Genomic DNA, 57,364 nt, shown 5'->3' with positions numbered 1-57,364 from the left:
CACTAAGGCATTGTGACCTGTAAACAAACGAGAAAACAGGAATATCACGATTTTTCAAGCTGTAAAACCCAATCCGGATTCGTGGCCACGACGTCTCTGGCCAGCCGGGCCAGTCATATTGACCCCGCGTGCAGTGTCGGGCCGATTAGAACGGCCCGACCTGAGGTGTTTATGCCGTCAAGCCTTCAAGCTCTGGCAGGCCGTTCGAGCGGCAGCAGGCGGTCAATGTGTTGGCCAGCAGGCATGCGATGGTCATCGGACCTACGCCACCTGGAACCGGAGTGATCGCACCCGCGCGCTCAGCCGCGCTGGCGTAATCCACGTCGCCTACCAGCTTGTTCTTGCCGTCGCGCTCGATGCGGTTGATACCCACGTCGATCACCGTGGCACCTTCCTTGATCCAGTCACCCGGCACCATCTCAGGACGGCCTACAGCGGCTACAACGATGTCAGCACGGCGCACGACGTCGGGCAAGTCCTTGGTGCGCGAGTGCGCGATGGTCACCGTGCAGCTGTCACCCAGCAAAAGCTGCGCCATCGGCTTGCCCACGATGTTCGAGCGGCCGATTACAACTGCGTCCATGCCCGACAGCGAGCCATGGTGGTCGCGCAGCATCATCAGACAGCCCAGCGGTGTGCAGGGCACCATCGATTTCTGGCCGGTGCCCAGCAGGCCCACGTTCGAGATGTGGAAGCCATCGACATCCTTGGCCGGGTCGATTGAGTTGATCACCAGATCTTCGTTCAGGTGTTTGGGCAGCGGCAGCTGAACCAGAATGCCATGAACCGCAGGGTCGTTGTTCAGTTTGTCGATCAACGCCAGCAGATCCTCTTCCGAGGTCTCCACATCCAGCTTGTGCTCGTATGAGTTCATACCGACTTCGACAGTCATCTTGCCCTTTGAGCGGACATAGACTTGGCTGGCCGGGTCTTCGCCGACCAAAACCACGGCCAGGCCGGGGGTGATGCCGTTTTCTTCTTTCAGCTTTGCGACCTGATCGGCCACTTGCCCGCGTACTTTCGCGGCAAAGGCTTTACCGTCGATAACCTGAGCTACCATTCTTCGATCCCTTCTTTCAAAAAACAGATCGGGCGCACAAAGCGCCCGATCAGTCAGTCGATGCCGATCACGCGCTCTTCGCGCGCAATCGACCAGTCAATCAAAATACGCCACAGCTTTTCAGCCAGATCCGGGTCCATCCCCAGCGCGTCCGAGCTTGCGCGCACACGTTGCACCACCTCTTCGACGCGGGCCGGTATTCGGGCCGGAAGGCCCTCACCCGGCTTAAGCTGAGACGCTCGGTCGATATAGCTGGCGCGTGTCACCAGCATCTCGATCAGTTGGCGATCCAGCTTGTCGATCTCAACCCGCAGGTCCTGCATCGTGCTACAGTGCTGGGGCGGTGTCAGAGTGGGCATTATCATCTCCTCATGGCCCGGGAATGAATCCCCGGACCACGAGATGGTTCAAAAAGCGGCTTAGAACAAGCCCTCGATCTCACCTGCGTCGTTAAGGCAGATGGTTTCAGCAGCCGGTTTGCGAGGCAGACCAGGCATGGTCATGATCTCACCGCAGACAACCACGATGAAACCGGCACCTGCGGACAGGCGAACCTCACGCACCGGAACCGAGTGGCCGGTCGGTGCGCCGCGCAGGGTCGGGTCGGTCGAGAACGAATACTGAGTTTTCGCCATGCAGACCGGCAGATTGCCATAGCCTGCTTCTTCCCACTCGCGCAGCTGGTTGCGGATCTTGTTGTCGGCCAGAACCTCGTCCGCGCGATAGATGCGCTTGGCGACAGTTTCGATCTTCTCGAACAGCGGCATGTCGTCGGGGTAGATCGGCGAGAAGTTGGCGCTGCCACCTTCGACGATTTCAACAACTTTCTCGGCCAGCGGGGCGGACCCTTCCGAGCCCAGTTCCCAGTGACGTGACAGAACCGCCTCGACGCCATGCTCGGCACAATACTCGCTGACTGCCTGCACCTCGGAATCGGTGTCGGTGACGAAGTGGTTGATGGCGACGACAACCGGTACACCGAAGGACTTCACGTTCTCGATGTGACGGCCCAGGTTGGCACAGCCCGACTTGACCGCGTCGACGTTTTCCGCACCCAGATCAGCCTTGGCAACGCCGCCGTTCATCTTCATCGCGCGTACGGTGGCGACCAGAACAACAGCCGACGGTGCGATGCCCGCCTTGCGGCATTTGATGTTCATGAACTTCTCGGCACCAAGGTCGGCACCAAAGCCAGCTTCGGTCACAACATAGTCAGCGACTTTCAGCGCGGTCTTGGTTGCGATAACCGAGTTACAGCCATGCGCGATGTTCGCGAAGGGCCCACCGTGGACAAACGCCGGGTTGTTTTCCAGCGTCTGCACCAGATTCGGCTGCATGGCATCTTTCAGCAGAACAGTCATCGCGCCTTCGGCCTTGATGTCGCGGCAATAGACCGGGGTTTTGTCCCGGCGATAAGCAACGATGATGTCGCCCAGACGCTTTTCCAGGTCTTTCAGGTCATTGGCCAGGCACAGGATCGCCATGACTTCGGACGCCACGGTGATGTCAAAGCCAGTCTCACGCGGGAAGCCGTTCGAAACACCACCCAGAGACGCCGTGATCTGACGCAGGGCGCGATCGTTCATGTCGACCACACGACGCCATGCAACGCGGCGTACGTCGATCTCGGCTTCGTTGCCCCAATAGATGTGGTTGTCAATCATCGCCGACAGAAGCGAGTGAGCCGAGGTGATGGCGTGGAAGTCGCCGGTGAAGTGCAGGTTCATTTCTTCCATCGGAACAACCTGTGCGTAACCGCCACCTGCAGCGCCACCCTTCATGCCGAAGTTCGGGCCAAGCGAGGCTTCGCGGATACAGATCATCGCGTTCTTGCCGATGCGGTTCAGGCCGTCACCCAGACCAACGGTCGTGGTGGTTTTACCTTCACCTGCCGGGGTTGGGTTGATCGCGGTCACGAGGATCAGTTTGCCGTCTTCACGGTCCTGAACCGAGTTGATGAAGTCCTGGCTGACTTTGGCTTTGTCGTGGCCGTAAGGCAGCAGATCCGCAGAGTCGATGCCGATCTTGGCACCGATTTCCTGAATCGGCTTTTTGTTCGCTTCACGAGCGATTTCGATGTCGGATTTGTAGCTCATTGGCCGGGGTCCTTAATTGAATACCGTGCATAGCCGACGCAGAACGCCGGCGCTGCGCATCCATACCCTTGTGTACAATCTCAATAGCCATGGATTCCGACATTCTGGTGTCGTGAAGCGTCGTAAGGCCGTTTCAGGGGTTTCTAATCGGAAACCAAAGCGGACTAAGGAGTCCAGTCGGGCTGATCGGGAACAAATAAATTCAACTGATCTCCCACCTGAACACGTCCGGGACGTTCGACCCAGCCGGTGATGCCCCGACGCCCAACCGCCGCAGGTTTGAACGCAACGCCGTGCCCAGGCTGGTCCGCCTCGATTTCGCGCCCTGGCAATACGCAAGGCGCGTTTTCCATGTCCACGGTTATCGTCAGACCACCGCTGACCTGCAAACGCGACGACGGGGGGATATGTGAAAAATCAGGAATACCCTTTAGTACGATTGACGCGCCGAGATATGAAGGGTCCAACACGTCCAGACCTATCTCTTGCGCGATCTGGTCAAGCTCTTCCACTGACAGAACCGACAACTGACGTACGTTGCGGATTTCCGTTCCTGTGGGATAGAGGTTTTTGACCCGCACGCAGGATGCTCGATTGAACCCCGCGTGTCGTTCTCCTGACGCTCCGTCAAAATCTAAATCCAATGCCTGGACCGATTCAGCCCGAAGCGACTGCCCGGCAGGGACATAACCCAGCCAGACCGCTTCGCCTACGTATTCCGTTTCACGCAAAAATGGCATTCCGGCATCCCTTTTCCGCTGGAGTTCAATGGGCATAATGCCCGGCAAACGCCTGATGAAAAGAGAAAAGACCCGAGCCTTGGCTCGGGTCTTTGGTACCTATGTGGTCGGTTCAGGCTCCATCCCGCCGTCGGGCGGTGATTTCTTGGCCTTTGTCTTGGGAATGGCCGTGACACTGGGCGCGCTGCCCTCATCCGGTTTGTCGCCTTCGTCGTCGCCTTCGGTCGGCGATTCGCCATTCATGACGCGCTTGATCTCCTCACCGGTCAGAGTTTCATACTCCAGCAGGCCCTGTGCCAAACGCTCCCATTCCTCATTCTTTTCGGTGAGAATCTGATGCGCGCGCTCATATCCTTGCTGGATCAGGCGCTTAACCTCTTCCTCGATCATTTCCTTCGTATTGGCGGAAACCGAGAATCCGGCGGTATTGCCTGAATAGCCCTCATGCGCCTCGGCATAGTCGATATTACCGACTTTGTCGGACATACCCCAGCGCATCACCATGGCGCGCGACAGCTGGCTGGCTTGCATGATGTCACCAGCCGGACCGTTCGAAACGTGATCTTCACCGTATCTGATAACTTCGGCGGCCTTACCGGCCATCGTCATTGCCAGCTTTTGCTCGCACTCATCGCGGTGGTAGTTCAACTGATCCATCTCGGGCAGGCTGACAACCATGCCCAACGCACCGCCGCGCGGAATGATCGTCGCCTTGTAGACCGGATCGCACAGCGGCAGGGACATACCAACAACGGCATGACCAGCTTCGTGATAGGCAGTCTTTTCTTTTTGGTCCTGTGTCAGCACCATCGAGCGCCGCTCGGCCCCCATCATCACCTTGTCCTTGGCGTTCTCGAAATCTTCCATGGTGACAAAGCGACGACCAACGCGGGCGGCCATCAGCGCGGCCTCGTTCACGAGGTTGGCCAGATCAGCACCCGAGAAGCCCGGCGTCCCGCGCGCGATGATGCGCAGGTCGACATCGGGACCAAGCGGTGTCTTGCGCGCATGCACGCCCAGGATCTTCTCACGACCTTTGATGTCCGGGTTACCAACAGTCACGTTGCGGTCGAATCGGCCCGGACGCAGCAGCGCGGGGTCCAGAACGTCCTTACGGTTGGTCGCGGCCAGAATGATCACACCTTCGTTGGCTTCGAACCCGTCCATTTCTACCAGCAACTGGTTGAGGGTCTGTTCGCGTTCATCGTTACCCCCGCCATAACCGGCACCACGATGGCGGCCCACGGCGTCGATCTCGTCGATAAAGACGATACAGGGCGCATTCTTCTTTGCCTGTTCGAACATGTCGCGCACTCGGCTTGCACCGACACCCACGAACATTTCAACAAAATCGGAACCCGAAATGGTGAAGAACGGCACACCCGCCTCACCCGCAATCGCGCGAGCCAGCAGCGTCTTACCGGTACCCGGAGGGCCAACCAGCAACGCGCCTTTTGGGATCTTGCCGCCAAGACGGCTGAATTTCTGCGGGTTGCGCAGGAATTCAACGATCTCTTCCAGTTCTTCCTTGGCCTCATCAATGCCGGCCACGTCATCAAAGGTCACACGGCCATGCTTTTCGGTCAGCATCTTGGCCTTGGATTTGCCAAAGCCCATCGCGCCGCCTTTGCCGCCGCCCTGCATCCGGTTCATGAAATAAACCCAGACGCCAATCAGCAGCAGGAAAGGCAGAAGCGTGATCAGGAAGGATTGGAAGCCTGACTGCTGTTGCTTGACCGCTTGAACAGGGATGTTCTCGTCGATCAGCAGCTTTGTTACCTCGGCGTCGGTCGGTTTGATCGTGACATAAGTTGCACCGCTTTCAGTGGTGTAGCGAATCTGCTCGCCATCCAATGTCACTTTCTTGACTTCACCGCTTTGCACGGCGCTGACAAAGTCGGAGTAAGTTCTTTCGTTGCTCTGAAGCGTTCCGCCTGATCCACTGAACAGATTGAACAGTGCCAGAATAAGCAGAAACAGAACGACCCAAAACGCGATATTGCGAGCGTTGCCCAAGGAAAATCTCCCAAAAGTTCCGGCAGGTGAGAAGCTGCCAAGTTACCTCTTAAAATAGAGAGGATTGTGGTATGTTCAATGCGATAAAAAAGATGCGTAGAACTCAGGCCATTCCGGTGCAATGTCGGCCTGCCATCCGTTCGTCAGGCCCGCAAGCGGAGCAGCCAGCACCGATTCGCCCTTCCAGACAGCAGGTGTTGCGCTCAGAGCAAGTCGGGGGCGTCCTGTTTCGCGCCATTCCGGCACCTGTCGCAACCCGTCATCGCCCAAGGCGCGGATTTCAGCACCGACAGTTGCGGGCCCGCTGACGCGCCATTTTCCATCCCATACCTCGCCGGGTGCGATCATCTGGTCCTGCACGGCCCTAAATTCCCTGCAAATCCAAACACTCTCACCTTTTGGAACCAAAAGACACCCAGCAACCGAACCGGCCCGTCCTTTCGCCAAAGCATCCATCGCTTGCCCGACCGCGGCCTGACGTGGGGGATATCCCTGTCCCACGATCCAGGCGAGAATCCCAACCAGAACACGGCGGCGGATTTCTTTGGGCAGCGCGGAGAAACCGACCCTGTCCACCTTCACGTCACTTTGAACAACCTGCGCCACGTTCCGCGCGGATTCCTGCGCAAACACCCCCAACGCCACATGTGCCTGCGCCAGATTGTCTGCCACCCGAGACAATGAAAGCGCATCAATTCCCAAGGGTTCGAGGCCGCACAGGGCGTCACGCGCCTTGATCCGGTCGAAACGTGTGTCCTGATTCGAAGGATCTTCGACCCATGACGCGCTGTTCTCAATTAAGTAGGCACGCAGGGCGTCTCGGGTCATCCCGAGCATCGGACGCAGCAGTGTCAGGCCATCCAGTTGACGACATGCCGACATGCCGGACAGGCCAGTGACACCAGAGGATCGCCCCAAGCGCATCAGCAGAGTTTCCGCCTGATCATCTGCTGTATGTCCCAAGGCGATGGCATCAATTCCACGGTCTCTTGCCCAGTTGCTCATTAAGCTATACCGCGCCTGTCGCGCTTGATCCTGCATGTTGCCGACCCCGTCCCAGCCCGCCCAACGCAACGTCTCGTGCGACAGACCCAAGGCAGAGGCCTGCCGAGATACACTCTCAGCCTCCTGTGCAGCCTCGGGCCGCAACCCATGATCAACGGTAACGATAAAAAGAGTAGTCGTTTGGGTCTGTGCGACCTCATGCAACAGATGCATCAGGGCCACGGAATCCCCGCCGCCCGAGACCGCTACACCCAATTTGCGCGGCAAGTTTTCGGGCAACCGGGCGCGAAGTTCTTCAAGCAACTTGTCGGAGTGACGGCTCAAGAACACCCCAACGCGGACATCTCTTGTGTAGCATTGGCAAACGCCGGTGCAGAAGGAAAGCGCACACCAACTTCGTTGAGCGTGATGCAGGCCTGATCGGTCTGCCCCAGACGCCCCAGCGCTGCGCCCAGTTCATACAAGGCCTCTGGTGCAAATGCGCCCTCAGAATCGCCAGTGAAGCTGGCCAAAAACGCACGTGCCGCTTCGCGAGTATCGCCAAGACCTTCCAGCGCATGACCACGTTTCAGATTGGCCTCAGGGGCAAGGGGACTGCCGGGATAGGATGTTTCGAATTGCGCAAGCAGGTCAGCCGCAGTCTGAAATTCGCCATCAGCCAAAGCTTTTGAGGCCGCGTCAAAATCCTCACGCTCACCAACGGCCAGCTCACCCTGATCCGATGACGGGGGTGTTACAACGTTTACCGGACCTGTTTCCGTGGTCGCTGCGTCACCACCCAGCGTTGAGGTCTCTTCCAGCGTCGACAAATCTCCGCCTTCCAATTCGACCAGCCGGAATTCCAGATCACCAATGCGATTGGTGCCGTCGGTAACAATATTCTGCACCCGCTGGTTCAACTGTTCTGTTTGACGGGTCAGGCGCTGCAATTCGGCCTCAATGGCATCGACCCGTTCCAGGATCGAACTGCCGGACAGGTTCGGTGCGGGCGATCCCGTGGTGGAAAACTCGCGCTTCAGACGCTGAACCTCCACATGCAACACAGTCAGCTCCTGACGAATATCCGCCAGGGTCTGCTGATCCTGTGCCTGTGCAACACCAGCAGTCGTCATGACCGCCGCCAAAACCCATCCTGTAATACGCATCGTCTTACCCCAGAGTTGAACCGGTCAGCACAGTCACCGCGCGGCGGTTCTTGGAATAGCATTCCTCAACGCTGCAAATCTCGATCGGACGTTCCTTGCCATAGCTGACAGTGTTGAGGCGGTTACCCGCAACTCCACGCGAAATCAGGTATTCGCGCGCGGCGTTCGCCCGGCGCGCACCCAGCGCCAGGTTATATTCGCGCGTGCCCTGCTCATCTGCGTGCCCTTCGATGGTGGCCACAAAGTCCGGATTGGCCAACAGCCATTCTGCCTGCCCTTGCAGCACGGTTTGCCCTTGCGTCGAGAGGGTCGACTGATCAACAGCGAACAGAACACGGTCGCCAACAGTCTGCTGGAAATACGCAGGCGAACGCGGGTCGCTCGGCGAACCCGGTACGATTGCGCCGGTTCCACCTGCACCACCGCCCCCCAATGCGGAGGGGTCATTGTTTGCACAGGCAGCGATCACACTCAGCGCGCCCAGCGCCAGGACTTTGCTCAATACGTTCATTTCAAGTGCCTCGTGTTTTGATTATTGCCGCCTGTCTATCACAGGCGCGATTCGTTGTGAACTTTGCTGCGATCAATTCTGCAAGGGCCCCCATGACGGGTCGCTGCCACCATCCGGCGTGCGCACCGGGCGCAGGTTTCGACCCGATATATCCACAGAATACAGCGAGGCACGGCCGCTCGCCCCCTGCGTTTCGCGGGTGAACATGATGACGCGGCCATTGGGCGACCAGGTAGGGCCTTCGTCGAGGAACGATGCCGTCAATAACCGCTCTTCCGATCCGTCTGTTCGCATGACGCCGATATGGAACCGGCCTTTATTCTGCTTGGTAAAGGCGATCAAGTCGCCGCGCGGTGACCAGACGGGTGTGCCATAGCGCCCCGCGCCAAAGCTGATCCGCGTCGCCTCACCCCCGTTTGCGGGCATTACATAAAGCTGCGGCGTGCCGGAACGGTCGCTCTCAAAAACAATCAGACTGCCATCCGGGGAATAGCTGGGCGCTGTCTCGATCGCGGGAGTGTTGGTCAGGCGCGTGCTTTGCCCTGAGGCCAGATCCATCTTCCACAGATCCGTGTTACCGCCCTGAATAAGCGAGTACACGATCGATCGCCCATCCGGCGAGAAGCGGGGCGAAAAGCTCATAGTGCCTTCCCGGGTCTTGAGTTCCTGCCGTTTGACGCGTCCTACATCCAGAACATAGATGCGTGGGCTGCCGCTTTCGTAGCTGGTATAAAGCAGCCGGTCCCCTGTCGGCGAAAAGCGCGGTGCAAGCACGATGGCAGAACTGTCAGTCAGGTACTGCACATTCGCACCATCATAGTCCATGATTGCCAACCGCTTGAGGCGCTGATTTTTGGGACCGCTTTCCGATACAAAGGCCACGCGGCTGTCGAAATAGCCACCTTCGCCCGTGATCCGGCTATAGACCTGATCAGCCACCTTATGCGCCATACGGCGCCAGCCTTCGGTCGTGCCTGCCAGTTGCAGGCCAGTGCCCAGTTCTTGACCCGAGAACACATCCCAAACACGGAACCGGACCGTCAATCGCTTGCCCGAGACATTGACCGCTCCGGTGACCAGCGCATCGGCATTTATCGCTTTCCAATCGGCGAATTGAACCGGCGCTTCAAAACTGCTGACCCGACTGATGAATGCATCCGATGAGATTTCACGGAACAACCCCGTCCCGGTCAGGTCCTCCGCCACCACGCGCGAAATATCCTGCGCATATTGCGCGGCAGAGGGGCCATCGGGCACAAAACTGGGAACCGCAAAGGGCAAAGGTTCGATAATACCCTGATCCAGCTCCAGTCGCAGAGGGCTGTTCTGGGCATAAACCGGCGCGGACATCAGCGTCAGGCCGACAAAGAGGTTGGTCAGAAGTTTCATCATTTGATCCGCATCCTCTCGGGATTGAATGTAATCTCAACATCCTGCCACTGAGCGTATTTGTCAGCAGGCAGGTCATATCCTTTGGCCCCGCAGCGTAAAATTGCACGCCGGGCGGCCTGATAAGCCTGATTAGCAGCACCAGAGGACCCGCCGGAACTGTCCAGCATCCGAATACTGCCATCTACAACTGTACCATCTCGGTTCAGCGAAAACGCGACAACAACCACTGTACTCAGCGCATCCGTGGACAGTGAACCCACGTTCCAGCACCTGGACACGGCCAGTCGCATTGCATCCTTCTCACCGCTGGTGAGCGGTGGGCCCGAGGGTTCGGTGCCTGCACCCAAAGCCTCAGCCAAGGCGTCGTTGATCGCGGTCTCATCAGCCTGCGCCGCAGGTTCCGGAGCCGCCTCGGGCGTTTCTGCAATTTCCGGTTCGGGTGGCGGACTGGGCCGGTTGGGGCGCGTGCGCGGGCGAGGCGAACTGAGCAGAGGCTCCTTAGTCTCTTCCGCTTCGGTTACAATCTCAGGCGCGGCCTCTTCCGGTGCAGTCTGGTCTTGCTGCTCCTGCTGCACCTCAGCACCCTCATCCAAGGACACAGGAGGTGTTTCAAACTCATCCGGCTTTGCCTCGGGCGGTGCCGGAGCAATCGCTTCGGGCGCGACACGGTCAGCGGGACGTGGCTGCGCCTCGGGTTCTGGCTGCACGGGCTGTGCAACAGGTTCCACCTCCGGCTCGGTCAACAAGGGCGGTTCTTCCGGAAGCTCGGGCTCTGGCGGGGCTTCGACGATAACGGGCGCGGGTTCAGGGTCGGGTTCTGCAGGCACCACGGGTTCGGGGCGCGGCTGTTCCTCAACCACCGGTTCCGGCGGTCTGGTTTCGGTCTGCTCGGGCTCGGGCGGTTGTTGCAAAGCGGCCGGCACCTCGGAAACATCAGGCGCATCGCGCTGCGCAGTCATGGCTGCAAACTGTTCAGCGGTAATCACGGAGACATCCTGTACGGCCATCGGCAACGGCTCGGACCGAAAGGTACCACCCAAAAGTGCCACGCCAATCAGACTGACATGCGCAATCGCCGAAATCTTGGTGCCGGTATCCACCGCGCGACCTCACTCTCCACCTTCGTCCAGCGTTGGCCCGCCGGTATCGGTCACAAGGCCAACGTTGGAAAACCCGCCCGCGTTCAGCGCGCCCATGACCTGCATAACCTGCGCGTAGGGAATCGCGCCATCAGCGCGCAGGAACACCCGGTCACTGCTTCGCTCTGCCGCAATCGCCCGCAGCTTGCCAATCAACTCTTCGCGCAGCACATCAGTCGTCTGGATTTGTACCCGGCCCTCTGCGGTCAGGGTCACAGTCAAAGGTTCTTCGTTGTCACCAGGCAATGCGCTGGCTGCGGTCTTGGGCAAATCGACTGGGACACCAACCGTCAGCAACGGTGCCGCGACCATGAAGATGATCAGCAACACCAGCATGACGTCCACAAACGGCGTCACGTTGATCTCGGCCATCGGCTGCGCGCGACCACGCCGCCGCCCGCGTCTGCGCCCGTTTCCACCTGACGACTGCTGAACCGCGGCCCCCATCGTCAGCTGTCCAACTGGCGTGACAGGATAGTGGCGAACTCATCGGCAAACGCCTCGTACCCGCCTACAATCCGGTCGCTATCGGCGCTGAGCTTGTTATAGAAAATGACGGCCGGAATAGCAGCCAACAAACCCAACCCCGTAGCCAGAAGCGCTTCGGCAATACCGGGAGCGACAACGGCCAGATTGGTATTCTGCTGCTCGGCAATCTCGATAAAGGCGTTCATGATGCCCCAGACGGTGCCGAACAGACCAATGAATGGTGCGGTCGAGCCCACCGTGGCCAAAATGGGCAACCCTTTCTGCAAGGTTTCGGCCTCTTTCGCGATGGCTACATCCATCGAGCGATCGATCCGCGCGGTTGCTCCGGCGATCAGTCCACCATCATTTCGGTGTGACCTGCGCCACTCGATCATGCCTGCGGCAAAAATCTTTTCCGAGCTGCCGTCCGGTTGTGTTCCGGTCTGATCGAACAGTTCATCCAAAGGGTTGCCCGACCAAAAACTTTCATCAAACACCAGCGCCTCACGCCGTGCGGCCCGATAGTTGATCAGCTTTTGGATGATGATCCCCCAGGACCAGATGGAGGCACCGATCAGCATCAGCATCACCAATTTGACCACAAAGGTCGCGCGGGCATACAGCCCCCACATGGAGAAATCGATCTCCTGCGCCAGCGCCAGCGTTTCAGCTTCCATGAACCTGCTCTTTGTTTTTGCCTGACGGCCGTTCGTTTGGCCTTGTTTTGCCAAACGCTAACGCAGTTGGGGTTGAAATGCCAACAGAACCACCTCTGGCCTGCAAATTGTTACATCAATGCGCGAATCTCTGCCGGAAGACGGATCGGCTTGCCGTCCTTGTTGATGCACACAGCCGTGACCGAAGCGCGGAAAATTTCGGTCTCACCACGTCGCACCAGTTGCGCCATCGTCAGGCGCACACCAGAGATTTCAGTCACTTCGGTTTCAACGATCAACTCGTCATCGAACTTGGCAGGCGAAAGGTATTCGGCCTCTACCCTCCTGACGACCCACACAACTCCCTCTTCCCGCATTGCGTTCTGATCATTGCCCAGATTGCGCACCCAGTCCGAACGCGCGCGTTCGATATACCGCAGGTAATTCGCGTGATAGACAACACCGCCCATGTCGGTGTCTTCGTAATAAACACGAACCGGGTATGTGTGTTTCATTGCGGAGGCTCCAGCCGGGCGAACAACCTGAGCGCATGAGACGCATCCTGCGCCGCCCCCGGCAAGACCGGATCATATGCAGCCCGGATCAGAGCGGCAATGTCGGGGCGCAGGATCGTCGTCTCACCCGCGACAGCCAGCGGCGATTGCGTCCGAAAGGCTGTATCGGACCAAAGCAGAACAGTCTGAACCACCTGGCTTAACGCAAGAGTTTCCGCCGGAACTTTGGACAATTCCCGATCCATTCGCAGAAACACAAAGGATGCACGGATTGCGCCATCTTCTTCGAACCGGAATATGCGGTACTGATTGGCATCTGCTGCCACCAGACGTTCGACCAAAGGCTCAAGATCCGGGACCAACCGATCCAGATCAGGCACTTCCAGCAGTTCTTGCCAGTCCCGGAAAAAGAAGACCATGCAATTGGCGCCAAGCTCGGGATCGGTCTCGGCCATCTTATGTCCAGCCAGAGTGACAACGGCCTCAAATGCGCCTTTCACCGTGGCCATCGTCTTGTCTTCGACGCCAAACACGATCGGCACGATGGGCCGCGCCCAACGGGCAATCAGAAACTCGCCGCTCTCGCGCGTGAACAGCGCCTTGATCTCTTCCGGTGTCACGCCCAGCCCTTCATCTTTTCAAAAATACTCTCGCCGAAGGCTTAGAATCTCTGGGCGCAGGCTTCAACCAAACAGATCACTTTGACGCTTAGGCGCTGCCATCCCCAAATGCGTCCAAGCCTTTTGTGCCAACATCCGTCCACGCGGGGTTCGCTGAATCAATCCCTGCTGCAAAAGATAGGGTTCGATCACTTCTTCCAGCGAGTCGCGGCTTTCAGACAAGGCGGCCGACATCGTTTCGATCCCGACGGGACCACCACCGTAATTCTCGGCGATCAATTTCAGATACCGGCGGTCCGCCCCATCCAGCCCCAGATGGTCCACACCCAGCCGCGTTAAGGCTCCGTCAGCCAGTTCCCGGGTAATCCGACCGTCGCCTTCAACGATAGCGAAATCCACCACGCGCCGCAGCAACCGCCCCGCAATCCGGGGTGTGCCGCGTGACCGGCGCGCAATCTCGCGCGCGCCGTCAGTATCCGCAGGCGCGCCCAGCTTCCGCGCGTTGCGGGTGACGATCTCGTGCAATTCATCCACGGTGTAGAACAGCAATCGAGTGGGAATACCGAACCGGTCGCGCAGAGGCGTTGTCAGCAATCCCATCCGCGTGGTGGCCCCCACCAGCGTGAACGGCTGCAATTCAATCCGCACGGTTCTGGCCGCAGGTCCTTCGCCGATCACCAGATCCAGCTCGAAATCCTCCATCGCGGGATAAAGCACCTCTTCCACCGCCGGGTTCAAACGGTGGATTTCATCGATGAAAAGCACATCGCGCTCTTCCAGATTGGTCAGGATTGCCGCCAGATCGCCCGCCTTGGCCAGAACCGGACCAGAGGTCATGCGGAAATTCACCCCCAACTCGCGCGCCATGATCTGCGCCAGGGTCGTCTTGCCCAATCCCGGAGGACCATGGAACAAGGCGTGGTCCATCGCTTCACCACGTTGCCTGGCAGATTGGATGAATATGCGCAGGTTGGCCCGCGCCTCGGCCTGACCGATGAACTCGTCCAGCCCCTGCGGACGCAAGGCGCGGTCGTTGTCCTCGGGCAAAGGGTCCGGGCGCAGGGTGGGATCAGCATCTACCATTCACTTACCCTTTCGGAGCCAGAAGTCTGAGCGCGGCTCGGATCAGATCAGTCTCGCCTGCCTCTGGTTGGCTGGCAGCCGCCTCGGCCACAGCTGCTGCTGCGTCAGACGGCCCATATCCAAGATTGGCCAAAGCCGACAAAGCCCCGGCAGATGCGGCAGCCGCGCCGGATGGCGGTTTCGCAGACCGTTTTGGCGCAGGCGAGGGTTCGGCCAGTTCCACAACCTCAAGCTCGGGGCCATCCATGGCCTCAGTCACAGTTCCGCCCATGGCCATGACCCCCGGCGCCTTGTCCTTGAGGTCCAACACGATCCGCTGCGCCGTTTTAGGCCCCACACCTTTGGCCGCCTTGACCGCTCCCCAATCCCCCAAAGCGATAGCGCGGCTAACGCCATCCGGCCCCAAGGCGCTGAGGATTGCCAAAGATACCTTTGCACCGACGCCCTGGACCGAGCACAAAAGGCGATGCCATTCTTTCTCGACCAGGGAGAGAAAGCCATAAAGCTGCATCAGGTCTTCCCGCACAACCATGTCGGTGTAGATCGAGACCGCCTCGCCCACGCCCGGCAACGCCGCCATCGTCCTGTTGGAACAATAGACGATATAACCCACGCCCCGGACATCGATCAGAACATGATCCGCCGCGCGGTAATCGAGCCGTCCAGTCAATTTGCCGATCATACCCGCACCTCTTTCACACGCGCCTGTTGCGCCTTTCCGTAATAGGCATGGCAGATCGCAATCGCCAGCGCATCTGCGGCATCGGCCCCTTTTGGCGAACAGCCTGGCAATTGCAGTTTGACCATATGGATGACCTGCTCTTTCTCGGCGTGGCCGACGCCGACTACGGTCTTCTTCACTCGGTTGGGCGCGTACTCCCCCACCGGCAATCCAGCCTGCGCCAGTGTCAACAACGCGACCCCCCGCGCCTGGCCCAGCTTGAGCGTACCCGCCCCGTCCTTGTTCACAAATGTCTGTTCAATGGCGGCCTGATCCGGCTGATGATCGGCTATCACTTCGACAATCTGGTTGTGCAGAGACAGCAGGCGCTCACCCAGATCGTCCCCATCCGACTTGCACAATCCATTGGCCACATGGCTCAGGCGGCTGCCATTTGATTCGATGACGCCCCATCCCAGGGTCCTAAGCCCCGGATCAATGCCCAGAATTCGCATGTTTTGCCTCGGCCTGCTCGGGTTCTGTGATCTTTTTTCAACGCCTAGCACGAAGCGTGAACATTTTCCAAGCGAATTGACCCGAAGTCTGAAAACGACACACCTGTCCTTAGCGCGACTTCGGAGCACATTTGCGACCTCGGGAATGTCTGAAAGCGGCACCTACATTAAGGCATTTTTACCAATTATTTAAGGGGATTTCAGCCTCGTGAAGCATTGCAAAAAATGCATAGGACAATTGCAAAAAAATGAACTTGTACAAGCGAAATGGCGGCACTAGATGGCGGTCAGATCGCAAGATTGCAAAGTGAACACAAACCAGAAGGAAACAGGATATGGCTGCACTGGACACTACCCGCATCGCTACCACCGGCTCGTTTGGCCTCGTTGGCCGTATCGGCGCTTTTTTCGTATCGGCGGTAAACGCCGCAATCGAATGGAATGACGCCCGCGTAACCCGCAACGCGCTGACTGATCTGTCCGATCGCGAGCTTGAGGATATCGGACTGTGCCGTGGCGACATTGATGTCATTGCTCAGGGTCGGTTCTAAAACCAACCACTACTCACATATGCCCCTTCCTCCTCCCTTGAGGGGCAAAACAGAAACACCGCGCGCCCCAAGGCACGCGGTGTTTTTTTACTTCAAAAGCTTGATCAGTAGAGAAGCTTGTTCATCTGAACGGACAGCGCCTGCGATACCGGGTCGATCTGCATGACCCAAGCACCGGCTTTCTCAACTGATGTGCCCTCGTTCAGACTGTCGATTCGATATTGGTATCCTGTTGGCCCCAGGTGAGACAAAAGAAACGCTTTGAATGCAAAAAAGGCCAGAAGCGTCAGCAGCAACACTTTTACAGGCACAGCCGAACTGACACGCTGCGGCCGCATTACCACCAGACCATCCTTGCGCAATGTGGCGCGATAGCCCCGGCTCATCTTCTGATGCTTCTTGTTCAGGCGATTTACGCGCTGATCGAACTCCAGTTGTTTTCCCGTCATGGCAGCCTCCAAAAACCGCCCCCCTCGACTTTGATCAGAAAACGGTAAATAGAGATTGCGACAAAATCGTGGCAAAATTCCACAAAACTCCTGTAAATGGCCTAATTTACGCCCTGTTTGGTTAAGATTAGGGTCGTCCATTCACCAATCTCACCCTTATGAGTAAGATTGAACTCGTTCTGAGAGTAAACTGAAACCACGTCATCAGCTTGTTCGTTAAGGATTCCCGACAGGATCGCACACCCTCCCGGACGCAGATTCGCAGCGATTTCGGGTGACAACGCCACCAAGGGGCCTTTCAGGATATTAGCAAAGATCAGATCGTATGGGGCGTGCGCCTTTAGGTCGGGATGGTCGAAACCTGCGGCTTCAACACACTGAACCACACCGGACATACCGTTGGCTTTCAGGTTGGCCTCGGCCACATCGACGGCCACTTCGTCGATATCACTAGCAATGACATCGCCGTCCCAGACGCGCGCCGCCGCCATGGCCAGAACAGCGGTACCGCAGCCAATATCGGCCACTTTCGACGCGGTGAAGCCGTCGTCCAGCAATCGGTCCAGTGCTTTGAGACAGCCGAGCGTCGTGCCGTGATGTCCGGTGCCAAAGGCCATTGCGGCCTCGATCAGCAATGGAATGCGGCCGTCTGGCAGCTTGTCGGCATCATGACTGCCGTAAACAAAGAACCGGCCCGCTTCGACGGGCGCAAGCTCGCGCCGAACATGCGCAACCCAGTCGGTTTCAGGCAGTTCAGAGACGACAAATGGCTTCGCCTCGAACGCTGCGGCAAGAACAGCCAGTGCGGTCTCGTCTGGGCCTTCGGTAAAATAGCCGCCCACTTCCCAAAGGCCCGAGCCGTCTTCGACCTCGAATACGCCAACGCCTGTGGGCTCCGGCTCCAAACGCTCCATCGCTTCGCCCAGACCTTCGGCGGCCTTTTTACCTGTCAACGTGGTCAGCGCGGTGAATGTGGGCATCGGGGCCTCCTGTCTCAGTTGGCACAGCGCCTAGGACGCCGCGCCGCGAAGGTCAAGCCGCCCGGCCTATTCCGCAGGGGCCGGAGCGTACTTGGTCAGGACGGTCTCATTGCCCGGCTCGGGATGGCGTGGAATCAACAACGACAACAGCAGCGAAACAATTGCCATCGCCGCAGCCAAACCAAACACTGCGCCCGGCGAAACAACCCAAAGCAGGCCCAGCAGTGCAGGCAGGAACACAGCTGCAATGTGGTTGATTGTGAATGCAACCGCAGCTGTCGGTGCGATGTCTGCAGGGTCGGCGATTTTCTGAAAGTAAGTCTTCAAGGCCAACGCCAGAGCAAACAGCACATGGTCAATCACGTAGAGAATCGCTGCCAGCAGAACGCCCCAGCCGAACCAGTAGATCCCTCCATACGCCGCGAACACGATTGCCAGACCCGTGTATTCAAAAATCAGCGTCCGTCGTTCACCAAACTTTGCCACAGCTTTTCCCAGCAAAGGGGCGGCCATAATGTTGATCATCAGGTTGATCAGATAGAGGCTGGTCAACTCATGCACTTCAAAACCGAACTTTTCGACCATCATGAACCCGGCAAAGACGACAAAGATCTGCCGCCGCGCGCCAGCCATGAATTGCAACGCGTAATACAGCCAATACCGGCGACGCAGGATCAGTTTCTTGGTCTGCGGTGTGGGCGCATCGAATTGCGGATAGGCAAACAAGCAGAACAATGCCAGCAACGCGGTTACACCACCCGCAGCCATGAAGACAAAGTTATAGGACAGATCGAACCGATCCCAGGTCAGAACGATCAGCCCGTAGACCACCATTGTCGCCGCCGATCCCATTGCGACCAGCCACCCCAAAACCTGCGGCGCACGGTCCTTGGGCAGCCACTGCAATTGAAGCGACTGGTTTACGGTCTCGTAGTAGTGAAACCCGATCGAGCTGAACAGGGTTACGAACAGCAACCCGCCAAGGCTGGGAAACCACGCGGTCACAGCCGTGGCGACCCCAAGCATCATCAGCGAGATCATCGCCAGCACCTGTTCGCGCATGAACATAATGACGGCAATCACGCCAACCGCCAGAAAACCCGGAATCTCGCGTACCGTGTGCAGAAGCCCGATATCTGCTCCGTCAAAATTCGCCACTTCGATGACGAAATTGTTCAGCAAAGCGCTCCACGCGTTGAACGCGATCGGCATGATCATGGCCATCATGAACAAGAGCGTGATGGGACGGCGCCAGAACGGAAGGCTCTGCGCCTCGTTAAGGGGCATGGGTTTCAGCATATTGGTCCTCTACGCCCATTTCAGCGCTTTGGCGAGAGGGAAGCCGTTAGCGCACAGCCACCCTGCGCTGATGCAGAGATCAATAAAAGCTCTGCGGGTCGATATCGACAGTCAGTCGGATGTCACCTTTCAGACGCAAAGGCGCGATCCAGCGGGCAATGGCGTCCTGAATCGGCGCGCCTTTCGGGGCTTTGACCAGAAGGCGCACCCGGTGCCGCCCGCGAATACGTGCAATCGGCGCTGGTGCAGGTCCGAAGACTTGTCCCCCTACATCTCGCACGGGTGCATCATTACGCGCCATCGCGTTGCCTATGTCAAAGACCGGGCCAACCTCTGGACCCGACAGAACGATCCCGGCCATGCGACCATAGGGGGGGACCCCGGCCGCTTGCCGCCCGGCGGCTTCGGCTTTCCAGAACCCTTCCTCATCGCCGGACAGGATGGCCCGGATCACCGGGTGTTCCGGTTGGAACGTCTGTAACAACGCCTGCCCCGGCTTATCTGCCCTGCCAGCGCGCCCTGCCACTTGGCGCATCAGTTGAAACGTCCGCTCTGCTGCGCGCAGATCAGCGCCATGCAATGACAAGTCAGCATCAATCACGCCGACTAATGTGAGTTTGGGAAAGTTATGCCCTTTAGCGACCAACTGAGTGCCGATAACAATGTCGGCATCCCCGGAAGCGATTTCTTCAATCTTTGCTTTTAAAGCCCGCGCTGAACCAAAAAGATCAGAGCTGAGCATAGCGATGTTAGCGTCCGGGAAAATTGTCTCGGCCTCTTCGGCCAACCGCTCAATTCCTGGCCCAACTGGAGCCAATTTACCCTCAACCCCGCAGGATGGGCAGGTGTCGGGCATCGGCTTTGTCTCGCCGCATTGGTGGCACATCAGGCGTTTCAGAAACCGATGTTCAACCATCCGCGCGTCGCAATGATCGCAAGCGATCTGTTCGCCACAAGCCCGGCATAAGGTGACGGGCGCATAGCCGCGGCGATTTATGAACAGCAGCGACTGTTCGCCCTTCTCGACCCTCTGCAGCACCGCCTGTCGCAGGGACGGGGAAATCCATGTCCCGGGCTGCATCTGCTCGGCCCGCATATCGATGGGTTTCATCTCGGGCAGCACCGCCGCGCCGAAGCGCGAGTTCAGGTCTACCCGTTCATACTTGCCCGCTTCGGCATTGGCCCAGCTCTCCAGCGAGGGTGTTGCACTGGCCAGAATCACCCGCGCGCCACAAATGGCCGAGCGCAGAACTGCCATATCGCGCGCACTGTAATGCACGCCGTCTTCCTGCTTGTAAGAGGTGTCATGCTCTTCATCGACCACCACCAGCCCCAAGTCGCGGAACGGCAGAAACAGTGCCGACCGCGCCCCCACGACCAGTTGCGCATCCCCCTGCCCGACCATCCGCCAAACCCGGCGGCGTTCCGTCATGGTCGCGCCCGAGTGCCACTCGGCTGGCCGCGCACCGAACCGCGCCTCGACCCGGGTCAGGAATTCAGCAGTCAGCGCAATTTCAGGCAGCAAGACCAAAGCTTGACGTCCCATCCGCAGCGCCTCGGCGACGGCTTCCAGATACACTTCGGTCTTGCCCGAACCCGTCACACCTTTCAGAAGTGTTGTGCCGTAGCCACCTGTCTGCTGTCCAACCTGCAACCGTTCCACAGCCTCCGCCTGATCTTCGGTCAGATCTTTGCCCGGCAGGTTCGGATCAAGATGCGGGTACGGCAGATCACGCGGACTGTCCTCTTCCCGCACTGCGCCTTGTTTGACCAACCCTTTGACAACAGACGAAGTCACGCCTGCCTGCTCGGCGAGCTCTTTCAAGGTAAAGGCGAGCCCACCATAATCGCGCAAAACCCCTAGCACACGGGATCGCGCATCGGTCATCCGGTCCGGCTCACCGCTGCCAAGGCGATAAACCTTACGCATCGACGGCGGGTCGCCCAACCCCGGCGCACGGGTTGCCAAACGCAACATCGCTGGCATCGGCGTCAGCGTGTAGTCGGCCACCTTTCCAAGAAACACGCGCATTTCTTCACGCATCGGCGCGGCCTTAAGCACCCGGATCACAGACCGCGCCTTATTCAGATCAAAGCCACCCTGCCCCGGCCCCCAGACGACGCCCAGCACCTTGCGCGGCCCCAAAGGCACTTCGACAAACGCACCCAGAAAGCAACCGCCTTCGGGCGCCTTATAGTCCAGCGTCCGGTCCAATGGCTGGGTGGTGAGCACTGCCACCAGCTCACCTTGGTCGAAATACTCCTGAGTGCTCACCACATGTCCTTTGCAGGGGGTTTCAGCATGTCTCTCTTTGGGGTAAAGCCATCCGCGACCAAGGCCAACCCATCAAAGGACTGCCCTCATGAAATTCTTCGTAGACACCGCCGAGATCGACGCCATCGCCGAACTGAACGATCTGGGCATGGTGGACGGCGTAACCACCAACCCTTCGCTGATCCTGAAATCGGGCCGCGACATTCTGGAAGTGACCAAAGAGATCTGTGATCTGGTCGATGGTCCGGTATCGGCAGAGGTTGTTGCAACCGAAGCTGACGACATGATCGCCGAAGGCCGCAAGCTGGCCAAGATCGCGCCGAATATCGCCGTAAAAGTCCCACTGACCTGGGCCGGCCTGAAAACCTGCAAAACGCTCAGCGACGAAGGTCAGATGGTAAACGTGACCCTGTGCTTTTCGACCAATCAGGCATTGCTGGCCGCAAAGGCAGGCGCAACATTCATCTCGCCCTTCATCGGCCGCCTGGACGACATCAACCTCGACGGTATGGATCTGATCGCCGACATCCGTCAGGTTTACGACAACTATGGTTTTGAGACCGAAATCTTGGCCGCGTCGATCCGCACGGTGAACCACGTGACCGACAGCGCTCGCGTCGGTGCCGATGTCATCACCGCCCCGCCTGCCGTCATCAAAAAGCTGGCCGACCACCCCCTGACCGACAAAGGTCTGGAAACCTTCCTGGCCGATTGGGCCAAGACCGGTCAGAAAATCCTCTGATCCCGCGCAAGACCGCGCGGCGCCGTCAGGCACCGCGCCCGGCCCCGGCCCCGTGCCTGATTTGTGATCAGGCATCGCGGGCGGGAGCCTCTTCGCCACAGCACTCAAGGAAATCCACCTTTGCGTGCATTTTTTCCAAGGCAAAACCGGTCCGGCATGTTATAAACCGCTCAACAAAAAAAGACCGGACGGGACATGAGCAGCAACCCCAAACTCGAGGATAACCTCCGCGCGGCGATTCTGGCTGAGCCTGACGTCGTGCTGGACGACAAGGATCTGATGCAGGCGCTGGTAAGTGCCAATGAACGCGCACGCGGCGACAATGTGATCGATCTGCGTGGCATCGCCATGCAACGGCTTGAGGCGCGGTTGGACCGGTTGGAAGATACCCACCGGTCTGTGATTGCGGCGGCTTACGAAAACCTGGCAGGCACAAACCAGGTGCATCGCGCCATTCTGCGCCTGCTGGAGCCGGTTGAGTTCGAAGATTTCCTGCGCGCGCTTGGCTCGGACGTAGCTGATATTTTGCGCGTTGATCACATCACTTTGGTTCTTGAAACTACCGTGGTTCAGGACGACCCTGCGGTCGACAAGCTGGGCGGCGTTCTTACAATTGCGGAACCCGGCTTCATCGACCAATACCTGACCATTGATCGCGGCGGCCCGGCCCGCGACGTCACGCTTCGCGAGGTTCATCATCCGAACCGGCGTATTTTTGGCGCGCTTGCAGATCAGTTGCGGTCCGAAGCGTGTCTGAAGCTTGACCTTGGCCCCGGTCGTTTACCGGGAATGATCGTCATGGGCGCTCGGAATCCGCGGCATTTCACGCCGCAGTTGGGCACCGATCTTCTGAGCTTTTTCGCTGGCGTGTTCGAACGCTCGATGCGCCACTGGCTGTCGTGAGTTTGATCTCACCCGCCTGCCGCGACGCGCTGCAGCATTGGCTGGACAGCCTGGGTGCGCTGGCGGGACGGTCCGAGAACACGCAAACAGCCTATCGCGGCGATGTGACCGAGTTCCTGTCGTTCATGACACTGCACCATGCCGAACAGCAGGGTTTGAAAGCACTGGAACGGATCACCGTATCAGACATGCGCGCCTGGATGGCAGATCAACGCAGCGCGGATGTCAGTGCGCGATCACTGGCACGCAAGCTTTCAGCCGTCAAAAGCTTCTACCGCTGGCTGGCTGAACGCGAAGGCTTTGAACCCACCGCTGTCCTGTCCACGCGCGCGCCGAAATTCACCAAGAAACTGCCGCGCCCTTTGGCCGAAGACGCCGCCCGCGCCATGATCGAAACGGTCGAGCTGCAATCCCTCTCGGATTGGGTTGCCGCGCGGGATGTGGCGGTGGTCACGTTGCTTTACGGGTGCGGATTGCGCATATCCGAAGCGCTGTCGCTGACTGGCGCGGACGCACCTTTACCCGCCAGCTTGCGTATCATCGGCAAAGGCGACAAAGAGCGGATCGTACCGGTGCTTCCTGCCGCCCGTGAAGCCGTCGACCGATACGTGCAACTTTGCCCTCACCCGCAGGAACTGAGCGCGCCTTTGTTCCGCGGTGTCCGCGGCGGGGCGTTGAACCCACGTGCGATACAGGGCGTCATGGCCAAAGCCCGAATGCAATTGGGCCTGCCCGCAACCGCAACGCCCCACGCCATGCGACACAGCTTTGCTACGCATCTGCTTTCGGCCGGAGGAGACCTGCGCGCCATTCAGGAACTGCTGGGCCACGCATCGCTTTCAACCACCCAAGCCTATACCGCCGTGGATACTGCACGGTTGATGGAGGTCTACAATCGTGCGCATCCCAAAGCTTGATGCAAACATCGGTCAGAAACGCGGGGCTTTTGGTTTGCATCTCTGGTGTGCATCCGTCATGACGCTTGTATGACACTCAGATTCAAAGCTCTTTCCGTCCATCTCTTCACTGCAACAGGCGCCGTGTTTGCCATGCTCGCAATGCTGGCCGCCGTCGAAGAAAAATGGAGCCTTATGTATCTTTGGCTGGTTGTCTCATTCGTTGTGGACGGCATCGACGGCCCTCTGGCGCGTCATTATCACGTAAAGCACAACGCGCCCGAATTTGACGGTGTGCTGCTGGATCTGATTATCGACTACCTGACTTATGTGTTCATACCGGCCTTTGCCCTCTTCAAGTCGGGGCTGATGGACGGTTGGACTGGATGGTTTGCGATCATCGTCATAACTTTTGCCAGCGCGATGTATTTCGCGGACACCCGGATGAAGACTAAGGACAACTCCTTTTCCGGTTTTCCGGGATGCTGGAACATGTTTGTTATCGTAATCTTCGCGCTCGAACCGAATTTCTGGATAATTTTGCTGCTGGTCACACTGCTTTCACTCGCAATGTTCTTGCCGCTGAAGTTTGTCCATCCCGTGCGCACCGAACGCTGGCGCAGTCTGACCCTGCCCATGGCACTGGCGTGGACGTTCTTTGCCGGTTGGGCGGCCTGGGTGGATTTTCATCCGGAAAGCTGGGCGCACTGGGGTCTGGTGATCACCAGTCTGTATCTGACCTTTGCAGGCATCGCGCAGCAGATCATACCACAGCGCCGCGTCTGACGCAGCGCCGCCAGCAATCCAGTTACATGACATCCTGCACCTCGAACTCGGTGCCGTTATGGGTAAAGACATCGCCCTCTTGCAAGCCCACCATGGCCAGATAAATCGGGCTTTGGGTTGAAATGCCCATATAGGTCTTTCCATCCACCTCGAACCGGGTGGTCGAAACGCACACGACAAATCTGCGATTGTTGAACTTGATCACTGCGCCGGGCTGAACCGTGTCAGTCAGGCTGAAATCGGTGTTTTCAATCACGTCGATCTTGGCGTGATGCGCGTGCACGGGTGCGTCAAACGCAGCCGCAAGGTCAGCGTTCTCGCGCGAAGCGGCGAGGTCATCCTTGTCGTGACCTTCCCGGTCGTCCAGTTGAGCATCCTTCAAAAACGCATCGTAATGCGCCTGCGCTGTTGCAAGCTCTTGCGCTTCAAGTGACATCAGCCTGTCAATGACAGCCTTCTTTCGGGCGGTGCGATCTTGATCAGTGGTCATTCAATGCGGTCCTTCAAATTCAACAACACATATATGGTGTGCCCACCGCTGACGGATTGCAACCGAATTTCACGGATCAGATCAAAAGGCCGGCAGCCCCTTCATGACGCAACAGGGCCACTTTGGTCTCGACCCCACCTGCTCCGGAAAAGCCACCCAAACTCGTCGCGGACAGCACTCTGTGACACGGGATGATCACCGGAATCGGGTTTGCGCCGCAAGCCTGCCCGACTGGTTGCGCAGGTTGTCCCAACTCTTTTGCGATATCGCCGTATGTCCGGGTTTCGCCAAGCGGAATGGCGTACATCAGGTCGCAAACCTGTTTCTGAAACATCGACCCGTGTACATGATACGGCAAGTCGAACCTGTCGAGTCGTCCGTCGTCATACGCCTTCAACTGCGCGGCAGCTTCGCGCAACAGATCCGTCGGCTCTCCCACGTCCTGGCCATCCCAGACCAGACGTGTGAGGGCTCCGTCCGTTTCTTCGACACCCAGACGTCCAAATTGGGTTTCTACGGCAATCATTGACATAGGCGCAGCGTTTCAGATCGCTAAAGCTGTTGCAAGTCAGGAAAGAAAAACCCCCAGCCGATGGGCTGAGGGTAAAAGTTAGCAGAGTGCTTCGTTGCAGCGGCTACACACACCCGGATGGGTGTGGCGGCCAACGTCGGGCAGGATTTTCCAGCAGCGCTGACATTTCTCGCCTTCGGCTTTTTCAAAGACCACCGCAACGCCTTCGATTTCCGGTACGCGGAACGCCTCGGCCGGGGCCGGATCGCCGGTCACGGTCAGACCTGAGGTGATGCACATGTCGTCCACGTCGAACGTGGCCAGCAGATCACGGGTTTCACCATCTTCGACATGCACAATCGGTGCCGCTTCGAGGCTGGAGCCGATGACCTTATCCTGACGCTGGATCTCAAGCGCGGCAGTTACCGCACGGCGCACGCGGCGCACCTTGGCCATGTTGGTTTCCAGTTCAGCATCGCGCCAGTTGGCGGGTGTTTCCGGGAAATCCACCAGATGGACCGAGCTGTCATCTCCCGGGAAGCGTTCCAGCCAGACCTCTTCCATCGTGAACACCAATACTGGGGCCAGCCAGGTGGTCAGGCGGTGGAACAGAATGTCCAGAACGGTGCGCGACGCACGTCGGCGCAGACTGTCGCCATCGCAATACAGCGCATCTTTGCGAACGTCGAAATAGAAAGACGACAGATCGACCGTGGCAAACGTAAACACGGCACTGAACACGCCCTGGAAGTCGAAGGACGCATAGCCTTTGCGCACTTGCTCATCCAGTTCGGCCAGACGGCTAAGCACCCAGCGTTCCAAACGCGGCATATCCTCGGGTGCAACCCGGTCCGCCTCGGTGAAATCGGCCAATGATCCCAGCATGAACCGCATGGTGTTGCGCAGACGGCGATAGCTGTCGGCGGTGCCCTTCAGGATCTCAGGTCCGATCCGTTGGTCAGCGGTATAGTCGGTCTGCGCCACCCACAGGCGCAGAATGTCAGCGCCATATTGCTTGATGACCTCTTCCGGCACGATGGTATTGCCCAACGATTTGGACATCTTGTTACCTTTGGCATCCAGCGTGAAGCCGTGGGTAACAACGTTACGGTAAGGGGCACGACCTTTAGTGCCGCAAGCCTGCAGCATGGACGAATGGAACCAACCGCGGTGCTGGTCGGTGCCTTCCATGTAGACATCGGCAATACCGTCCTCGGTGCCGTCCACTCGGTCGCGCAGAACGAACGCGTGGGTCGACCCAGAGTCAAACCAAACGTCCAACACGTCGAACACCTGATCGTAGTCAACCGGATCTGCGATACCGTCGAGGATCTTCTCCTTGAAGCCGTCGGTGTACCAGATGTCTGCGCCATCCTGCTCGAACGCCGTCTTGATGCGGGCGTTGAGCTCTTCATTGCGCAGAAGGTAATCCGCGTCGGTGGGCAGAGCGCCCTTCTTGGTAAAGCAGGTCAGCGGCACGCCCCAGGCGCGCTGGCGGGACAGAACCCAGTCCGGTCGCGCCTCGATCATCGAATACAGACGGTTGCGACCGGTCTGTGGGGTCCACTTCACCAGCTCGTCGATGGACCGCAGCGCGCGTTCGCGGATGGTGTCACCCATTTCGCCCATGCCGTCGTCCAGCTTGCGGTCAACGGATGCAAACCACTGCGGTGTATTGCGATAAATGATCGGAGCCTTTGAGCGCCACGAATGCGGATAGCTGTGTTTGATCTTGCCACGTGCCAGCAGTCCGCCGACCTCGACCAGCTTGTCGATGACGGCTTTGTTCGCATCACCTTCGCCGCCCTTGCGGGACAGGATGTACTTGCCGCCAAAGAACGGCAGATCGGCGCGGAACGAGCCATCGTCCATCACGTTGTAGGTGATGACTTGCTCGAGCATGCCGAGATCGCGGTACAGCTCGAATTCTTCCATACCGTGCGACGGCGCGCAGTGAACGAAGCCGGTGCCTTCTGTGTCGGTCACGAAGTCGGCGACGCGGAAATCGCGGATGTCGTCCCATTCGCCGTTGCCGCCTTCGGCCCCGGCCAACGGGTGGGTCAATTGGACGCCTTCCAGCTCATCGGCAGTCACGTCACGAACACGGTTCCACTGGTCGTCGTTCAGACGCGCGCGGCCCAACACATCGGCGGCCAGATTGTCGGCCAGCAGGAACTTGTCTCCTACGCTAGCCCAGCATTCTTCTGGTGCTCCGGTGACTTCGTAGAGGCCGTAAGAGATATCCTTACCGTACACGACCGCCTTGTTTGACGGCATGGTCCAAGGGGTGGTCGTCCAAATAACTACAAAAGCGTCATCCAGATCACCCGCGTTCACGACCCTGAACTTCACCCAGATGGTGAAACTTTCCTTGTCATGATACTCGACCTCGGCCTCAGCCAGCGCGGTCTTTTCAATAGGCGACCACATCACGGGTTTTGAGCCCTGATAAAGCGTACCGTTCATCAGGAACTTCATGAATTCGTCAGCGATCACAGCCTCGGCGTGATAGTCCATGGTGATGTAGGGATCAGGCCAGTTGCCGGTGATGCCCAGACGCTTGAACTCTTCGCGCTGGATGTCGATCCAGCCCTCGGCGAACTTGCGGCATTCCTGGCGGAAATCGACGATGTTCACCTCGTCCTTGTTCTTGCCCTTCTTGCGGTACTGTTCCTCGATCTTCCACTCGATGGGCAGACCGTGGCAGTCCCAGCCAGGTACATAGCGCGCGTCAAAGCCCATCATCTGATGAGACCGCACAATCATGTCCTTGATGGTTTTGTTCAGCGCGTGGCCGATATGCAGGTGGCCGTTCGCATAGGGCGGGCCGTCGTGCAGGGTAAAGGGCGTGCGGCCCTCTTTCTCGCGCAGGCGGTCATAGACGCCGATCTCTTCCCAGCGTTCCAGCCATGCGGGTTCGCGCTTGGGCAAGCCGGCGCGCATGGGGAACTCAGTTTTGGGCAGGTTCAGCGTGTCTTTGTAATCAGGTGTTTGGGTCGTGTCGGCGCACATTGGGGGCGTCCTCAGGATGATCTTGTCGTGTGTGGATCGAAGCGGTCAGTGCGAATTCTCAAGCACCTTTGCCCGGCGTCTCGCGATATCAGAGCGCCGGGGATATAATTCGAATAATGATGGCCAGACGGTCATGCATGCGGGGCTTATAAGACGCCCGTGCCTAATGGTCCAGAGGTTCTGCCCCGTGCGGCGAATGGCGCAGTTTGGCCCAGCGGTTCAACCACGCCAGACCAGCCAGAGCAAGGCCTAGCGCCAGCAACGAGAACACCCGGATCAACCCGCCAAGACCGGCAATGTCGATCAGAAAGACCTTGGCCACGGCCAGCCCGATCACGACAAGCCCTGCCTTCCGCATCAGATCCGATCCACGGGCCAGGGATTGATAGAACAGCGCAGCTCCGATCAGCAGCAGAACCAGCGTATAGGTGTAAAGCTCGGGCTGCGTGACTCCGTTGCCTTCAAACATGCCCGCAGCGCCCTGCCAGACATGGCGGATTGTCAGACCTAACCACATGGCCGCAAGGCCCCCCGCCACAACGTAGCTTGTCATCGAGATCTGCTTGGGCATGTCCTTGATCCGCCAGACGGATCCAGCGATGATCAGCGCAGGCAGCAGATACGCAATAGCCAGCGTGTTGAGAACCGGCAGGCCGAGCACCGGATCGGCGTTTGGATTCAACAGCGGGTTTTGCTCTGACACTGCAAGCGTCAGATGGAACATGCCATGCGCCACAAAAAACGCCGCCAACACGTAACGCGCATAGTTCAGCTTGCCACCCAACCCGAATCTCTGAATTTGAGCAAAGGCCAGCAGCAGCCAGATGACCGCCAGCAGACCCAGACCCCAATGGCTGTTGTCGGCGCCGCCTTCTCCAAACCCTTCAAGCCAGCGCAGCAGCAACAGGGACAGCAGAATGCCGCCCGTCGCCCAAGCTGCGCTTTCCAACAGCAATGACGCCACCGGGCGTTGCAAGGGGCGCAACACCCACCAGCCCGCCACAAATCCCAGCGTGGCCGAGCCGTAAACAAGTGTCATCTCCGGCACCGGGGCCGAATTTGCCCAATCCAGTCCCGGATCAAGCACCAGTCGAACGGTAACGGTGAAGACACCGGCCCAGATGAACCAGCTCATCGGGGGTAAAGTGAACCTGCGGTCCAAAGCTGCTGCCACAACAACGCTGGCAACCAACGCCACCGTCAGCGCCGCCGCGCTGAGCACGATAACGCAGGCAAAGACCAGACAGGACAACGCAGACAAAGTGGCCAGCGCAGCACGCATCCGGTCCTCTCCGTCGACACGTGCAAATCGTTCCGCAAGAACCACCATCAAGACGGCCAGCGCGACTGCGTGCAAAGCCCAGGGGTATGCTCCGATCACAGAGGCCGGGTGCCAGCCGACCTCCAACCCGATGGCCATTATGGGGGCATACAGAGCGGCCCCTCCGGCCCAGATCGCGCGAAACTTGCTTGCTTTCGCAGACCGCCACGCCATCAGGATCGAGATCAATGCCCCTAACGCGACCAGCACCGTGATGACCATCGGATAATCAGCCTCAGCCGTTTCCGCATAGGTGGCGGCAAAACTGCGAAAAACTGCGCCGTGATCAAGCCCATGCACCAGGACGTAGAACACAAGCCCAACCGCGGGCAGGACGGTCAAGTCCTGAAGCGCGGGTGCATCCCTGGCCCAAAGCAGCAGGGCCAGCACAAGTGCAGTCAGCAAGGTAACGCCCAGCCAGAACTCGGCTGTCGAATCCGCCCAATGCCAGGCCAAAATCGCCGAACTTACTGCGATGGCTCCGGCGGCCAGTCTGGTTGGAAAATCCGGCCATGGGCGCGCTTTTGGATGACGGATCATCTGAGAGATCATAGGGCCCGAATGATCCGGCCAGATGCGCCGCGTAGGAATGGCGGTCACCAACAGCGCCAGTATCAAGGCGGCGATCAGATAACCCGGTTCCGTGTTGGGAGCGCCCATTACCAACAACAAATTCGCTGAATAGGACCCGAATACAGTCAGAACCGACACCCACGCCCAGCGCCGCACCGTATCGATGCCCAGCCCCAAAACGGCAACCAGAAGGAAATAGGCATAAAGCCACGAGGGGTCCTCGGACGAACCGCCGACCATGAAGGGGGCAGCTAATGCTCCGATCAGACCAACCGCCGCCAATAGCGGGCCATGGAACCACCCCAGAACAAGCCCAATCAAAGCGACGGCAACCATCCCAACCAACGCCGCCTCAGCACCGATCAGATCGTACAGTTGGCGCGCGGCCAGAATGGCTCCGAAGAGGGTGACAAGCCCGGCCCCGGAAAAGACAGAGGGCAAATAGGCAGTTGTCGCGTCCTCGTCATCGCCGAATTTCCGACGCAAGACTTCACCCGCCACGATCAGAAGCGACCCGAACCCAAGCGCCGCGAATACGCGAGCCACCGGAGGCAGCAATCCGTTTTCAACGCCGTATTGCACAAGGAAGATTCCGGCCAAGGCCAGCGACAAGGCTGAGACTACATAAAACCAGTTTTCGCGCAACCAAGCGCCTAGTGCTGCAAAACGGTCATGATTGAATACGTAGGCAGGTGAAGACACATCCGTCGTTTCAACTGAAGCTTCATCTTCCTGCCGTTTGGGCGCGGCCCAAGGGGCGGGCCTGCGGGCTTCCTTCTCTGCTGCAGACTGAAGATCGGATGCCTTTTCAACCGAGCCCTCAGAGACCACCGCATCACCTGAAGACAGGGCTGAAATCTGCGCTTCCAGATCTGCCACGCGACGGTGCAACCGGGTCTGCCTAACCAACAGCACAACCAGAGTCACCGGGATTGCCAGAACAATCAGCCCAACAAGAACAAGTAGCGATTCCAACACGGTCTCCGATCTTTGTCTTGTGGCAAGGCTATCTTGAGGCGATGAGCAATAACAGACAGGAAAGCTTCCACCCGGCTTAAATCACTGAAATGGCCGGGCGCGCAATCATCAACCATAGGATGGTCAGCACTGCGAGAAAGGCAGGCACCCCGCAGGCGAACCAAAATCGAAACAGACGGTGGTAGTCTGGCGGCAACGGTGTCCCCTGTTCCGTGGCGGTTCGGGCATAATCCCGCATCCTGAGTTGCACCCACACCACCGGCAACCAGAACAGGCCGGTCAGCACGTAAAGCACCAGAGACAGTACAATCCACCCTTCGCTCAACAACCACCCAATGCGCCAGGCCAACAGAGCGCCGGTTATGGGTTGCAGGATCACCGCCGTTGTCGTGAACAGAAGGTCAGCCAGCGCAACAATACCTGCCGTATGCGCGACGATCTTCGGGTCGTTGCTGCGATGCGCCATCAGCATGAAAAAGGCGATTCCCGCCCCCGTACCCAGCAGGACACAGGCACCAATGACATGCAACCAGCGCAGGATCAGGTCGGGATCCATCATCGACTGGCCAGCATCGGCAGCGCAACAAGCGACAAGATCATCGCAGGCAGGATTTTTACCAAGGGACCCAGCGGGTCAGACCACAAGTCGGGTGCAGTGATTGAGGCGGCCATCAGATAGAACAAGGCCACACCAAACTGCGCCAAACAGGCCCGGGCAGCCCACGGACGCCACAGGACGGCCAAGCCCAGCGCAATGTCGACCAAAGACCAGAACACAACGCTTGTCATGGCCATAGGTGCTGACCACCCTGCTCCGGTCAGAACCTCCAAGGCAGTGGACAAGCCCGTCAATCCAAACAATCCCGACAACAGCCAGAACAGGCTGAGCGTCGCCACCACCAGTGGCATCAATAAGGCCATCCGCGCGCTCAACCGGTGTTCACGCGCGCAGGGAATCGCGGCGTAAATATCAGGCAAAGAAGCAAACCCGCGCCCTGTTGCTGCCCGATAAGGGGCGGAGTCCCCGGTCACGCCATCTGCCATGACGGCCATCGCAGTGCTGCGCAGCGGGGACCGCCACCCAAACCAGGCCAGCCCATCTGCCAGCCTCGCAACGGCATACGTCATGACGGGCGGCACGGTAAAACCGATCCGCGCAGCAGGAAACCCAAGCCACTGCCGCGTATTCTGAACCACGTCTGACAATCTGTGGGGTGTATCCTCGACCAGATCATAACGGCCTTGAGGCAAGTGCCCGTCAACAGCAGAGATCACAACGTTGCACAGATCAGCCATCCCAATGCTCTGAACCGGTGTATCAGGATAAGCCAGTGGCTGCACCCATGGAACAGCAGCCAACATACGCAACAACGCCGTCCCGCCATAATCCGTCTGCCCGATGACTAGCCCCGGCTTCAGCACCCAAAGCGGAACGCCTGACGCACGCAAAGCGGCATCTCCGGCCGCCTTGCTGCGCAGGAAATGGGTGCTTGCGTCCGGTTCTGCTCCGATGGCGGAAACCTGGACAACGCCGATACCGCTTTCTGCGCAGGCCTTTGCCAAGGCTGAAATTGCGGTGTGGTGAACTGATTCAAGATCGTCGCTTGCGTTATCCTGCAACGCGCCCGCACAATTCACCACGACATCCACGCCGACAAGCAAGTCCTGCCAATCTTTCTTGTGAACGAGCGTGCGAAGATCACCCTTTGTCAGCGGCACGCCCGGCAATACTTTTGCCCCTAACGCAAGATTGCGCACCATGCCTTGAACACGGGCACCTTCGGCCTGCAAAGTCCGCGTGACTTCAGCGCCAATGAAGCCATAAGACCCCAAAATTAAAACGTTTTTTTTAGAAATATCGTGACCTGCCATCGGCCTTTCACCTGTTTTAAACCTATCTATTTGACTGGGTGGCAATGGCCAGTTGTGATCCGCAGACTGCGACAATTAAGGATGAAACAGTGACCCAACCAGATAAGCGATCAACGCGGCCAGCCCGCCGATCAACAGCGTCTCAATTCCAGACCTCCACCAAGGGGCCAGCGACCATCGGCTTTTGAGCGCGCCTATCGCAAAGAAGACCCCCATGGTCATCCATGCTGACATCGCAAATGCACTCGGGACCGATGCCAAAAACGGAAGCAGGGGGATCATCCCGGCCACGAGAAATGCAAAAAACGTAGCCAGCGCAGCCTTCATCGGATGTGGATCAACGCTGCCCAATCCATATTCGCCCTCGATCATCAGGTTGATCCAGTTTTCACGGCTCGATGTAATCTCTGCCGTAGCTTCGTTCAAAACGGTTCCCGACAGCCCTTTTTGCGCAAGAATCTCTCGCACTTCTTCCCGCTCGCCATCCGGGTACAAAGCTATGTGGCTTTCCTCAATCGCCCGAATACGTCGAATGTTGTCCAGTTCGGCCTTGGTACCTGAATAATTGCCGGCGGCCATGGAAAATCCGTCAGCCAGCACATTCGCCAGTCCCAACGCCACGATGACGAACGGGGAAAGACCCGCCCCAGCAACGCCAGCCACGATTGCAAAAGTGGTGACGGACCCGTCGATGCCGCCATATACAACATCGCGTAACACACCTCGGCCGGGCGGTGCATTGATCCGTTCGACGATTTCCTGCGGGCTGTGACCGTGATCCGTCATGGCGTGTTCCTCCGACATACTCAGTGTGCCGAAGGGTGGGTAATGACGCTTTGCTTTGGATCAACCCTTGGAAAACAGGCCCTGCAGGGCACGTTTGATGATGCCCCGCGTTGACGGTTTGTGCCTGTCCGAGAACGGCAGCGGGCGGCAAACCTCCATCGCGGCCACGCCCACGCGGGCGCTGAGGGCGCCGTTGACCAGACCCTCTCCAAAACGCCGTGACAACTTGCTGAGGACGGATCCGCCCAAAACGGGTTCAAGCAGATCGTCGCCAACGGCCACCGCCCCTGTGGCGACCAGATGTACAAAAACGGCACGGGTCAGACGCCAACTGCCCAGCGTGCCGGCGCGACCGCCATAGATTTCCGCAACGCGGCGGATCATCCTAAGCGATGCGGCCAGCGCTGTCACAACATCTGCCAAAGCCAATGGTACTAATGCGGTCACGGTGGCGACCTGCCGGGCGGCGGCCTCGACTTCACGACTGGCGGCCTCGTCGAGCGGGGCCAGCAGTTCATGTTCGGCAAGGCTCAGCAACGCCGAGGCATCGAATTGATCGCCCATACGCTCTGCCAGTCGGTCGCGGCCCCAGCGGGTCTCTTCCCGCCCTTTGTAAAAAGTGATCAGACGATTGGTGACAACGCGTGCCTGGGCCAGATCGCCGTCTGCCAAGGCCGTATCCGCCGCGCGGCGCATTCCATCGACCCTCGACAAGCGCCCCAAAGCCGCCAGTTCGCGCAGAGCTATGATCAGCGTCACCAGAACCAGTGCGGCCAGCAAGCCGGTGATGATCCACCCCAGAACGGTCGTCCGCGCCACCAGCGAGGTCGCGAAATCCCACGCGGCGACAGAAACGGCCGCGCCAATAACAGCCAAGGCCAAGCCCCAGAACCAACGCGCAAGCGCCGACGGTTTGCGGGACGCAAGCCGCACCGCGCTCTGCATCGCTTGCCCCTGAGGTTGCGCGATATCCGGTACCGGCGGGGCCTGCGCGACATCGGCGGCGGGTTCATCCGTTTCTAGATCGATCAGAACCGGACCTTTAGACATGAGTCATACCTTTGCTGTGCCAGACAAATCTTATGTCCGGCAGGTTTTCGTCGTTTTCCGCGCCATCCCTGCGCCCCACTTCGGCAAAGCCATTGCGTTCATAAAACTTGCAGGCGCGTGTGTTTGCTTGAAATGCATACAAGCTAAGCTGGGATTGGCGCGATTTCGCGTGATCCAGCAGTTGCTGCCCGATCCCTTGCCCCCTCGCCTGCGCATCCAGATAGAGCGAATGGATTTCCGTGCCGTTGAGCGCAAGAAACCCGACCACACCATATTCGGTTTCGGCCACGGTGACCCAATTCTGGTCAATCATCCGACCACAAAAGGCGATGGTCTCGGCGCAGCTGTGCAGCGCGGGCATCCAGTCGTTTTCCAAGGTAAAACCATGCAGGATTGTCCCGATGGTACCGGCATCTGTTGTCCGTGCAGAGCGCAGGGCCACAGTCACAGCCTGTCTCCGATCAGGAATTGGACCGCGCGATCCAGACGGATATGCGGGGGGCCATCGCCGGGTTTCAGGGTCAGATGCGCCGGGGCAAATGCCATGAATCCATAGTCCTCATCCAACCAGCTGTCCGCCCCGTTTCGCGCCGGGCCCAAAAGATGCGCTGGATCCTCGGGCAATTCGCCCGGATAAAAAGCGGCCTGCTTCCCGCTCTCTAACAAAGTGCCCCTTACACATGGCAACTCTACCCCATTGTGACTGCGCAGTTCTTCCGTCGTCGCGCGCAGCGAGGCCAAAGACAGGGCCGCCGTCTGGGCTCCTGCAAAATTTGCCCGGTCTCGTGCCTCGCGCGTCAGGGCTTCGATGATTGCAGTCATGCGGGGGTGTTGCGTGTGGTGCAGATGGTCGGTTTTCGTCGCCGCAAACAGGATGCGTTCGACCCGTTTGCCTAATAACAGCTGGCTGAGCCACGCGTTCCGGCCCGGACGAAAGGCCGACAGGATATCGGCCATCGCGCGGCGCATATCCTCGACCGCCTGCGGACCTTTGTGGATTGCGCCCAGCGCATCAACCAGAACCACTTGCCGGTCGATGCGCGAAAAGTGGTCGCGAAAAAAGGGTTTCACCACCTGGGATTTATAGGCCTCAAACCGCCGTTCCATCTCGCGGTGAAGAGTTTTGCGGCGCGACGGTCCGGACAGTGCCAAAGGTGCAAAAGTCAGAACCGGCGAGCCCGCCAGGTCACCCGGCAACAGGAAACGCCCCGGCGTGCAGTCATAAAAACCGACGTCACGTGCCTGATTGAGATAGGTGGTAAACGACGACGCCAGCGCCTGCGCCGTTGGCTCGTCATGCGCACCGGACGGGTCAGTTGCATTTACCTGCGCCAGATACTCAGCTGCTTCAGCACGTGTCTCCATGCGTGTCAGGGTTTCTTGCGACCAGTCTTCGAAGGATTTGTCCAGTAAAGCCAAATCCAGCAGCCACTCACCTGGATAGTCTACGATATCCAGATGTATCGTACGCGGCCCCTGCAACCCGGCAAGCAGCCCGGCGGGTCGCGCTTTGAAGGACAGGCGCAATTCAGACACGGCGCGGGTGCTGTCCGGCCAATGGGGCGCAGGACCTGTCAGGGCGGACAAATGCGCTTCATAGTCAAACCGGGGCACTGTATCGTCCGGCTGCGGCTGCAGATAGGCGGCATTGATCCGGCCCTCCTGCTGTGCGGCCAGCCCGGTCATGCGCCCCCGGTCCAGCAGGTTCGCCACCAGCGAGGTGATGAAAACCGTCTTGCCCGACCGTGCCAGCCCGGTGACACCCAGACGGATGACCGGCTCGAAAAACGTTTCGGACACGCTGTCGCCGATGGTTTCGACACCGCGCACAAGACTGTCTGCCAGTGATGAGATGACCAATCTGCCGCCCCGCAATTTTCGTTTCACCCAAGATAGGTAGAGGGTGCAGCACATACCAGCGCTTTCGCCCCCTTGCCCGTTCCCGCATCGCGCGGTACCAGCGGCACATGCCCAGATACGCGTTGAAAGTTGAATACCAAGGTGAGCCGTTTGCCGGATGGCAGCGGCAAAAGGATCAGCCGTCGGTACAGGGAGCCATTGAACATGCCCTGTCTCGCATCCAACCAGGTGCGCATACAATTTCCGCCGCAGGGCGCACCGACGCCGGGGTTCACGCATTGGGGCAAGTTGCCCATTGCGATATGGCCAAGGACTGGGACCCGTTCCGTCTGTCCGAGGCGCTGAACTATCACCTCAAACCGCAGCCGGTGGCGATTGTGAAGGCCGCTCGGGTCGATGAGGATTGGCACGCCCGGTTTTCAGCGGTCGAACGGCAATACCTGTTCCGCATTCTGATGCGCCGTGCCCCGGCAACGCATGACCGGGGGCAGGTCTGGCAGATCAATCACCAATTGGATGTCGGCGCCATGCGGGACGGGGCAAACATGCTGCTGGGGCGGCATGATTTCACCACTTTCCGATCCTCGATCTGTCAGGCGGCCAGCCCGGTCAAAACCTTGGATGAGCTGCGGGTCGAGCAGGTACAGGGCTTTTCTGGCCCCGAGGTTCATTTCCACGTACGCGCCCGATCCTTCCTGCACAATCAGGTACGCAGCTTCGTCGGCACTCTGGAGCGTGTCGGTGCCGGAGCTTGGACACCTGAAGACGTCCGCGACGCGTTGAAAGTTGCCGACCGTGCGGCCTGTGGCCCGGTGTGCCCGCCGCAGGGGCTGTATCTGGCGCGGGTTGGCTACCCGGAACCGGTGTTCGACTAAATCGCCCGCATCAGCAAACCACCGGCAATCACCGCAATGACAAGACCAGCGACCAGTTCGATGGTCGGGGCAAGAACCGAGGCAAAGCGCGTGGCCGAGGCAGAGGCCAACAGCCCTCCGCGCAGACCGAAGGATGTCCAGCCGACCAGCGTTGTTACGGTGGCCGTGCCCAGCGCCATTGCAAATGCTCCGACGATACCCACCATCGCAATGCCCATCTGCCAGGTCAGGATCAACACAAACAAAGCACCTGTACAGGGCCGCGCTGCAATGCCTGCGATCAGGATCAGGGCTTCGCGCAGAGTGCCCACATTTGCGACCTCTTCCGCCGTTGGTCCATGCCGATGGCCACAATCCGAGCAGACACCGTCATCATGGTGATGTGCGTGATCATGGTGATCATGATGGTGACTGCGAGGATGGTGATGATCATGCGCAGACTGGCTTTTTTGACGCTGCGCAAAACTGCGCAAGGCCCGGAAGACCAACCAAAGCCCGATCAACGCAATCGCGCCATAGCTTATGGGGGCCATGACCTGCTCGGTCGCGCCAACAAGGCTTTGACGGGACATCTGAAACACCAGCACCCCGGCATAGACCAAAACGACGGCCGTCACAGCCTGTCCCAGGCTGGACAATACGCTGATCGCCGACAGCCGCCAAAATGCCACGCGTCGACCCAGCCCATACCCGCCGATCAACACCTTGCCGTGGCCGGGGCCGATGGCGTGAAAGAAGCCATAGGCGAAACACACCGTCAACAGTGTGGCTACTGCTTCGGGCTGCTCTGCGCGTGCGGCACGCAACGCGCGAGCGATCTGGTTCTGGAATTCCCGTTGCTCGCCTGCTGCCCAAGCCGCAAGCGAGTCAAACCCGCCGCTTCCCCAGAACCAGAGCAGCAGACCACACGCAAGAGCGACCGGAACAATCAGGTAACGGGACATGAAATGCGAATCTCGGTGGCAAAGTTTTCACCGACCATGGGAATGTCGTTTTCCTCAAGATCGTAATCTGCGTCCAACGTCAGCAGGAATGCCTGCATCTGAGCCAATTGGCCATCGATATCCGGGTCAAAACGCTCCATCTGGCAGGCAGCAGGGCCTGTCACGATAACTGGGCGCGTCACTTCGTAGGCCGTGTAATAGGTCTCATCAAACGCCTTTGCCGACAAGGCGCTGGCGGGGGCTGAACCACCTTCGACCGCGCGCAAGTGCGTGGTGACGATGCGGCCATCCTCGGTTGTGGCACTTGGGGAAAGGGGGGCAGACAGGGCAACCGGCACTCCTGCGGCAGTCACAACCAGATCGCCATTATATCCTTCGATCCATTGCGCGTCGAACCCGGTCAGAAACTCTTCCTCGTTTTGGGTCAGCACACCGTCACCGTCCTGATCCAACCGCATATCCTCTAGTTGCAGCAGCGAAAACAGCTCATCATAGGCCCATGTCACGCGGACATGGGTCAGTTGACCATTTTCATCCACGATGAACTCCAGCCCAGTGTCGATAAACACATGCGGGTGGGCCATGGCCGGGATCGGCAGGCAGCAGGAGATGACTGTGAATAACCAGCGCATGACCGCAAGATAGGTCCCGCGGTCCACGGCGGCAACGGCTTTTGCCGTCACACCGCAAAAACCGGCCGAGTGTCAGCCCGGTGGAAACAGCACCAGCGTCTGCAACGCGGTTCCTACCGGGCCTTCCGTATCGTAGAGCACCGATTGTGACATCCCGATGCCGGACGGCTGCCAATGCGAGATCGAGTCAGAGGCCAACCAGTCCGAAACCGGCTCGCGGTGTATATTCACGGTCAGGTCGGTGTTCATGAAACCCATTTCCGAGGTCGGCGCGTTCCACGAGATGCCATTGCCGCAATCGGCCAACGGGCACAGGGCTTGAATTGGCGATTGAACCTCACCCTGCAAAAGCTGCGGGGTCCGCATCCACACCGTTTTGGGCCCGGCCCTCTGCTTACCGCCTTTCGGATACCGAATGTCGCTGTAATGGGCAAAACCGGGCAAGTCGTGACGAATCTCTCCAATTGGAAACGGGCCGTCGGCCGCATCCTCGATCCGGGGCGCGATGGTTTCGGCATTTGCAACCGGCCCTAGATCACGACGCACCAGATGCATTGTCGAGGCCCTCGCACAAAGCGTGTCGTTTAGGTCGTGGACCGTAACACGTGTGGTGGCCAGCGTCTTGGTATGGCGCGTGGTTTCTGCCGCAACCCGCAGACCGGCCAGCGGCAGAGGGCGCAACAGGTCGACAGTCAAACGTGTCAGCATCTTTTCCGGACCAACCTCGGTTTCCGCCGCCCGCACGATCAGTCCACTCACTGGCCCCGCATGGCAGTGCTCGGCAGACCACGGACCGCGCGCGGGATCATTGCCGACAAATGCCCCGTCTTCCTGTTGATGAAAATAGGCTTTGCCGGCGAAATCGAGCGCTGCTGCCATTGGCCCCTCAGATCTTTTCTTGCGTGTATTTCTTCAACTCGGCCCGTGCCACCTGACGGCGATGCACCGCATCCGGCCCATCGGCCAGTCGCAGGGTCCGCACATGGGTCCAGGCCGTCGCAAGCGGTGTGTCCTGACTGATACCTTGCGCCCCGAACATCTGCACCGCTTCGTCAATCACCTTTAGCGCAACCCGTGGTGCGATGACCTTGATCTGGCTGATCCACGGCGCGGCGGCCCGCGCATCGCCCTGATCCATGTACCAAGCGGCTTTCAGGCACAGCAGGCGGGCCATCTCGATCTCCATCCGGCATTCAGCAATAATGTCGTAATTGGCCCCAAGCTGCGCCAGCTTCTTGCCAAACGCCTCGCGTTGCAGCGACCGTTTGCACATCTGCTCCAGCGCGATTTCGGCCTGCCCGATCGCGCGCATACAATGGTGGATTCGGCCCGGCCCAAGGCGACCCTGCGCAATCTCAAATCCGCACCCTTCGCCCAGCAGGATGTTTTCGGCCGGCACGCGCACGTTGGTGAATCGGATATGCATGTGACCGTGCGGTGCATCATCGTGGCCATAAACCTGCATGGGCCGCAGAACCTTGATGCCTTCTGCGTCGGCAGGCACCACGATCATCGATTGCCGCTTGTGCTTGGGCTGTTCGTCGCCGCCTGTTTTGACCATGACGATATAGACCTTGCACCGCGGGTCGCCTGCGCCAGAGGACCACCATTTCTCACCGTTCAGGACATAGTCATCCCCGTCCCGGACGCAGGACATCGACACGTTGGTCGCATCAGACGAGGCCACATCAGGCTCGGTCATCAGATAGGCAGACCGGATTTCACCTTCGAGCAGGCGCTTCAGCCATTGCTCTTTCATCATCTCGGACCCGTAGCGTTCGAAAACTTCCATATTGCCGGTGTCCGGGGCAGAACAATTGAACACTTCGGCCCCAAGGGGGGTCTTGCCCATTTCTTCAGCGAAATAGGCATATTCCACCGTGGTCAGCCCAAATCCTTTGTCACTGTCGGTCAGCCAGAAATTCCACAGCCCCGCCGCTTTGGCCTTGGCCTTAAGCCCCTCAAGAATTTCGGCCTGCCGTTTGGTATATTGCCAGCGGTCACCCTTGTTGATTTCGGCGTGGTATTCTTCTTCCAGCGGCATGATCTCATCCCGGATCATATCGGCAACACGTTGCAGAAGAACGCGGTTTTCCTCGTGCAGGGTAAATGACATGTTCACGGACGCATCCTCCTGAGGCATCGAAACCGGACTGTACTTTCGCGGCAAGGATGGCTTAATTGCCCCAAGCCTGTCCACCACAGTGACGGGACGTCACCACTTCAAAAGCTAAGCAGGAGCCGCGCATGGCGTTGTTGATCGATACCGGGCTGTCCGATTGGATAGGCGACAGTGAAATAGCCGCCAAATTGCGGGCCACAGCGCCTGATGCCGATATCCGCACCCCGGAAACGCTTGGAAACCCCGAAGACATAACGATGCTGGCCCTGGTCAACATGCAAAGCGACCATCCTGCGCGTCTGCCGAACCTGGAACTGGTTCAGAAGTTGGGGGCGGGCGTGGAAACCATTGTCAGCCATCCTGATCTTCCGACCCGTATCCGGGTTGCGCGTTTGAAACCGGATGCACCGGCACAAGGTATTGCCGAATGGTTTGTGGCTTACATCCTGCGCACTCAAAGGCACATGGCATTTCATGAGGCTGCCCAAACCCGGGCGGAATGGTCGCCGCGTGAGCCGATCTTTACACCTGACACAGTCGTTGGCGTTCTGGGTCTGGGTCATATCGGTGCCCGCACCGCCCTGATGCTGCGGGCCATCGGATTTCAGGTCATGGGTTGGAGCCGCACGCCCAAAACCATTGAAGGTGTGACCTGTCTGCATGGGCAGGACACCCTGCCGCAGCTTTTGGGTCAGTGCGATCATGTGTGTGCCATTCTGCCTTCGACACCACAGACCGTTGGTTTGTTCGATGCAAAAACACTGGCGATGATGAAACCCGGCAGCCAACTTTTGAACGCCGGGCGTGGTGATCTGATTGACGAAGACGCCCTGATCGCCGCCCTTGATAACGGCACTCCGGGTCATGCCGTGCTGGACGTTACATCAAAGGAACCGCTGCCTCAGGACAGCCCGTTGTGGGCCCATCCCGCTGTAACGATCACACCGCATGTCTCGGGTTGGCATCTGGGCGATGCGCTCTCTGATGTTGCCGAGAACTTTCGACGCCTCAGCTCTGGCGCACCCTTGCTGCATGAAGTTGATCGGGAACAAGGGTATTGAGATCCGTACCTAAGTTCAGGGCGTGAGAATCCAGTTGCCATTGCCGTCATTGCATCGGCGGGTTCTGATCTCGCGGCTCTGATCCCCACCTTCCGGCTGAATGACGTGCTGAAGGCTGACGCAGCTACCCTGCACATTCTGCACCCGGATCGTGCCTTTCGATCCGGTATCGTCGTTATTCCAGGCCCGTTCCTGACCCACAGACGGTGTCTCACTGGTCAGCAATGTGTTCGCGGTTGCGTTGACCACTTCGAAATCCGCAGGCGACAAGCCCATTTCAGCAATGATTCGCGACAGCGGCTTGGCGTCAGCCAAACCGGCCATGAAAAGAACACCACAAGCGGCGATTGCAGGCAAAAACTGGGCTTTCATAGCGGCCTCATAGAACTGAAATCATTTGTGTCCAACGATATACCTCCGGCGCGGCCGGGCCAAGCCCTAGACGCCGACCTTCAAAATATCCCGAACAAACCTATCGCGCAGGTGGACCTTTCTGCTCCAAGCCTTTGTGCCCATATTGCCTGACAAACGACCCCGAGGCTCATGATGACCAAACCATCCTATTTCGCCCCAATCGGGGGCCACCCCGGTCAGGACCAACTGTTGACCGACCGCGCCATGTTCACGGATGCTTATGCGGTCATCCCCAAAGGCACGATGCGTGACATCGTCACCAGCTCCCTGCCCTTCTGGGAAGGCACACGCCTTTGGGTTCTGTCGCGCCCGCTCAGTGGATTTGCCGAGACATTCTCGCAATACATCATGGAGGTGCAGCCCGGTGGCGGCAGTGACCGGCCCGAGACCGAGGCGCAGGCACAAGCCGTTCTGTTCGTGGTCGAGGGGACCGTTACCCTGACCCTGAACGCAGAAAAACATGTTTTGGAAACAGGTGGTTATGCCTATATTCCCTCGGGAAGCGACTGGGCATTGCACAACACGGGTGACGCAGTCGCCCGGTTCCACTGGGTACGTAAAGCTTATCAGTCGGTGCCTGGGCTGCCCTTGCCCGATCCGATTGTTACCAACGAGCGCGACGTGACACCGGTTGAAATGCCGGGAACCGAGGGCCGCTGGTCCACCACGCGGTTTGCCGACCCTCAGGACCTGCGCCATGACATGCATGTGAACATCGTCAATTTCGAACCCGGTGGGGTCATCCCGTTTGCCGAGACCCATGTAATGGAACACGGGCTCTATGTGCTGGAAGGTAAAGCTGTCTATCGTCTCAATCAGGATTGGGTCGAGGTTGAAGCAGGCGATTACATGTGGCTGCGCGCCTTCTGCCCACAAGCCTGTTATGCAGGCGGTCCGGGGCGGTTCCGGTATCTGCTTTACAAGGATGTCAACCGGCACATGCCCTTGTCTCCACCCCTCCGGTAAACAGGTTGCTCGCGGGGCCGCTCAGTGAATTTATGGTTTCAGGGCTTCACACGCGCGCCGGAATTTGCTGAAATCCAAGCAAATTCTGATTTTGAGCATTGGAGATTGTTCCATGAAACTGCGCCCTGCCTTGCTGGCCCTTGCCGCACTCGCCGCGTCTGCGGCTTTGTACACGTCACCCATTTCGGCCAAGGAAGAGACTAAGTCCGTCTTCGTCATGAGCCGCACCTGGGCGGTGACACAGATCTCTGACGCACCAGTCATTTACCGCGCCACGCGCGACAACAACAACCTCAACCCGTTTGGCCCCCCGCCGCGTTTGCGCACGATTCAGGCCATCGCCGCGATTCAGCAGGCAACCGGGTGTAAACCGATTGCGGCGAGCATGTATCAGAACATCTCGGGCCAGTTCTTCTCGCAGGTTAGCTGCAACTGACAATGCGTCAGTTAAGGCATTGAGGTCGCCCGACCGGCCTGCCATAGCTTGCGCATGAAACTCGCGATTAACGGATTCGGCCGCATCGGCCGCACGATCCTGCGGCAGGTTCTGGCCCTGCCGGAAGGGTCAGATATCGAGCTGGTGCTGATCAACGACATCGCACCGCTCGAAACCTGCGCTTACCTTTTCAAATATGACAGCACATTCGGTCCTTACCCAGGTGACGTGTCCGAAGGAGACGCCGCACTGATCGTGGATGGCCGGACAGTTCCAATGACGCATAGCGCTGACCTGACCCGTGTGGATCTGTCCGGTGTGGACGTGATGCTGGACTGCACGGGTATTGCCCGCAGCTCCGACGACGCACGCCGCGGTCTGACCGCAGGTGCGGGCAAAGTCCTGATTTCGGGCCCGTCACCCGCTGCGGATGTGACCATTGTACTTGGAGCAAATGAGGATCAGTTGGGTAGCGCCCGGATTGTGTCAAACGCGTCCTGCACCACCAATGGGCTGGTGCCTTTGGTCAAGGTCATCGACGATATCGGCGGCGTTGCGGCGGGGCACATGACGACCATCCACTGCTACACCAATAGTCAGCCTATGGTCGACGCCCCGCGCGGTGACCTCGCACGCTCTCGGGCAGGCGCACTTTCGATGGTACCCACAACATCGAGCGCCATGCACCTGATCGATGTCGTCCTGCCGCATCTGGCCGGGCGCATTTCTGGCGCGGCTGTCCGTGTACCCACAGCAAGCGTGTCAGCCGTGGACCTCGTGGTCACTTTGCAGCGTGGCATGAGTGCCGAAACCTTCGATCATTGCCTGAAACAGGCTGTTGCTGCATCCCCTGTCCTTGGCTGGACGGACCTGCCACTGGTCTCGTCCGACCTGCGCGCCCGCCCGGAATCACTGGTTATTGCCGGGCCAGAAACCCGTATGGTAGGCAAAAACCAGGTTCGGGTCTTCGGCTGGTATGACAATGAATGGGGCTTTTCCGCCCGGATGCTGGATGTCGCGCGCCTTATGGCCACCGAGTAACCGGACCGCGGCCCGCAAGTGGGGGCGCGATCCGGCGTTGGTTTGGTTATTTGTGACCCGGTAAACTTCCGGCGCCATGCCCGGACATTCCACCCGATACTTCTTCGGTGGCTTCTTCTGTCAGCTCTTCCGGCAGAACGAGGTTAAGTACGATGGCAATGACCGCAGCAGGCAACAAACCGCTTTTCATGAGGATGCCCAGAGTATCCGGCAGGTGCTGAACTGCGTCGGGCTCAAGCTGCAACCCGAATCCGATGGAAAGCGAGATTGCAAAGATCACCATGTTGCGCCGGTTCCAATCGACATCAGACAACATGGAGATGCCCGCTGCCACGACCATCCCGAACATGACAATCACGCCTCCGCCCAACACCTCGATGGGAATTGTCCGGATTATAGCACCGACCTTCGGAACCAATCCGCACACGATCAGGAACAAAGCGCCAATGGTCACAACATGGCGGCTCATCACCCCGGTCATCGCAATCAGGCCGACATTCTGGCTGAACGACGTGTTGGGCAACCCGCCAAATACACCAGCAAGCGCCGACCCAATACCATCGGCATAAGTCGCACCGGCAATTTCTTCATCCGTCGCTTCACGACCCGCACCACCTTTGGTCACCCCTGAAACGTCACCAACGGTTTCGATAGCCGAGACAAAGGCCATCAGGCAGAAGCCGATGACTGCCGCGAACGAAAACTCAAAGCCGTATTTGAACGGAACAGGCAGTGCGAAGGCCGAGGCACGGCCCCAGCTTGTACCAATCGCCTCGAAGGTCACCATCCCGACCATCAACGCATAACCGTACCCTACCGCCAAACCGATCAGGACTGCCGAAACCGAAAGCATCCCCCGGGCGAAGAATTTCAATGCGAGTGTCACGACAATAACAACCATCGCCGCCGACCAGTTCAGCATCGAGCCATATTCCGGCGTACCGATAGCTGGAACCCCGCCAGCGGCGTACTGGATCCCGACCTTGACCAACGCAAGACCGATCATCGTAACTACAAGGCCAGTTACAAGTGGGGGTAAAGCGAAGCGGATCTTACCGATGACAGCCCCCAGACAGGCATGGAACACGCCACCGATGATCACCCCCCCGAACAAGGCCGCCAGCCCATCGACACCCTTGCCAGCCACAAGCGGAATCATGATGGGCAGAAAGGCGAAGCTGGTGCCTTGAACAATCGGTAATGCAGCCCCAACCGGACCCAGAGTAACCGTCTGCAACAGCGTTGCCACGCCAGCAAACAGCATCGAAATCTGGATCAGATACAAAAGCTCGGGGAAGTCAGGCGAATTCGACCCGAACCCAAACCCTGCAGCGCCCGCCACAATGATAGCAGGCGTCACGTTCGAGACGAACATCGCCAGAACGTGCTGAATACCCAGTGGAATCGCCTTGTGTAGAGCAGGCGTATAGTTCGGATCCCGAAGCTGTTCGGGTGTTCCAATCGAAGTTTCGGCCATGAGTGCTGTCCTCCCAGTCAGAGTTCACGGGGGTATTGCCGCTTATCCTGCGGCTTCATTGGGTTACGGCACGACCTCATAAGGCGTGTCGAACCAGTGTTCTTCCAGATTTGAGCCACTGCCGATCCGGTCCACCACCGCGAACAGACCGAGGCTATGCAGAGGCGTCAAAACACCATGCCACGTGCCGCGGTGATAGTTCACCATCTGACCCGGCTTGGTAATGAAAGCGCGCGGAACACCGGGCAACCCGGCGTCGTCTGGTGCGACAATCACCAGAAAGGGTTGATGCGTCATGGGAATGAATGCCTGGCTTCCATCAGGGTGGCGCTCGACCATCTCAAGCGTGTAAGGCAGCGCACGCGGATTGGCGTTGAACAGGCTTATCCCGGCCTGGCCGTCGGCAAAGTCCAGCTTCGCCCGATCGTGAAACCGGCCACATTGCCCCTGGTTTATGATCTTGTCCGGCGCTCCGGACGCCTCGACCAGATCGCCGAAGGGGGCAAATGCTTCTTCCGAGATCACCTCTGCCACGATCCGCCGGGTCATGATGGCAAAACGTCCCGCAAGCGGAACTCTGCAATCCGTTCAACCTGACGGCAGGCTTCGGCAAGTTCCGTTGTGCGATCCTGTTCGATGCGCCGCTGAAAAGCTTCGAGGATCGACGCCTTGTTGTGGTCTCGTACCGCGATGATGAAAGGGAAACCGAATGTCTGAGTGTAGCGCTGGTTCAGATCGGTGAACGTCTCGCGTTCGGCATCGGTCAGTGCGTCCAAACCTGCTGACGCTTGCTCGGACGTGCTTTCCTGCGTCAACCGCTTGGCCTGCGCCAGCTTACCCGCCAGATCCGGATGCGCGGTCAGGACGCCCAGACGCTCATCTTCAGACGCCGAACGGAACATCCGCGTCAACGCGCTATGCACCCCCCCTGCGGTGTCATGTGCCGGGCCCAGTTCCAGATCAAAGGCGCGTTCGGCAATCCAGGCTGAGTGTTCAAAAATTCCGCCGAACGCCTCAACAAATGCGGCACGGTCCATCTGAGATGGTCGTGCGCGATGCACCGGTGGATGAGTGGTCGCCCAATGCTGCGCGATTTGCAGACGCGTTGCGAACCAGACATCAGAAAAGCCCTGCGCATAATCCAAGAACCGTTTCAGCGCCATCACCCGACCCGGGCGGCCAATCAGGCGGCAATGCAAACCGATCGAGAGCATCTTGGGCACCCCCGCCTCACCCTCGGCATACAGCGCGTCGAAACTGTCTTTCAGGTACGAGAAAAACTGATCGCCCGAGTTGAATCCTTGAGGCGTCGCAAAACGCATGTCGTTGCAATCCAGCGTGTAAGGCACGATCAACTGATCCCGCCCTCCCGTCTGCATCCAGTAGGGAAGATCGTCCGCATAAGTGTCCGCAACATAGGCAAAGCCGCCCTCTTCCGCGACCAAACGCACCGTGTTTTCAGAACAGCGCCCTGTGTACCACCCGCGCGGACGGTCACCGACAACTTCGGTGTGCAAACGTATAGCCTCGGCGATGTGCGCGCGTTCTTCTTCCGGGGCCATGTCTTTGTGCTCAACCCATTTGAGACCGTGGCTGGCAATCTCCCATCCAGCGGATTTCATCGCCGCCACCTGATCTGGCGAGCGCGCCAGAGATGTTGCCACGCCATATACCGTGATCGGCAGATCCTTCATCAGCCGATGCAGACGCCAGAACCCGGCACGCGCGCCGTACTCATAGATCGACTCCATGTTCCAGTGCCGCTGACCTGGCCATTGCGCGGCCCCCACGATCTCGGATAGAAACGCCTCGGACGCGTCATCGCCATGAAGTACGCAGTTTTCGCCGCCCTCCTCATAATTCAGCACGATCTGTACGGCTAGCTTGGCCTCGCCTGGCCATTTCACCTCGGGCGGGGTTGCTCCGTATCCGATCATGTCACGAGGGTAACGCGGCGGCTGCATGGTATTGTCCGTTCCTATATCTGTTTCCATCAGGCTTATCCCAGAACGCGCACTTTGATTATCAAATCAATCCGAACGCTGTTTCCGGTTCTTTCGGCATTTCAACTGTTTTGAACCTTGCGCCAGACTGCAACAAATCAAAAGACACATAAAAGGAGAGACCGGTGGCAGGCTATTTGACAACCCATGTTCTGGATACCGCGCGTGGCTGCCCTGCCGGGGGGCTGAAAATTGCGCTCTACAGCGTGTCCGGAAACTCTCATCGCAAGCTGGTTGAGATGGAGACCAACACGGATGGCCGTACGGACAGCCCGATCTTGCCGCAGGACGCGTTCAAACCCGGTACTTATGAACTGATCTTCTTTGCAGGGGATTACTTGCGCGCAACAGGTCAGGACGGAGGCGACCCCTTGTTTCTGGACCAGGTCCCCATCCGGTTCGGCATGTCCGACCCAGAGGCACATTACCACGTTCCGCTTCTGCTATCGCCATACGGCTATTCAACTTATCGCGGCAGCTGATCGAAAAAAGAGTGTTCCCGCCGGTTGCTGTCCGTTTTGCAGAGGTGGGAGCCGTCTTAGGCTGGAAACTCTGTATTTCGGACGATTTTTCCGATTCGTTCGATCATGAAATCCATGAACAAGCGTGCTTTCGGGTCTTGATGCCGCCGGTGCGTGTATAGACAGGCCATCTGCACGGAAACCGGCGGCGTTTCCGTTGCAACCGGGACCAGACGTCCCGATTTGAGGTGCTCGGCGATCTCAAAAACGGGCTTCATTGCAATCCCCTGCCCTGACAAAGCCCAATCCGTTAAAACATCTCCATCATCACATTCAAACCGCCCCGACACCGCAAAGCGTTTCGGTCCCTCAGGGGTTTCCAGCATCCACTGATACTCGGCCGCTCCTGGAAAGCGCAGGTTAAGGCATTCATGTTTGTCGGCGACCAGATCAACCCCGGTTGATGGCATACCGCAACGTGACACGTAGGCCGGGGCGGCACATAGCACGCGCTGGCAATCCGCGATCTTGCGAATGCGCAAGGTGCTGTCCTCGGGCTGGCCAATGAAAAACGCAAGGTCCAGCCCTTCGGTCGTCAGGTCAACAGATCGGTCTGTCAGGCGCAAACGCACGTCAACTTCTGGGTAAGCAGCCAGAAAATCAGGCACGTGCGGTGCCAGAAGACGGCGCCCCACCCCCAAAGGCGCCGCAACAAACAATGATCCGCGCGGGGCCTCGGTCAGATGGGAAACCTTGGCCTCGGCGTCGTCTACCGCATCCAATACCGCGACCGCTCCGGGATAAAACGCCTTGCCTTGCTCTGTCGGAGACAGATTGCGGGTCGTGCGCTGGAACAGGCGCACGCCCAGGTGGTCCTCAAGCTGAGAAATCCGCGCCGAAGTGACGGCCGGAGAAATTCTAAGGTCCCGCCCTGCTGCAGACATGCCGCCCAGATCATAGACCCTGACAAAGGTTCGGATATTGTCGAGATAAGACATCTTTTCGTTTTTTTTGATACAGTTTGACAATATACGGGAATACCGAAGAAAAGCCTGTTTGCCTAGTGTGTCGGCAACTAATCGGAGACCTCTGAAATGTACGACTTTGCCGTGTTCTGGGACTGGATGGCTTTTGCCGTGCGCTGGTTGCACGTGATCACCGCCATGGCCTGGATCGGATCCTCTTTTTATTTCATCGCACTCGACCTAGGTCTGAACCGCAATATTCCTGGTCCGGCAGATGGCGAGGAATGGCAGGTCCATGGCGGCGGCTTTTATCACATCCAGAAGTACTTGGTCGCACCAGAACGGATGCCCGATCACCTGACCTGGTTCAAATGGGAGAGCTATTCAACCTGGCTCAGCGGTGCAGCGCTGCTGATGATCGTCTATTGGGTCGGTGGAGAGCTGTATCTGATCGACGCGGGAAAGGCCGATCTGGCACTTTGGCAAGGTATTCTGATCTCGGCGGCCTCGCTTACCGTTGGATGGCTGGTTTATGATTTCCTTTGCAAATCAGGGCTTGGGGAACGCCCGACCTTGCTGATGGTTTTGCTGTTCGTACTGCTGGTGGCAATGGGTTGGGGGTACAACCAGATTTTCACCGGACGCGCGATGATGCTGCATCTGGGAGCGTTCACGGCCACGATCATGACGGCAAACGTGTTCTTCATTATCATGCCCAACCAGCGCATTGTGGTGGACGATCTGAAAAACGGGCGCATGCCGGATCCGAAATACGGCAAGATCGCCAAGTTGCGCTCGACGCACAACAACTATCTGACACTGCCCGTATTGTTCCTGATGCTGTCGAACCACTACCCGCTGGCGTTTGCAACGCAATACAACTGGATCATCGCTGCGCTAGTGTTCCTGATGGGCGTGACCATCCGGCACTATTTCAACACCCGCCATGCCCGTGCAGGCAATCCGACCTGGACGTGGTTGGCCACCGCACTGTTGTTCATTGCCATCATGTGGCTGTCGACGGCCCCCATGCACCAGCCGCTGGAAGAGGCCGAAGCACAGCCCCTGACGTCATACGAACAGAAGTTTGCTGATGCAGACGGGTTCGAAGACGCTCATGACATTGTTCTTGGGCGTTGCTCGATGTGCCACGCGCGCGAGCCGGTTTGGGAAGGCATTCTTTGGGCCCCAAAAGGTGTGCTCTTGGAAACCGAGGCCGACATTGCCAGAAATGCGCAGCAAATCTATTTGCAGGCTGGCGTCACCCACGCGATGCCTCCGGCAAACGTAACCTACATGGAACCCGAAGACCGTCAGGCCATCATCCGTTGGGTGCGCAACGCCGGACTGTAGCACAAACGCAATTTGCCCCAAAATTTCGCACCTGGCTCATAATCTCTCTCCCAGATCGCATTCGGATGCTCTAACCTGAATGCAAAGGACCGTGGCGAACACGGTGCATGATGTTTGGAACTGGGACATTTGGGGCAATTCATGCAAGGGAGCAAGCCGCAAGGCCGTGTGAGGCGCTGGCTGAGTGTCGCTGTTGTGGCTTTGGCCCCAAACTTGGCGATGGCATTAGAAACCAGCCTGACCGCCCCGGGTGCGTCCAAGGAGTTGGTGGATCGCCTGAAAGAGACGTCATCCGTAACCACGGCTGAAGAGCGCGGCCTGGACACCCCGCTGGAAATCCTTTCCGCCGCGCTTTCGGATTACCGAACGCTTGTGCAGATCCTCTATGATGAGGGGTATTTCAGCCCTGTTGTCAGCATAAAGCTCGATGGTCAGGAAGCCGCCGAAATGAGTTCGCTGACCGTGCCTGCAAAAATCGACCGGGCAGCAATTACCGTTGAGACCGGGCCCAGCTTCAAGTTTGGAACCGTCACGGTGCAGCCGCTGGCCCCCGAAACTGTTTTGCCCGAGGAATTTGCCACCGGCAAACTGGCGACAACCGGTGCCATTCAGCAGGCCACCTCTGCCGGTGTACAAGGGTGGCGGGATGCGGGTCATGCAAAGGCCGGGGTCGCGGGTCAGAGGGTCATCGCGCGTCATGCGCAGGCGCAACTGGATGCTCAGATCGAGCTGGATCCGGGGCGCAGGCTGACATTCGGCAAGATGTTCATCAAGGGCGACTCGGATGTGCGTCACAGGTCGATCAAAAAGATCGCCGGCTTTCCAAGCGGAGAGGTTTATTCTCCTGAAAAGATCCAAAGGGTGGGAACGCGTCTGCGCCGAACCGGCACGTTCAACGTGGTCTCGTTGCAAGAGCGTGAGACACCAAACCCTGATGGCACGCTGGATTTTGATGCAACGTTCGAGGACCTGCCCAAACGACGGTTGACCTTCGGGGTCGAGGTGGCCTCGCGCGATGGTGTTGACGTCACCGCAACCTGGACCCATCGCAACATGTTCAAACGTGCCGAGCGTCTGCGCTTTGAAGCGGCGATACGCAATATCGGCGGGGCCGAGGATATCGATGGCAGGATCGGGTTGCGTCTGGATCAACCGGATCGCCTGGGCCCGGACGACAACACATTCTGGAGCGCTCTGCTGGAACGGCGCAACACGGAAAACTACAACGTGTCGGTCGCGTCTTTGGCATATGGTGCACGCCGCACCTTTTCCGACAACTTGTATGCCGAAGCATCTGCAGGCTTTCAGCTGTCAGACGCCGACGACGCGTATGGCAGCGGTCGCAAGTTCAGGTATTTTATTGTGCCATTCCGGTCTGAATGGGACCAACGTGACAGCAAAGTCAGCGCCACACGCGGATTCTATCTGGACTCGCAAGTCATGCCCTTTGTCGGGATTTCCGGGACTGACACCGGTATCCGCCTGTTCTTTGACGGTCGGGCCTATACCAGTCTGGGAACAGGTGGCCGGATCGTTCTGGCCGGGCGCGCGCAACTGGGGTCAGTCATCGGTCCGCCAGCTGATGGCGTAACGCCTGATTTTCTGTTCTTCTCTGGCGGTGCGGGAACCGTTCGCGGGCAACCTTTTGAAAGCCTCGGTATTCCAGTCGGGACCGGCATCGCGGGCGGCAAGTCGTTTATTGGCTTGTCCGGTGAAGTCCGCGGCAAGGTCACCGACAGCCTGTCATTGGTCGGGTTCTACGATTACGGTGTAGTCGACACGTCCTCGTTCATTGGCAGCGGTGCCGAAGATCATTCTGGTGCTGGTATTGGCGTAAGATACGACCTGGGCGGATTTGGACCTTTGCGATTTGATCTCGCCTATCCGGTGAGTGGCCCTACTGGAGACGGACTGCAGTTTTACATCGGGATCGGACAGGCATTTTGAGACGCCACCTTTCATACACTCTGCTGATCGGAACGCTGTTACTTGCACCTGTCGCCGGTCTGGCGCAGGAGGAAGAAGGCGGCAGCATGATCGAACGGTTCCTGCAGGATACCCTGTCAGGTGACGATCAGAACGTTACCGTCTCGGGCCTGCACGGCGCGCTGAGTTCGCGGGCCACGATTGCCGAGATCACGATTGCCGACGACGAAGGGGTCTGGCTGACCATCACAGATGCCGTGCTGGATTGGAACCGCCTGGCGCTGATCCGTGGCCGGTTTTCAGTCAACGCCCTGACCGCACAGGAAATTGATATCGCCCGCACCCCGGGCACCACCACCAAGGATACTCCGCCCCCTGCGGCCGAGACGCAGGCCTTTCAACTGCCCGAGCTTCCCGTCGCCATCGAAATCGGCGAAATCCGCATCAGCGAGCTGGCCCTGGGCGAGCCCTTGATCGGCGCAGCAGCAGAGCTGGCCGTGAATGGAAACCTGTCACTTGCCGATGGCACATTGGATACCAATCTCGACATCACCCGGCTGGACCGCGCAGGGGACGAAATCAAGCTGAGCGCTGGATTTCAGAACGCCGACAGTCAAATCGATCTTGACCTACAGGTGACCGAAGCTGCGGGTGGCCTGATTTCGACGGCTCTCAAGATCCCTGACAGCCCGCCCATTGGGTTGACGGCAAAAGGGTCAGGTCCGGTAAGCGATTTTACCGCAGACATTGGCCTCAGCAGCGATGGCCAGCCGCGTGTGACCGGGCAAGTTCGATTGCGGGCGGCCCCAACCGCCGCTGCAAGCGCCGAAGAAGGTATTGCCTTTACTGCCGATCTCGGTGGGGATCTGACACCCTTTGTCGCTGACAACATGGATACGTTTTTCGGCACCAAGACACTGTTGTTTGTAGACGGTCGAACCGAACCCGATGGCGCGCTGAACATCAGCGACCTTGAGCTGACCTCACAAGCGCTGAACCTGAAGGGTGAACTGCAACTGGCCGCCGGTGGTCAGCTGCAATTGGCCGCACTACAGGGACGGATCACACCGCCGGACGGGCAAAGTGTGGTTCTGCCAATTTCGGGCGGTGATACATCCATCGAAGCAGCACAGATTTCGGCACTGTTTGATGAGCAAAACGGCAACCTGTGGGATCTGAGCCTGACGGCCAACGGTGTGAAAACACCGCAGATCGATTTGCAACGCGCGCAGATATCGGCACAGGGGACGCTGGAACAGGGGACGGCCCTGCAACTGGATGGCGATCTTCAGGCTGCACTGGACGGGATCGATCTGGCCGACGATGCGCTGAACGCAGCCATTGGCGACCGCGTCACGCTGGATGGTCTGTTCGCCTATGGCAGTGATCAAACGGTGAACCTGTCGGGCTTGGAACTGGTTGGCTCAGATTATGAACTGGGACTGGACGCTGTGATCAGCGGCCTGTCCACCGGTCTGGCCGTGGATGGCACCGCCACATTGCAGGCCAGGGACCTGTCGCGGTTTTCGGACCTTGCGCAGATGGAGCTTGGCGGGCGGGCTTCTGCCCGGCTTGTCGGGAAAGGCGCACCGCTGGAGGGTAGCTTCGACGGCAAGCTTGAGGTGGAGGGAAATGACCTGTCCACCGGGCGCGGCGACATTGACCCCGTTATCCGAGGAAACACCACAATCACCGTGGATGCCAAGCGCGGCGCAGATGGGGTAACGATCCGGGATTTCACCCTGATCGGGGACACTCTGCGCGCGCAAGCTGACGGCGCAGTGACCACCCCCGGCGGAAACCTGACCATCGACGGGCAGGCCACGGTCAATGCCCAGGACCTGTCCATCTTCTCCGGCCTTGCAAATCGCGAGCTCGACGGCGCGCTACAGGCGCAGCTGAGCGGTACAGGCGCGGTTAAGACACTGGAATTCGACGGCACAGCCAGTGTGACAAGCCGGGATATCAAAACCGGTATGCCCGAGATTGACCCCCTGCTTGCTGGCCGGACCGAAATCACCTTTGACGGCGCGCTCAGCCAGGATCAAATAGAGATCCGCGACGCCCAGGTGAACGGGACTGCCCTTACGGCGCAAGCCGCGGCCACAATCGACGATCCAACAAATGCGCTGGCTGTGGACGGGCAAGCCAGCCTGAACATCCCGAACCTGTCTCTGTTCTCGGGCCTTGCCAAACGCGATTTGGCCGGGTCGGTAAAAACCGACCTTTCTGGGAACGGTGCGATGGGCAGCAAGAGCTTTGACGTGAAAGGCAATCTGGATGCGAATGACATCCAAACCGGAATCGACGTCGTAGACAAACTGATCCAAGGGCGCACGACCTTGACCGTGGATGCGCAGAATGGCGATGACGGGCTGGATATCCGCAGCTTCCAATTGAAGGGAACCGCCCTGTCAGCAGAGGCATCCGGAAAACTGGACCGGGATGCCGGAGGGCTGAACTTTACAGCTGCGCTAGACGATCTGGGCCGACTGTCTGAAACCGTTACAGGCCCATTGAAACTGGATGGAAACGTCGCGCCCACAAGCAAGGGATTTGAAGGCACAGCCAATTTGCAGGGGCCGGACAGCTCCTATGCCAAGGTCGCGGGCTCGGTGGACACGAACGGCGCAGCTGATCTGGATTTCGATGCAAAGTTCAACCGGATTGAGCGGTTTGTACCCGAATTCCCAGGCACTATTGCAGCGTCGGGCAATGCAAAGCGGGACAATGGCGTCTGGACCATCGACGCCAAAGCCGAAGGGCCTGCTGACATCGCCAGTACCGTTGCCGGCACCTTCGACGAAGCCAGCACCGAGGCCGATCTGACCGCGCAAGGAGGCGTCAACCTCGGGATTGCAAACGTCTTTATCACGCCCAACAAGATCGATGGGTCGGCACGTTTCAACCTGACCCTTAAAGGGGCACCTAGTCTGGCCTCCCTGAGCGGATCTGTCACTACCTCTGGTACGTCTCTTGCTATTCCCGGTGCTGGCCAGACCATTACCGGTATCAGCGGCCAGATCGATCTGGCGCAAAGCCGTGCAACCATCAACCTCAGCGGCGGAGTGCGAGCCGGAGGCGGCTTTACCGTCAACGGGCCCGTTGACCTTACACCGCCTTTCAACGCCCAGATCACCACCGCCTTGAACGGCCTCGTGCTGACGGATCAACTGCTTTACGAAACCACCCTGAACGGCCAGATCGCAATGACCGGAGCACTGGTCGGAAACAGTTCGCTGGCCGGGCAAATCACTTTCGACGAAACCAACATCAATCTTGCAGCCGCCTCTGGCGCGGTCGGCGCAGCCCCGATCCCCGAGATTGAGCATGTCAACGAAAGCCTCCCCGCCTTTGTCACCCGAGAACGCGCAGGGTTGGTCGCAAAAGAAGACGAAGGACAAAGCAATTCCAGAATTGCGCTGGACATAAGTCTGCTGGCCCCCAAAGCCGTGTTTGTCCGTGGGCGGGGCGTGAACGCAGAACTGGGCGGCCGGATTTTCATCGGCGGTACCACCGCTGCCGTTATTCCGTCGGGCCAGATCGAACTGATCCGAGGGAATTTCGACATTCTGGGCCGCAGGTTGGCCCTGACAAAAGGCATCGTGACGCTACAGGGCGATCTGACGCCTTATATCGAGTTCGAATCTTCCGCCAGCACCTCGGACGGCACTGCCACGATTGAAATTGCAGGGCCCTTGGATTCGCCCGAAGTCAATGTGTTCTCTGACC

The 57,364-nt window shown here is 58.7% G+C and carries 54 protein-coding genes (1 of these 54 cut by a window edge); 14 read left to right on the top strand and 40 right to left on the bottom strand.

Translation table 11 applies throughout. The features are described 5' to 3' along the window. Nucleotides 1–169: 169 nt before the first annotated feature. From folD to ruvC, 17 genes are all read right to left on the bottom strand, one after another. Nucleotides 170–1,060 (bottom strand): bifunctional methylenetetrahydrofolate dehydrogenase/methenyltetrahydrofolate cyclohydrolase FolD, encoded by an 891-nt coding sequence (gene folD, locus AC2FJZ_RS00815; protein ID WP_496775744.1) that lies wholly within the window; start codon nucleotides 1,058–1,060, stop codon nucleotides 170–172. A 53-nt stretch (nucleotides 1,061–1,113) separates the two neighbouring features. Continuing rightward, nucleotides 1,114–1,419 carry a chorismate mutase gene (locus AC2FJZ_RS00810; protein WP_496667534.1) on the bottom strand — a complete coding sequence of 102 codons (306 nt, stop codon included), beginning with the start codon at nucleotides 1,417–1,419 and terminating at the stop codon, nucleotides 1,114–1,116. 60 nt (nucleotides 1,420–1,479) lie between these two features. Continuing rightward, entirely contained in the window at nucleotides 1,480–3,156 is a 1,677-nt protein-coding gene (locus tag AC2FJZ_RS00805) for a formate--tetrahydrofolate ligase (RefSeq protein WP_050603174.1), read from the bottom strand. Between the two features lie 164 nt (nucleotides 3,157–3,320). Then, on the bottom strand, nucleotides 3,321–3,896 hold the full coding sequence (locus AC2FJZ_RS00800) for an MOSC domain-containing protein (protein WP_496775743.1): 576 nt from the start codon (nucleotides 3,894–3,896) through the stop codon (nucleotides 3,321–3,323). Nucleotides 3,897–3,995: 99 nt separating this feature from the next. Continuing rightward, a complete protein-coding gene (ftsH, locus tag AC2FJZ_RS00795; RefSeq protein ID WP_496775741.1) occupies nucleotides 3,996–5,912 on the bottom strand; it encodes an ATP-dependent zinc metalloprotease FtsH in 1,917 nt (638 codons plus the stop codon). A 75-nt stretch (nucleotides 5,913–5,987) separates the two neighbouring features. Continuing rightward, entirely contained in the window at nucleotides 5,988–7,247 is a 1,260-nt protein-coding gene (gene tilS, locus AC2FJZ_RS00790; protein ID WP_496775739.1) for a tRNA lysidine(34) synthetase TilS, read from the bottom strand. Further along, nucleotides 7,238–8,062: a tol-pal system protein YbgF gene (ybgF, locus tag AC2FJZ_RS00785; RefSeq protein ID WP_496667539.1), complete on the bottom strand. Its 825-nt coding sequence runs from the start codon at nucleotides 8,060–8,062 to the stop codon at nucleotides 7,238–7,240. The genes tilS and ybgF overlap by 10 nt, the downstream gene beginning before the upstream one ends. Nucleotides 8,063–8,066: 4 nt before the next feature. Beyond that, entirely contained in the window at nucleotides 8,067–8,573 is a 507-nt protein-coding gene (pal, locus tag AC2FJZ_RS00780) for a peptidoglycan-associated lipoprotein Pal (RefSeq protein WP_496667540.1), read from the bottom strand. Between the two features lie 72 nt (nucleotides 8,574–8,645). After that, nucleotides 8,646–9,965 carry a Tol-Pal system beta propeller repeat protein TolB gene (gene tolB, locus AC2FJZ_RS00775; RefSeq protein ID WP_496775737.1) on the bottom strand — a complete coding sequence of 440 codons (1,320 nt, stop codon included), beginning with the start codon at nucleotides 9,963–9,965 and terminating at the stop codon, nucleotides 8,646–8,648. After that, entirely contained in the window at nucleotides 9,962–11,065 is a 1,104-nt protein-coding gene (gene tolA, locus AC2FJZ_RS00770) for a cell envelope integrity protein TolA (protein ID WP_496775736.1), read from the bottom strand. The genes tolB and tolA overlap by 4 nt, the downstream gene beginning before the upstream one ends. A 9-nt stretch (nucleotides 11,066–11,074) precedes the next feature. Next, the gene (gene tolR / locus AC2FJZ_RS00765; protein WP_050603166.1) at nucleotides 11,075–11,551 is read right to left on the bottom strand and encodes a protein TolR; all 477 of its coding nucleotides are present in this window, start codon (nucleotides 11,549–11,551) and stop codon (nucleotides 11,075–11,077) included. Nucleotides 11,552–11,553: 2 nt separating this feature from the next. Further along, on the bottom strand, nucleotides 11,554–12,249 hold the full coding sequence (gene tolQ / locus AC2FJZ_RS00760; RefSeq protein ID WP_050603165.1) for a protein TolQ: 696 nt from the start codon (nucleotides 12,247–12,249) through the stop codon (nucleotides 11,554–11,556). Between the two features lie 110 nt (nucleotides 12,250–12,359). Next, nucleotides 12,360–12,743 carry a tol-pal system-associated acyl-CoA thioesterase gene (gene ybgC / locus AC2FJZ_RS00755; protein WP_496667543.1) on the bottom strand — a complete coding sequence of 128 codons (384 nt, stop codon included), beginning with the start codon at nucleotides 12,741–12,743 and terminating at the stop codon, nucleotides 12,360–12,362. Further along, nucleotides 12,740–13,363, bottom strand: coding sequence for a hypothetical protein (locus tag AC2FJZ_RS00750; RefSeq protein WP_496775735.1), 624 nt, complete (start codon nucleotides 13,361–13,363; stop codon nucleotides 12,740–12,742). The genes ybgC and AC2FJZ_RS00750 overlap by 4 nt, the downstream gene beginning before the upstream one ends. 63 nt (nucleotides 13,364–13,426) lie before the next feature. After that, nucleotides 13,427–14,446, bottom strand: a complete 1,020-nt coding sequence (ruvB, locus tag AC2FJZ_RS00745) for a Holliday junction branch migration DNA helicase RuvB (RefSeq protein WP_050603162.1) — start codon at nucleotides 14,444–14,446, stop codon at nucleotides 13,427–13,429. Between the two features lie 4 nt (nucleotides 14,447–14,450). Next, entirely contained in the window at nucleotides 14,451–15,128 is a 678-nt protein-coding gene (ruvA, locus tag AC2FJZ_RS00740; RefSeq protein ID WP_496775734.1) for a Holliday junction branch migration protein RuvA, read from the bottom strand. Further along, nucleotides 15,125–15,622, bottom strand: coding sequence for a crossover junction endodeoxyribonuclease RuvC (gene ruvC, locus AC2FJZ_RS00735; RefSeq protein ID WP_496775733.1), 498 nt, complete (start codon nucleotides 15,620–15,622; stop codon nucleotides 15,125–15,127). The genes ruvA and ruvC overlap by 4 nt, the downstream gene beginning before the upstream one ends. 335 nt (nucleotides 15,623–15,957) lie before the next feature. On the opposite strand from ruvC, the gene AC2FJZ_RS00730 reads away from it, so the two are divergent. Beyond that, the gene (locus AC2FJZ_RS00730) at nucleotides 15,958–16,173 is read left to right on the top strand and encodes a DUF1127 domain-containing protein (RefSeq protein ID WP_496775732.1); all 216 of its coding nucleotides are present in this window, start codon (nucleotides 15,958–15,960) and stop codon (nucleotides 16,171–16,173) included. A 104-nt stretch (nucleotides 16,174–16,277) separates the two neighbouring features. Here the strand turns inward: AC2FJZ_RS00730 and AC2FJZ_RS00725 are convergent, their stop codons facing one another. The 4 genes from AC2FJZ_RS00725 to AC2FJZ_RS00710 all read right to left on the bottom strand — a co-directional run bounded on the left by AC2FJZ_RS00725 (nucleotide 16,278) and on the right by AC2FJZ_RS00710 (nucleotide 21,176). After that, a complete protein-coding gene (locus AC2FJZ_RS00725) occupies nucleotides 16,278–16,622 on the bottom strand; it encodes a hypothetical protein (RefSeq protein ID WP_496667548.1) in 345 nt (114 codons plus the stop codon). Between the two features lie 101 nt (nucleotides 16,623–16,723). Next, entirely contained in the window at nucleotides 16,724–17,602 is an 879-nt protein-coding gene (locus AC2FJZ_RS00720; protein ID WP_496775731.1) for a 50S ribosomal protein L11 methyltransferase, read from the bottom strand. Between the two features lie 66 nt (nucleotides 17,603–17,668). Beyond that, nucleotides 17,669–18,901, bottom strand: coding sequence for an MFS transporter (locus AC2FJZ_RS00715; protein WP_496775730.1), 1,233 nt, complete (start codon nucleotides 18,899–18,901; stop codon nucleotides 17,669–17,671). A gap of 79 nt (nucleotides 18,902–18,980) precedes the next feature. Next, on the bottom strand, nucleotides 18,981–21,176 hold the full coding sequence (locus AC2FJZ_RS00710) for a primosomal protein N' (protein ID WP_496775729.1): 2,196 nt from the start codon (nucleotides 21,174–21,176) through the stop codon (nucleotides 18,981–18,983). Nucleotides 21,177–21,264: 88 nt separating this feature from the next. On the opposite strand from AC2FJZ_RS00710, the gene fsa reads away from it, so the two are divergent. The 4 genes from fsa to AC2FJZ_RS00690 all read left to right on the top strand — a co-directional run bounded on the left by fsa (nucleotide 21,265) and on the right by AC2FJZ_RS00690 (nucleotide 24,503). Next, nucleotides 21,265–21,918, top strand: a complete 654-nt coding sequence (gene fsa / locus AC2FJZ_RS00705; protein ID WP_496667552.1) for a fructose-6-phosphate aldolase — start codon at nucleotides 21,265–21,267, stop codon at nucleotides 21,916–21,918. Nucleotides 21,919–22,113: 195 nt separating this feature from the next. After that, complete coding sequence (locus tag AC2FJZ_RS00700) at nucleotides 22,114–22,821, top strand: DUF484 family protein (RefSeq protein ID WP_050603154.1); 708 nt, start codon at nucleotides 22,114–22,116, stop codon at nucleotides 22,819–22,821. After that, nucleotides 22,818–23,738, top strand: a complete 921-nt coding sequence (locus AC2FJZ_RS00695) for a tyrosine recombinase XerC (protein ID WP_496775728.1) — start codon at nucleotides 22,818–22,820, stop codon at nucleotides 23,736–23,738. Before AC2FJZ_RS00700 ends, AC2FJZ_RS00695 begins: the two co-directional genes overlap by 4 nt. Before the next feature lie 69 nt (nucleotides 23,739–23,807). Then, complete coding sequence (locus AC2FJZ_RS00690) at nucleotides 23,808–24,503, top strand: CDP-alcohol phosphatidyltransferase family protein (protein ID WP_496667554.1); 696 nt, start codon at nucleotides 23,808–23,810, stop codon at nucleotides 24,501–24,503. Nucleotides 24,504–24,525: 22 nt separating this feature from the next. Here AC2FJZ_RS00690 and AC2FJZ_RS00685 read toward each other — a convergent pair whose 3' ends face one another. The 10 genes from AC2FJZ_RS00685 to AC2FJZ_RS00640 form a co-directional block, all read right to left on the bottom strand. Continuing rightward, nucleotides 24,526–24,993: a hypothetical protein gene (locus tag AC2FJZ_RS00685; protein WP_496775727.1), complete on the bottom strand. Its 468-nt coding sequence runs from the start codon at nucleotides 24,991–24,993 to the stop codon at nucleotides 24,526–24,528. Nucleotides 24,994–25,069: 76 nt separating this feature from the next. Then, complete coding sequence (locus tag AC2FJZ_RS00680) at nucleotides 25,070–25,525, bottom strand: methylated-DNA--[protein]-cysteine S-methyltransferase (protein WP_496775725.1); 456 nt, start codon at nucleotides 25,523–25,525, stop codon at nucleotides 25,070–25,072. A gap of 78 nt (nucleotides 25,526–25,603) precedes the next feature. Then, a complete protein-coding gene (gene ileS / locus AC2FJZ_RS00675; protein WP_496775724.1) occupies nucleotides 25,604–28,516 on the bottom strand; it encodes an isoleucine--tRNA ligase in 2,913 nt (970 codons plus the stop codon). Between the two features lie 163 nt (nucleotides 28,517–28,679). Further along, nucleotides 28,680–31,385: a DUF2339 domain-containing protein gene (locus AC2FJZ_RS00670; protein WP_496775723.1), complete on the bottom strand. Its 2,706-nt coding sequence runs from the start codon at nucleotides 31,383–31,385 to the stop codon at nucleotides 28,680–28,682. A 79-nt stretch (nucleotides 31,386–31,464) separates the two neighbouring features. Next, nucleotides 31,465–31,944: a DUF2269 family protein gene (locus AC2FJZ_RS00665; protein ID WP_496775907.1), complete on the bottom strand. Its 480-nt coding sequence runs from the start codon at nucleotides 31,942–31,944 to the stop codon at nucleotides 31,465–31,467. Further along, on the bottom strand, nucleotides 31,944–33,260 hold the full coding sequence (locus AC2FJZ_RS00660; protein WP_496775722.1) for an SDR family oxidoreductase: 1,317 nt from the start codon (nucleotides 33,258–33,260) through the stop codon (nucleotides 31,944–31,946). Before AC2FJZ_RS00660 ends, AC2FJZ_RS00665 begins: the two co-directional genes overlap by 1 nt. Nucleotides 33,261–33,335: 75 nt before the next feature. Continuing rightward, nucleotides 33,336–34,046, bottom strand: coding sequence for a VIT1/CCC1 transporter family protein (locus tag AC2FJZ_RS00655; protein ID WP_496775721.1), 711 nt, complete (start codon nucleotides 34,044–34,046; stop codon nucleotides 33,336–33,338). Nucleotides 34,047–34,106: 60 nt separating this feature from the next. Next, nucleotides 34,107–35,096: a YcjF family protein gene (locus AC2FJZ_RS00650; protein ID WP_496775720.1), complete on the bottom strand. Its 990-nt coding sequence runs from the start codon at nucleotides 35,094–35,096 to the stop codon at nucleotides 34,107–34,109. Then, complete coding sequence (locus tag AC2FJZ_RS00645) at nucleotides 35,089–35,544, bottom strand: GNAT family N-acetyltransferase (RefSeq protein WP_496775719.1); 456 nt, start codon at nucleotides 35,542–35,544, stop codon at nucleotides 35,089–35,091. Before AC2FJZ_RS00645 ends, AC2FJZ_RS00650 begins: the two co-directional genes overlap by 8 nt. Beyond that, on the bottom strand, nucleotides 35,541–36,956 hold the full coding sequence (locus AC2FJZ_RS00640; RefSeq protein ID WP_496775717.1) for a YcjX family GTP-binding protein: 1,416 nt from the start codon (nucleotides 36,954–36,956) through the stop codon (nucleotides 35,541–35,543). Before AC2FJZ_RS00640 ends, AC2FJZ_RS00645 begins: the two co-directional genes overlap by 4 nt. A 107-nt stretch (nucleotides 36,957–37,063) precedes the next feature. Between AC2FJZ_RS00640 and truA the strand changes: the two genes are divergently transcribed. After that, nucleotides 37,064–37,831 (top strand): tRNA pseudouridine(38-40) synthase TruA, encoded by a 768-nt coding sequence (gene truA / locus AC2FJZ_RS00635; RefSeq protein ID WP_496775716.1) that lies wholly within the window; start codon nucleotides 37,064–37,066, stop codon nucleotides 37,829–37,831. Here truA and AC2FJZ_RS00630 read toward each other — a convergent pair. The 4 genes from AC2FJZ_RS00630 to AC2FJZ_RS00615 are packed head-to-tail and all read right to left on the bottom strand — an operon-like array spanning nucleotide 37,828 to nucleotide 41,523. After that, nucleotides 37,828–38,775: a nickel/cobalt transporter gene (locus AC2FJZ_RS00630; protein WP_496775715.1), complete on the bottom strand. Its 948-nt coding sequence runs from the start codon at nucleotides 38,773–38,775 to the stop codon at nucleotides 37,828–37,830. The genes truA and AC2FJZ_RS00630 overlap by 4 nt on opposite strands. After that, the gene (locus tag AC2FJZ_RS00625) at nucleotides 38,760–39,458 is read right to left on the bottom strand and encodes a DUF1007 family protein (RefSeq protein WP_496775714.1); all 699 of its coding nucleotides are present in this window, start codon (nucleotides 39,456–39,458) and stop codon (nucleotides 38,760–38,762) included. The genes AC2FJZ_RS00630 and AC2FJZ_RS00625 overlap by 16 nt, the downstream gene beginning before the upstream one ends. A 21-nt stretch (nucleotides 39,459–39,479) precedes the next feature. After that, nucleotides 39,480–40,286, bottom strand: a complete 807-nt coding sequence (locus tag AC2FJZ_RS00620) for a thioesterase family protein (protein ID WP_496775713.1) — start codon at nucleotides 40,284–40,286, stop codon at nucleotides 39,480–39,482. Nucleotides 40,287–40,293: 7 nt separating this feature from the next. Continuing rightward, nucleotides 40,294–41,523, bottom strand: a complete 1,230-nt coding sequence (locus tag AC2FJZ_RS00615) for an acyl-CoA dehydrogenase family protein (protein ID WP_496775906.1) — start codon at nucleotides 41,521–41,523, stop codon at nucleotides 40,294–40,296. 131 nt (nucleotides 41,524–41,654) lie between these two features. Here AC2FJZ_RS00615 and AC2FJZ_RS00610 point away from each other — a divergent pair, with 131 nt between their 5' ends. Then, nucleotides 41,655–42,590: a 2-hydroxyacid dehydrogenase gene (locus AC2FJZ_RS00610; RefSeq protein WP_496667568.1), complete on the top strand. Its 936-nt coding sequence runs from the start codon at nucleotides 41,655–41,657 to the stop codon at nucleotides 42,588–42,590. 15 nt (nucleotides 42,591–42,605) lie between these two features. On the opposite strand, the gene AC2FJZ_RS00605 is transcribed toward AC2FJZ_RS00610, so the two are convergent. After that, nucleotides 42,606–42,962, bottom strand: a complete 357-nt coding sequence (locus AC2FJZ_RS00605; protein WP_496667569.1) for a hypothetical protein — start codon at nucleotides 42,960–42,962, stop codon at nucleotides 42,606–42,608. Between the two features lie 174 nt (nucleotides 42,963–43,136). On the opposite strand from AC2FJZ_RS00605, the gene AC2FJZ_RS00600 reads away from it, so the two are divergent. The 3 genes from AC2FJZ_RS00600 (at nucleotide 43,137) to AC2FJZ_RS00590 (ending at nucleotide 45,447) form a co-directional block, all read left to right on the top strand. Beyond that, nucleotides 43,137–43,970, top strand: coding sequence for a bifunctional allantoicase/(S)-ureidoglycine aminohydrolase (locus AC2FJZ_RS00600; protein ID WP_496775712.1), 834 nt, complete (start codon nucleotides 43,137–43,139; stop codon nucleotides 43,968–43,970). Nucleotides 43,971–44,082: 112 nt separating this feature from the next. Further along, the gene (locus tag AC2FJZ_RS00595) at nucleotides 44,083–44,406 is read left to right on the top strand and encodes a hypothetical protein (RefSeq protein ID WP_496775711.1); all 324 of its coding nucleotides are present in this window, start codon (nucleotides 44,083–44,085) and stop codon (nucleotides 44,404–44,406) included. A 54-nt stretch (nucleotides 44,407–44,460) separates the two neighbouring features. Next, nucleotides 44,461–45,447 (top strand): type I glyceraldehyde-3-phosphate dehydrogenase, encoded by a 987-nt coding sequence (locus AC2FJZ_RS00590; RefSeq protein ID WP_496775710.1) that lies wholly within the window; start codon nucleotides 44,461–44,463, stop codon nucleotides 45,445–45,447. Between the two features lie 46 nt (nucleotides 45,448–45,493). Here AC2FJZ_RS00590 and AC2FJZ_RS00585 read toward each other — a convergent pair whose 3' ends face one another. The 3 genes from AC2FJZ_RS00585 to puuE form a co-directional block, all read right to left on the bottom strand. Continuing rightward, a complete protein-coding gene (locus AC2FJZ_RS00585; RefSeq protein WP_496667573.1) occupies nucleotides 45,494–46,924 on the bottom strand; it encodes a nucleobase:cation symporter-2 family protein in 1,431 nt (476 codons plus the stop codon). 63 nt (nucleotides 46,925–46,987) lie between these two features. Continuing rightward, nucleotides 46,988–47,473, bottom strand: coding sequence for an ureidoglycolate lyase (locus tag AC2FJZ_RS00580; RefSeq protein WP_496775709.1), 486 nt, complete (start codon nucleotides 47,471–47,473; stop codon nucleotides 46,988–46,990). Then, nucleotides 47,470–48,888, bottom strand: a complete 1,419-nt coding sequence (puuE, locus tag AC2FJZ_RS00575) for an allantoinase PuuE (RefSeq protein ID WP_496775905.1) — start codon at nucleotides 48,886–48,888, stop codon at nucleotides 47,470–47,472. Before puuE ends, AC2FJZ_RS00580 begins: the two co-directional genes overlap by 4 nt. Before the next feature lie 164 nt (nucleotides 48,889–49,052). Between puuE and uraH the strand changes: the two genes are divergently transcribed. Further along, entirely contained in the window at nucleotides 49,053–49,409 is a 357-nt protein-coding gene (gene uraH, locus AC2FJZ_RS00570; RefSeq protein WP_496775708.1) for a hydroxyisourate hydrolase, read from the top strand. A 56-nt stretch (nucleotides 49,410–49,465) separates the two neighbouring features. Here the strand turns inward: uraH and AC2FJZ_RS00565 are convergent, their stop codons facing one another. Next, entirely contained in the window at nucleotides 49,466–50,386 is a 921-nt protein-coding gene (locus AC2FJZ_RS00565) for a LysR family transcriptional regulator (protein WP_050603130.1), read from the bottom strand. A gap of 96 nt (nucleotides 50,387–50,482) precedes the next feature. Here AC2FJZ_RS00565 and AC2FJZ_RS00560 point away from each other — a divergent pair, with 96 nt between their 5' ends. The 3 genes from AC2FJZ_RS00560 to AC2FJZ_RS00550 all read left to right on the top strand — a co-directional run. Continuing rightward, complete coding sequence (locus AC2FJZ_RS00560) at nucleotides 50,483–51,706, top strand: urate hydroxylase PuuD (RefSeq protein WP_496667576.1); 1,224 nt, start codon at nucleotides 50,483–50,485, stop codon at nucleotides 51,704–51,706. 141 nt (nucleotides 51,707–51,847) lie between these two features. Next, nucleotides 51,848–53,653, top strand: coding sequence for an autotransporter assembly complex protein TamA (locus tag AC2FJZ_RS00555; RefSeq protein WP_496775707.1), 1,806 nt, complete (start codon nucleotides 51,848–51,850; stop codon nucleotides 53,651–53,653). Further along, nucleotides 53,650–57,364, top strand: the 5' portion of a protein-coding gene (locus tag AC2FJZ_RS00550; RefSeq protein WP_496775706.1) for a translocation/assembly module TamB domain-containing protein. It continues 374 nt past the right edge of the window; only the first 3,715 of its 4,089 coding nucleotides appear in the window; it begins with the start codon at nucleotides 53,650–53,652; the stop codon falls past the right edge of the window. The genes AC2FJZ_RS00555 and AC2FJZ_RS00550 overlap by 4 nt, the downstream gene beginning before the upstream one ends.

The organism is Ruegeria sp. CDSA079, from assembly GCF_059612245.1.
The sequence above is the reverse complement of the archived record's forward strand: the minus strand, read 5'-3'. Positions and strand labels throughout refer to the sequence as shown.

Excerpts from the sequence above, each read along its gene's own strand:
- folD (WP_496775744.1), bottom strand. The coding sequence starts at position 1,060 with ATGGTAGCTCAGGTTATCGACGGTAAAGCCTTTGCCGCGAAAGTACGC.
- AC2FJZ_RS00810 (WP_496667534.1), bottom strand. The coding sequence starts at position 1,419 with ATGCCCACTCTGACACCGCCCCAGCACTGTAGCACGATGCAGGACCTG.
- AC2FJZ_RS00805 (WP_050603174.1), bottom strand. The coding sequence starts at position 3,156 with ATGAGCTACAAATCCGACATCGAAATCGCTCGTGAAGCGAACAAAAAG.
- AC2FJZ_RS00800 (WP_496775743.1), bottom strand. The coding sequence starts at position 3,896 with ATGCCATTTTTGCGTGAAACGGAATACGTAGGCGAAGCGGTCTGGCTG.
- ybgF (WP_496667539.1), bottom strand. The coding sequence starts at position 8,062 with ATGCGTATTACAGGATGGGTTTTGGCGGCGGTCATGACGACTGCTGGT.
- pal (WP_496667540.1), bottom strand. The coding sequence starts at position 8,573 with ATGAACGTATTGAGCAAAGTCCTGGCGCTGGGCGCGCTGAGTGTGATC.
- tolB (WP_496775737.1), bottom strand. The coding sequence starts at position 9,965 with ATGATGAAACTTCTGACCAACCTCTTTGTCGGCCTGACGCTGATGTCC.
- tolR (WP_050603166.1), bottom strand. The coding sequence starts at position 11,551 with ATGGGGGCCGCGGTTCAGCAGTCGTCAGGTGGAAACGGGCGCAGACGC.
- tolQ (WP_050603165.1), bottom strand. The coding sequence starts at position 12,249 with ATGGAAGCTGAAACGCTGGCGCTGGCGCAGGAGATCGATTTCTCCATG.
- ybgC (WP_496667543.1), bottom strand. The coding sequence starts at position 12,743 with ATGAAACACACATACCCGGTTCGTGTTTATTACGAAGACACCGACATG.
- ruvB (WP_050603162.1), bottom strand. The coding sequence starts at position 14,446 with ATGGTAGATGCTGATCCCACCCTGCGCCCGGACCCTTTGCCCGAGGAC.
- ruvA (WP_496775734.1), bottom strand. The coding sequence starts at position 15,128 with ATGATCGGCAAATTGACTGGACGGCTCGATTACCGCGCGGCGGATCAT.
- ruvC (WP_496775733.1), bottom strand. The coding sequence starts at position 15,622 with ATGCGAATTCTGGGCATTGATCCGGGGCTTAGGACCCTGGGATGGGGC.
- AC2FJZ_RS00730 (WP_496775732.1), top strand. The coding sequence starts at position 15,958 with ATGGCTGCACTGGACACTACCCGCATCGCTACCACCGGCTCGTTTGGC.
- AC2FJZ_RS00725 (WP_496667548.1), bottom strand. The coding sequence starts at position 16,622 with ATGACGGGAAAACAACTGGAGTTCGATCAGCGCGTAAATCGCCTGAAC.
- AC2FJZ_RS00720 (WP_496775731.1), bottom strand. The coding sequence starts at position 17,602 with ATGCCCACATTCACCGCGCTGACCACGTTGACAGGTAAAAAGGCCGCC.
- AC2FJZ_RS00715 (WP_496775730.1), bottom strand. The coding sequence starts at position 18,901 with ATGCTGAAACCCATGCCCCTTAACGAGGCGCAGAGCCTTCCGTTCTGG.
- fsa (WP_496667552.1), top strand. The coding sequence starts at position 21,265 with ATGAAATTCTTCGTAGACACCGCCGAGATCGACGCCATCGCCGAACTG.
- AC2FJZ_RS00700 (WP_050603154.1), top strand. The coding sequence starts at position 22,114 with ATGAGCAGCAACCCCAAACTCGAGGATAACCTCCGCGCGGCGATTCTG.
- AC2FJZ_RS00690 (WP_496667554.1), top strand. The coding sequence starts at position 23,808 with ATGACACTCAGATTCAAAGCTCTTTCCGTCCATCTCTTCACTGCAACA.
- AC2FJZ_RS00685 (WP_496775727.1), bottom strand. The coding sequence starts at position 24,993 with ATGACCACTGATCAAGATCGCACCGCCCGAAAGAAGGCTGTCATTGAC.
- AC2FJZ_RS00680 (WP_496775725.1), bottom strand. The coding sequence starts at position 25,525 with ATGTCAATGATTGCCGTAGAAACCCAATTTGGACGTCTGGGTGTCGAA.
- ileS (WP_496775724.1), bottom strand. The coding sequence starts at position 28,516 with ATGTGCGCCGACACGACCCAAACACCTGATTACAAAGACACGCTGAAC.
- AC2FJZ_RS00665 (WP_496775907.1), bottom strand. The coding sequence starts at position 31,944 with ATGGATCCCGACCTGATCCTGCGCTGGTTGCATGTCATTGGTGCCTGT.
- AC2FJZ_RS00660 (WP_496775722.1), bottom strand. The coding sequence starts at position 33,260 with ATGGCAGGTCACGATATTTCTAAAAAAAACGTTTTAATTTTGGGGTCT.
- AC2FJZ_RS00655 (WP_496775721.1), bottom strand. The coding sequence starts at position 34,046 with ATGACGGATCACGGTCACAGCCCGCAGGAAATCGTCGAACGGATCAAT.
- AC2FJZ_RS00650 (WP_496775720.1), bottom strand. The coding sequence starts at position 35,096 with ATGTCTAAAGGTCCGGTTCTGATCGATCTAGAAACGGATGAACCCGCC.
- truA (WP_496775716.1), top strand. The coding sequence starts at position 37,064 with ATGCCCAGATACGCGTTGAAAGTTGAATACCAAGGTGAGCCGTTTGCC.
- AC2FJZ_RS00630 (WP_496775715.1), bottom strand. The coding sequence starts at position 38,775 with ATGTCCCGTTACCTGATTGTTCCGGTCGCTCTTGCGTGTGGTCTGCTG.
- AC2FJZ_RS00620 (WP_496775713.1), bottom strand. The coding sequence starts at position 40,286 with ATGGCAGCAGCGCTCGATTTCGCCGGCAAAGCCTATTTTCATCAACAG.
- AC2FJZ_RS00615 (WP_496775906.1), bottom strand. The coding sequence starts at position 41,523 with ATGTCATTTACCCTGCACGAGGAAAACCGCGTTCTTCTGCAACGTGTT.
- AC2FJZ_RS00610 (WP_496667568.1), top strand. The coding sequence starts at position 41,655 with ATGGCGTTGTTGATCGATACCGGGCTGTCCGATTGGATAGGCGACAGT.
- AC2FJZ_RS00605 (WP_496667569.1), bottom strand. The coding sequence starts at position 42,962 with ATGAAAGCCCAGTTTTTGCCTGCAATCGCCGCTTGTGGTGTTCTTTTC.
- AC2FJZ_RS00600 (WP_496775712.1), top strand. The coding sequence starts at position 43,137 with ATGACCAAACCATCCTATTTCGCCCCAATCGGGGGCCACCCCGGTCAG.
- AC2FJZ_RS00595 (WP_496775711.1), top strand. The coding sequence starts at position 44,083 with ATGAAACTGCGCCCTGCCTTGCTGGCCCTTGCCGCACTCGCCGCGTCT.
- AC2FJZ_RS00590 (WP_496775710.1), top strand. The coding sequence starts at position 44,461 with ATGAAACTCGCGATTAACGGATTCGGCCGCATCGGCCGCACGATCCTG.
- AC2FJZ_RS00585 (WP_496667573.1), bottom strand. The coding sequence starts at position 46,924 with ATGGCCGAAACTTCGATTGGAACACCCGAACAGCTTCGGGATCCGAAC.
- AC2FJZ_RS00580 (WP_496775709.1), bottom strand. The coding sequence starts at position 47,473 with ATGACCCGGCGGATCGTGGCAGAGGTGATCTCGGAAGAAGCATTTGCC.
- puuE (WP_496775905.1), bottom strand. The coding sequence starts at position 48,888 with ATGCAGCCGCCGCGTTACCCTCGTGACATGATCGGATACGGAGCAACC.
- AC2FJZ_RS00565 (WP_050603130.1), bottom strand. The coding sequence starts at position 50,386 with ATGTCTTATCTCGACAATATCCGAACCTTTGTCAGGGTCTATGATCTG.
- AC2FJZ_RS00560 (WP_496667576.1), top strand. The coding sequence starts at position 50,483 with ATGTACGACTTTGCCGTGTTCTGGGACTGGATGGCTTTTGCCGTGCGC.
- AC2FJZ_RS00555 (WP_496775707.1), top strand. The coding sequence starts at position 51,848 with ATGCAAGGGAGCAAGCCGCAAGGCCGTGTGAGGCGCTGGCTGAGTGTC.